General features: G+C 72.0%; 50 protein-coding genes and 4 tRNA genes (2 of these 54 running past the window's edge). 28 read left to right on the top strand and 26 right to left on the bottom strand.

Annotated elements, in window-relative coordinates; translation table 11 throughout:
* Together ACF07B_RS18295 and ACF07B_RS18290 are read left to right on the top strand one after the other, a co-directional pair.
* Positions 1 to 124, top strand: the final stretch of a protein-coding gene (locus ACF07B_RS18295) for a GAF domain-containing protein (protein WP_392179635.1). The gene continues 1,586 nt to the left of window position 1, outside the view; the window shows 124 of its 1,710 coding nt (coding positions 1,587-1,710); its start codon lies beyond the left edge, outside the window; the stop codon is at positions 122 to 124.
* Positions 125 to 294: 170 nt separating this feature from the next.
* Complete coding sequence (locus ACF07B_RS18290; protein ID WP_392179634.1) at positions 295 to 1,338, top strand: peptidoglycan DD-metalloendopeptidase family protein; 1,044 nt, start codon at positions 295 to 297, stop codon at positions 1,336 to 1,338.
* Positions 1,339 to 1,403: 65 nt separating this feature from the next.
* Here the strand turns inward: ACF07B_RS18290 and ACF07B_RS18285 are convergent, their stop codons facing one another.
* The 6 genes from ACF07B_RS18285 to ACF07B_RS18260 form a co-directional block, all read right to left on the bottom strand.
* Positions 1,404 to 2,291, bottom strand: a complete 888-nt coding sequence (locus ACF07B_RS18285) for a Cof-type HAD-IIB family hydrolase (RefSeq protein WP_392179633.1) — start codon at positions 2,289 to 2,291, stop codon at positions 1,404 to 1,406.
* A gap of 104 nt (positions 2,292 to 2,395) precedes the next feature.
* Entirely contained in the window at positions 2,396 to 3,298 is a 903-nt protein-coding gene (locus ACF07B_RS18280; protein WP_369481943.1) for an LLM class flavin-dependent oxidoreductase, read from the bottom strand.
* 116 nt (positions 3,299 to 3,414) lie between these two features.
* Positions 3,415 to 3,963: an RNA 2'-phosphotransferase gene (locus ACF07B_RS18275; protein WP_392179632.1), complete on the bottom strand. Its 549-nt coding sequence runs from the start codon at positions 3,961 to 3,963 to the stop codon at positions 3,415 to 3,417.
* A gap of 254 nt (positions 3,964 to 4,217) precedes the next feature.
* Complete coding sequence (locus ACF07B_RS18270) at positions 4,218 to 5,162, bottom strand: MerR family transcriptional regulator (RefSeq protein ID WP_392179631.1); 945 nt, start codon at positions 5,160 to 5,162, stop codon at positions 4,218 to 4,220.
* Positions 5,163 to 5,411: 249 nt separating this feature from the next.
* Positions 5,412 to 7,181, bottom strand: coding sequence for an SDR family oxidoreductase (locus ACF07B_RS18265; RefSeq protein ID WP_392179630.1), 1,770 nt, complete (start codon positions 7,179 to 7,181; stop codon positions 5,412 to 5,414).
* The gene (locus tag ACF07B_RS18260; protein WP_392179629.1) at positions 7,178 to 8,020 is read right to left on the bottom strand and encodes a M24 family metallopeptidase; all 843 of its coding nucleotides are present in this window, start codon (positions 8,018 to 8,020) and stop codon (positions 7,178 to 7,180) included. The genes ACF07B_RS18265 and ACF07B_RS18260 overlap by 4 nt, the downstream gene beginning before the upstream one ends.
* Positions 8,021 to 8,276: 256 nt before the next feature.
* Here ACF07B_RS18260 and ACF07B_RS18255 point away from each other — a divergent pair, with 256 nt between their 5' ends.
* From ACF07B_RS18255 to ACF07B_RS18230, 6 genes are all read left to right on the top strand, one after another.
* Entirely contained in the window at positions 8,277 to 9,239 is a 963-nt protein-coding gene (locus tag ACF07B_RS18255; protein ID WP_384233145.1) for an ABC transporter ATP-binding protein, read from the top strand.
* On the top strand, positions 9,229 to 10,134 hold the full coding sequence (locus tag ACF07B_RS18250; protein ID WP_362403910.1) for an ABC transporter permease subunit: 906 nt from the start codon (positions 9,229 to 9,231) through the stop codon (positions 10,132 to 10,134). Before ACF07B_RS18255 ends, ACF07B_RS18250 begins: the two co-directional genes overlap by 11 nt.
* Complete coding sequence (locus ACF07B_RS18245) at positions 10,131 to 11,042, top strand: ABC transporter ATP-binding protein (RefSeq protein WP_362403912.1); 912 nt, start codon at positions 10,131 to 10,133, stop codon at positions 11,040 to 11,042. The genes ACF07B_RS18250 and ACF07B_RS18245 overlap by 4 nt, the downstream gene beginning before the upstream one ends.
* Before the next feature lie 10 nt (positions 11,043 to 11,052).
* Complete coding sequence (locus ACF07B_RS18240) at positions 11,053 to 11,772, top strand: ABC transporter permease subunit (protein WP_362403914.1); 720 nt, start codon at positions 11,053 to 11,055, stop codon at positions 11,770 to 11,772.
* 131 nt (positions 11,773 to 11,903) lie between these two features.
* Positions 11,904 to 12,179 (top strand): hypothetical protein, encoded by a 276-nt coding sequence (locus ACF07B_RS18235; protein WP_392179628.1) that lies wholly within the window; start codon positions 11,904 to 11,906, stop codon positions 12,177 to 12,179.
* Positions 12,180 to 12,440: 261 nt separating this feature from the next.
* Positions 12,441 to 12,527 (top strand) — tRNA-Ser (locus ACF07B_RS18230).
* A 61-nt stretch (positions 12,528 to 12,588) separates the two neighbouring features.
* On the opposite strand, the gene ACF07B_RS18225 is transcribed toward ACF07B_RS18230, so the two are convergent.
* The 9 genes from ACF07B_RS18225 to ACF07B_RS18185 all read right to left on the bottom strand — a co-directional run bounded on the left by ACF07B_RS18225 (position 12,589) and on the right by ACF07B_RS18185 (position 22,859).
* A complete protein-coding gene (locus ACF07B_RS18225; RefSeq protein ID WP_369481937.1) occupies positions 12,589 to 13,443 on the bottom strand; it encodes an HAD family hydrolase in 855 nt (284 codons plus the stop codon).
* Entirely contained in the window at positions 13,440 to 14,717 is a 1,278-nt protein-coding gene (serS, locus tag ACF07B_RS18220; RefSeq protein ID WP_392179627.1) for a serine--tRNA ligase, read from the bottom strand. The genes ACF07B_RS18225 and serS overlap by 4 nt, the downstream gene beginning before the upstream one ends.
* Before the next feature lie 571 nt (positions 14,718 to 15,288).
* The gene (pheA, locus tag ACF07B_RS18215) at positions 15,289 to 16,224 is read right to left on the bottom strand and encodes a prephenate dehydratase (protein ID WP_362403926.1); all 936 of its coding nucleotides are present in this window, start codon (positions 16,222 to 16,224) and stop codon (positions 15,289 to 15,291) included.
* Positions 16,225 to 16,377: 153 nt separating this feature from the next.
* Positions 16,378 to 17,697: an iron uptake transporter deferrochelatase/peroxidase subunit gene (gene efeB, locus ACF07B_RS18210; protein ID WP_392179626.1), complete on the bottom strand. Its 1,320-nt coding sequence runs from the start codon at positions 17,695 to 17,697 to the stop codon at positions 16,378 to 16,380.
* 7 nt (positions 17,698 to 17,704) lie between these two features.
* A complete protein-coding gene (locus ACF07B_RS18205; protein WP_392179625.1) occupies positions 17,705 to 19,729 on the bottom strand; it encodes a copper resistance CopC/CopD family protein in 2,025 nt (674 codons plus the stop codon).
* A 13-nt stretch (positions 19,730 to 19,742) separates the two neighbouring features.
* A complete protein-coding gene (locus tag ACF07B_RS18200; RefSeq protein WP_392179624.1) occupies positions 19,743 to 20,225 on the bottom strand; it encodes a copper chaperone PCu(A)C in 483 nt (160 codons plus the stop codon).
* Positions 20,222 to 20,881, bottom strand: coding sequence for an SCO family protein (locus tag ACF07B_RS18195; protein ID WP_392179623.1), 660 nt, complete (start codon positions 20,879 to 20,881; stop codon positions 20,222 to 20,224). The genes ACF07B_RS18200 and ACF07B_RS18195 overlap by 4 nt, the downstream gene beginning before the upstream one ends.
* A 166-nt stretch (positions 20,882 to 21,047) precedes the next feature.
* Positions 21,048 to 21,782: a YcnI family protein gene (locus ACF07B_RS18190; protein ID WP_392179622.1), complete on the bottom strand. Its 735-nt coding sequence runs from the start codon at positions 21,780 to 21,782 to the stop codon at positions 21,048 to 21,050.
* A gap of 225 nt (positions 21,783 to 22,007) precedes the next feature.
* Entirely contained in the window at positions 22,008 to 22,859 is an 852-nt protein-coding gene (locus tag ACF07B_RS18185) for a hypothetical protein (RefSeq protein WP_392179621.1), read from the bottom strand.
* Between the two features lie 251 nt (positions 22,860 to 23,110).
* Between ACF07B_RS18185 and ACF07B_RS18180 the strand changes: the two genes are divergently transcribed.
* Together ACF07B_RS18180 and ACF07B_RS18175 are read left to right on the top strand one after the other, a co-directional pair.
* Positions 23,111 to 23,566 (top strand): ATP-binding protein, encoded by a 456-nt coding sequence (locus tag ACF07B_RS18180; protein ID WP_369481928.1) that lies wholly within the window; start codon positions 23,111 to 23,113, stop codon positions 23,564 to 23,566.
* A gap of 327 nt (positions 23,567 to 23,893) precedes the next feature.
* On the top strand, positions 23,894 to 24,718 hold the full coding sequence (locus ACF07B_RS18175) for a triphosphoribosyl-dephospho-CoA synthase (protein ID WP_392179620.1): 825 nt from the start codon (positions 23,894 to 23,896) through the stop codon (positions 24,716 to 24,718).
* Between the two features lie 156 nt (positions 24,719 to 24,874).
* Here the strand turns inward: ACF07B_RS18175 and ACF07B_RS18170 are convergent, their stop codons facing one another.
* Both ACF07B_RS18170 and ACF07B_RS18165 read right to left on the bottom strand, forming a co-directional pair.
* On the bottom strand, positions 24,875 to 26,362 hold the full coding sequence (locus ACF07B_RS18170; protein ID WP_392179619.1) for an aminopeptidase P family protein: 1,488 nt from the start codon (positions 26,360 to 26,362) through the stop codon (positions 24,875 to 24,877).
* Positions 26,363 to 26,460: 98 nt separating this feature from the next.
* The gene (locus ACF07B_RS18165) at positions 26,461 to 27,972 is read right to left on the bottom strand and encodes a PP2C family protein-serine/threonine phosphatase (RefSeq protein WP_362403952.1); all 1,512 of its coding nucleotides are present in this window, start codon (positions 27,970 to 27,972) and stop codon (positions 26,461 to 26,463) included.
* A 482-nt stretch (positions 27,973 to 28,454) separates the two neighbouring features.
* Between ACF07B_RS18165 and ACF07B_RS18160 the strand changes: the two genes are divergently transcribed.
* Complete coding sequence (locus ACF07B_RS18160) at positions 28,455 to 29,120, top strand: bifunctional DNA primase/polymerase (protein WP_362403954.1); 666 nt, start codon at positions 28,455 to 28,457, stop codon at positions 29,118 to 29,120.
* A gap of 55 nt (positions 29,121 to 29,175) precedes the next feature.
* Positions 29,176 to 29,757: a hypothetical protein gene (locus ACF07B_RS18155; RefSeq protein WP_369481925.1), complete on the top strand. Its 582-nt coding sequence runs from the start codon at positions 29,176 to 29,178 to the stop codon at positions 29,755 to 29,757.
* A gap of 241 nt (positions 29,758 to 29,998) precedes the next feature.
* On the opposite strand, the gene ACF07B_RS18150 is transcribed toward ACF07B_RS18155, so the two are convergent.
* The 3 genes from ACF07B_RS18150 to ACF07B_RS18140 all read right to left on the bottom strand — a co-directional run bounded on the left by ACF07B_RS18150 (position 29,999) and on the right by ACF07B_RS18140 (position 32,670).
* Positions 29,999 to 30,967: a DUF5926 family protein gene (locus ACF07B_RS18150; protein ID WP_392179618.1), complete on the bottom strand. Its 969-nt coding sequence runs from the start codon at positions 30,965 to 30,967 to the stop codon at positions 29,999 to 30,001.
* 136 nt (positions 30,968 to 31,103) lie between these two features.
* Positions 31,104 to 31,733: an ATP-binding protein gene (locus ACF07B_RS18145; RefSeq protein WP_392179617.1), complete on the bottom strand. Its 630-nt coding sequence runs from the start codon at positions 31,731 to 31,733 to the stop codon at positions 31,104 to 31,106.
* A gap of 127 nt (positions 31,734 to 31,860) precedes the next feature.
* Entirely contained in the window at positions 31,861 to 32,670 is an 810-nt protein-coding gene (locus ACF07B_RS18140; protein ID WP_369481922.1) for a glycerophosphodiester phosphodiesterase, read from the bottom strand.
* 258 nt (positions 32,671 to 32,928) lie between these two features.
* Here ACF07B_RS18140 and ACF07B_RS18135 point away from each other — a divergent pair, with 258 nt between their 5' ends.
* On the top strand, positions 32,929 to 34,407 hold the full coding sequence (locus tag ACF07B_RS18135; protein WP_392179616.1) for a S1C family serine protease: 1,479 nt from the start codon (positions 32,929 to 32,931) through the stop codon (positions 34,405 to 34,407).
* 90 nt (positions 34,408 to 34,497) lie between these two features.
* Here ACF07B_RS18135 and ACF07B_RS18130 read toward each other — a convergent pair whose 3' ends face one another.
* A complete protein-coding gene (locus tag ACF07B_RS18130; protein ID WP_369481920.1) occupies positions 34,498 to 35,352 on the bottom strand; it encodes a DUF2637 domain-containing protein in 855 nt (284 codons plus the stop codon).
* Between the two features lie 431 nt (positions 35,353 to 35,783).
* Here ACF07B_RS18130 and ACF07B_RS18125 point away from each other — a divergent pair.
* Positions 35,784 to 35,868: transfer RNA gene (locus ACF07B_RS18125), tRNA-Ser, on the top strand.
* Positions 35,869 to 35,934: 66 nt separating this feature from the next.
* Here the strand turns inward: ACF07B_RS18125 and ACF07B_RS18120 are convergent.
* Complete coding sequence (locus tag ACF07B_RS18120; protein WP_392179615.1) at positions 35,935 to 36,816, bottom strand: bifunctional DNA primase/polymerase; 882 nt, start codon at positions 36,814 to 36,816, stop codon at positions 35,935 to 35,937.
* A gap of 655 nt (positions 36,817 to 37,471) precedes the next feature.
* Here ACF07B_RS18120 and ACF07B_RS18115 point away from each other — a divergent pair.
* The 7 genes from ACF07B_RS18115 (at position 37,472) to ACF07B_RS18085 (ending at position 45,124) form a co-directional block, all read left to right on the top strand.
* The gene (locus tag ACF07B_RS18115) at positions 37,472 to 38,665 is read left to right on the top strand and encodes an acyl-CoA dehydrogenase family protein (protein WP_392179614.1); all 1,194 of its coding nucleotides are present in this window, start codon (positions 37,472 to 37,474) and stop codon (positions 38,663 to 38,665) included.
* Positions 38,662 to 39,774, top strand: a complete 1,113-nt coding sequence (locus tag ACF07B_RS18110; RefSeq protein WP_392179613.1) for a bifunctional MaoC family dehydratase N-terminal/OB-fold nucleic acid binding domain-containing protein — start codon at positions 38,662 to 38,664, stop codon at positions 39,772 to 39,774. Before ACF07B_RS18115 ends, ACF07B_RS18110 begins: the two co-directional genes overlap by 4 nt.
* Position 39,775: 1 nt before the next feature.
* Entirely contained in the window at positions 39,776 to 40,834 is a 1,059-nt protein-coding gene (locus tag ACF07B_RS18105; protein WP_392179612.1) for an acyl-CoA dehydrogenase family protein, read from the top strand.
* Positions 40,831 to 41,298, top strand: coding sequence for a MaoC family dehydratase (locus ACF07B_RS18100; RefSeq protein WP_392179611.1), 468 nt, complete (start codon positions 40,831 to 40,833; stop codon positions 41,296 to 41,298). Before ACF07B_RS18105 ends, ACF07B_RS18100 begins: the two co-directional genes overlap by 4 nt.
* Entirely contained in the window at positions 41,295 to 42,461 is a 1,167-nt protein-coding gene (locus ACF07B_RS18095) for a lipid-transfer protein (RefSeq protein WP_392179610.1), read from the top strand. Before ACF07B_RS18100 ends, ACF07B_RS18095 begins: the two co-directional genes overlap by 4 nt.
* A gap of 313 nt (positions 42,462 to 42,774) precedes the next feature.
* Positions 42,775 to 43,368, top strand: coding sequence for a SigE family RNA polymerase sigma factor (locus ACF07B_RS18090; protein WP_362408992.1), 594 nt, complete (start codon positions 42,775 to 42,777; stop codon positions 43,366 to 43,368).
* Positions 43,369 to 43,468: 100 nt separating this feature from the next.
* The gene (locus ACF07B_RS18085) at positions 43,469 to 45,124 is read left to right on the top strand and encodes a long-chain fatty acid--CoA ligase (RefSeq protein WP_369481912.1); all 1,656 of its coding nucleotides are present in this window, start codon (positions 43,469 to 43,471) and stop codon (positions 45,122 to 45,124) included.
* Positions 45,125 to 45,260: 136 nt separating this feature from the next.
* Here ACF07B_RS18085 and ACF07B_RS18080 read toward each other — a convergent pair whose 3' ends face one another.
* Positions 45,261 to 49,349: a PAS domain-containing protein gene (locus tag ACF07B_RS18080; RefSeq protein ID WP_392179609.1), complete on the bottom strand. Its 4,089-nt coding sequence runs from the start codon at positions 49,347 to 49,349 to the stop codon at positions 45,261 to 45,263.
* 209 nt (positions 49,350 to 49,558) lie between these two features.
* Entirely contained in the window at positions 49,559 to 50,185 is a 627-nt protein-coding gene (locus ACF07B_RS18075) for an SSI family serine proteinase inhibitor (RefSeq protein WP_392179608.1), read from the bottom strand.
* 157 nt (positions 50,186 to 50,342) lie between these two features.
* Between ACF07B_RS18075 and ACF07B_RS18070 the strand changes: the two genes are divergently transcribed.
* The 3 genes from ACF07B_RS18070 (at position 50,343) to ACF07B_RS18060 (ending at position 51,378) form a co-directional block, all read left to right on the top strand.
* Positions 50,343 to 50,433: transfer RNA gene (locus tag ACF07B_RS18070), tRNA-Ser, on the top strand.
* Positions 50,434 to 50,672: 239 nt separating this feature from the next.
* Positions 50,673 to 50,745 (top strand) — tRNA-Arg (locus tag ACF07B_RS18065).
* A gap of 228 nt (positions 50,746 to 50,973) precedes the next feature.
* A complete protein-coding gene (locus ACF07B_RS18060) occupies positions 50,974 to 51,378 on the top strand; it encodes a hypothetical protein (protein WP_392179607.1) in 405 nt (134 codons plus the stop codon).
* Between the two features lie 105 nt (positions 51,379 to 51,483).
* On the opposite strand, the gene ACF07B_RS18055 is transcribed toward ACF07B_RS18060, so the two are convergent.
* Both ACF07B_RS18055 and ACF07B_RS18050 read right to left on the bottom strand, forming a co-directional pair.
* Positions 51,484 to 51,843, bottom strand: coding sequence for a hypothetical protein (locus ACF07B_RS18055; RefSeq protein WP_392179606.1), 360 nt, complete (start codon positions 51,841 to 51,843; stop codon positions 51,484 to 51,486).
* 331 nt (positions 51,844 to 52,174) lie between these two features.
* Entirely contained in the window at positions 52,175 to 53,644 is a 1,470-nt protein-coding gene (locus ACF07B_RS18050; protein WP_392179605.1) for a helix-turn-helix domain-containing protein, read from the bottom strand.
* A gap of 346 nt (positions 53,645 to 53,990) precedes the next feature.
* Between ACF07B_RS18050 and ACF07B_RS18045 the strand changes: the two genes are divergently transcribed.
* The 4 genes from ACF07B_RS18045 to ACF07B_RS18030 form a co-directional block, all read left to right on the top strand.
* Entirely contained in the window at positions 53,991 to 54,881 is an 891-nt protein-coding gene (locus ACF07B_RS18045) for a DUF2797 domain-containing protein (protein ID WP_369482966.1), read from the top strand.
* 219 nt (positions 54,882 to 55,100) lie between these two features.
* Positions 55,101 to 55,451: an antibiotic biosynthesis monooxygenase gene (locus ACF07B_RS18040; RefSeq protein ID WP_369482965.1), complete on the top strand. Its 351-nt coding sequence runs from the start codon at positions 55,101 to 55,103 to the stop codon at positions 55,449 to 55,451.
* Positions 55,444 to 56,367: an amidohydrolase family protein gene (locus ACF07B_RS18035; protein WP_369482964.1), complete on the top strand. Its 924-nt coding sequence runs from the start codon at positions 55,444 to 55,446 to the stop codon at positions 56,365 to 56,367. The genes ACF07B_RS18040 and ACF07B_RS18035 overlap by 8 nt, the downstream gene beginning before the upstream one ends.
* Positions 56,368 to 56,476: 109 nt before the next feature.
* Positions 56,477 to 56,943: the 5' portion of a response regulator transcription factor gene (locus ACF07B_RS18030; RefSeq protein WP_329300553.1), read on the top strand. It continues 274 nt past the right edge of the window; only the first 467 of its 741 coding nucleotides appear in the window; its start codon is at positions 56,477 to 56,479; its stop codon lies off the right edge, out of view.

Below are 56,943 nucleotides of genomic sequence, written 5' to 3'. Positions count from 1 at the left end.
CCGGCGCAGTGGCCTGAAGAACCTCAAGCGGCGTGCCGAGTCCTTGGGTGGCGCGAGTTGGTACGGCCCGGGGATCGGTGAGGGTGGCGGCGGTACGACGGTGGTGTGGCAGGTACCGCACTGAATCCCCTTGCGCGGGCGATCTGTTCGCGCGATGTCCGGGTGGCCCGTTCGCGGGCGGCCCCGCCGGGACGGGACCGTTCGGTCCTGCCGCTGCGCCATTCGTGACGTCCTGTCCCCCAGGTGTACGCCTTGAGCGGGCCGGGCTACCGGGCGCGGGCCACGATCGCTGTCATGCGCTCCTCTCGCCGCCATCCCCTGCTCGTCCCGGCCCTGTTGTCCGCTCTCGTGATCCTCGCGGCCCGGCCGGCGGAGGCCGAGGGTGATGGCGCGGACCTCGACATCAGCGCCCAGGTGGCGCGGCTGTACGAGGACGCCTCCGTGGCGAGCGGACAGTACGAGGCGGGGCGGCAGGACGCCGAGGCGCAGCGTGGCCGGGCCGAGCGGGCGGAGCGCCTCCTCGTGCAGGAGCGCGCGGAGATCGCGGTCCTGCACGAGGACCTGGGCCGTATCGTGCGTGCCCAGTACCGGCAGGGCGGCGGACTGCCGTACACGGCGCAGATCCTGTTCGCGAAGGACCCCGACGGTCTGATGCGCGGTCAGCATGCCGTGCGGCGGGCCGATCTGGCCGTCGCCGGGGCCGTCACGAAGAGCCGGCGTGCCGAGGGCCGGCTCGCCGCGGGCGAGGCGAGGGCCCGCTCCGAGTGGCACGTGCTGGAGAAGCGGACCGAGGAACTCGCGGCGGTCAAGCGGACCATCGAGGCGAAGCTCGACGAGGCGCGGTCGGCGTTGCAGAGCCGGGCGGACGCTTCCGTGGCGGCCGGTTCCTGCCGTGGGGCGGTCCGTCTCGACCAGCCGCCGGTGGCGCTCACCCAGGCGTGGGTCGCGCCGGTGGAGACGTACGAACTCTCCGCGGGGTTCGGCAGCGGGGGTGAGCACTGGGCGCACCGGCACACGGGCCAGGACTTCGCGGTGCCCATCGGCACCCCGGTGCGGGCGGCGGGGGCGGGCCGGGTGGTGAAGGTGTCCTGCGGCGGCGCCTTCGGCATCGAGGTCGTGGTCGAGCACCCCGGGGGCTACTACACGCAGTACGCGCATCTCGCGGCCGTCGCCGTCGATCAGGGGCAGCTGGTCTCGACCGGGGAGTGGATCGGGCAGTCGGGTACGAGCGGCAACTCGACCGGCCCGCATCTGCACTTCGAGGTGCGGGTGACGCCGGACATGGGATCGGCGATCGACCCGGTTCCCTGGCTGGCCGGGCGCGGGGTCGTCGTCTGAGGGCTGTCCCTGGCCGCCAGGTCCTCCGGTGGACGGGCCGGAGGACCTGGCCGTGCCGGCGGACGCTACGCGCGGGCTGCCAGGATCTGCTCGATCACGACCGCCACCCCGTCCTCGTTGTTCGCGACCGTGCGCCCGGAGGCGGCGGCGATCACGGCGGGGTGGGCGTTGCCCATGGCGTACGACCGGCCGGCCCAGGTGAGCATCTCGACGTCGTTCGGCATGTCGCCGAAGGCGACGACCTCCTCGGGCGCGATACCGCGCTCGGCGCAGCACAGCGCGAGGGTGCTGGCCTTGGAGATGCCGGGGCCGCTGATCTCCAGCAGGGCGCTGGGGCTCGACCGGGTCACGTTGGCCCGGTCGCCGATGGCCGGGCGGGCGACGGCGAGGAACTCGTCCGGGTCCATCTCCGGGTGGAACGCGAGCACCTTCAGCACCGGCTGATCGGCGTCCAGCGCGTCCTCGGCGAGCAGCTTCTCGGCGGGCAGGACGATCTCCGGGGGCTCCATGTGCATGAGGGGGTAGCCCGGTTCGAGGTGGAGGCCGAACGTCCGCTCGACGGCGCACACCGTGCCGGGGGCGGCGGAACGCAGGATCCGGATGACGTCCAGCGCGATGTCGGTCGTCAGTTCGCGGATCTTGACGAAGCGGTGGGCGCCGGGGCCGCCGTGCAGGTCGACCACGGCGGCGCCGTTGCCGCAGATGGCCAGGCCGTGCCCGTGGACGTGGTCGCTGACGACGTCCATCCAGCGGGCCGGGCGGCCGGTGACGAAGAAGACCTCGATGCCGGCCTGTTCGGCGGCGGCGAGGGCGGCGATCGTGCGGGCGGACACCGATTTGTCGTCACGCAACAAGGTGCCGTCGAGGTCCGTGGCGATCAGCCGGGGCGGGACGGTGGAGGCCGGGGTCTCGGGCCGGCGAGTCGCTGAGGTCACGGGCTCATTCTCCCGCATATATGCGCACGACCGTGCGGCGGTCCGCACACTTGAGTGGTTACCGCCTCATCCGACCCCGGCCGCCCCGCCCCGCCGGACCCCGTGGGGCGCGGAGACTCGGTTCAGCGCAGCTGGGCCACCGCTTCCATGGCGATCCGCTCGAAGACCTTCGGGTCGGCGGCGAAGTCCGAGTCGGGGATCGGCCAGTGGATCACGATGTCGGTGAGGCCCAGTTCGGCGTGCCGGCCCGCGAAGTCGACGAACGCGTCGAGGGATTCCAGGGGGTGGCCCCGGTCGGGGGTGAAGCCGGTGAGCAGGATCTTGTCGATCTCCGCCACGTCCCTGCCGATCTCGGCGCACGCGTCGGCGAGCTTGGCGACCTGTCCGCGAATGGCCTGAACCGACTGCTCGGGGGTGCCCGCCTCGTACAGCTTCGGATCGCCGGTCGTCACCCACGCCTGCCCGTGACGGGCGGCGAGCTTCAGCCCGCGCGGGCCGGTGGCGGCCACGGCGAACGGCAGCCGGGGGCGCTGGACGCAGCCCGGGATGTTGCGGGCCTCGTGCGCGGAGTAGAAGTTGCCGCCGTAGGAGACGGAGTCCTCGGTGAGGAGCCGGTCGAGCAGCGGGACGAACTCACCGAAGCGGTCCGCACGCTCACGCGGGGTCCACGGGTCCTGTCCGAGCGCGGTGGCGTCGAAACCGGTGCCGCCGGCGCCGATGCCCAGCGTGATCCGGCCGTTCGAGATGTCGTCGAGGGAGATCAGATCCTTGGCGAGGGTCACCGGGTGCCGGAAGTTCGGCGAGGTCACGAGCGTGCCGAGGCGCATCCGCTCGGTGATGGCGGCCGCCGCGGTCAGTGTCGGCACGGCCCCGAACCACGGGCCGTCGCGGAAGGTCCGCCAGGAGAGGTGATCGTAGGTGAACGCGGTGTGGAAGCCGAGCTGCTCCGCGCGCTGCCATGCGGAACGCCCGCCCTCGTGCCAGCGGACGTACGGCAGGATCACGGTGCTCAGACGCAGACTCATGCGTCGAGCGTAGACGGATCCGGGGCGTCGTCGCCTCAGGGCGGCCCGGCCGGCGGACCGGGACCCGGAACCGGTGCGGCCCGGCGCCGGAGATGAGGACGGACCGGCGCCGGGGATCAGTGCGGGCCGGGAAACCGCAGATAGCGCGGGGGTACGTCCTCCGCCAGCCAGACGCCGTTGGCGCTGACCCGGAAGACGTGGCCGTCACGGTGCATGGCGGCGGCGTCCACGCCGAGGACGACCGGACGGCCGCGACGGGCGCCGACGCGGGTGGCCGTCTCCCGGTCGGCCGAGAGGTGTACGTCGTGCCGGTTCATGGGTCTCAGGCCCTCGGCGCGGATCGCGTCCAGGCTGGAGGCCACGGTCCCGTGGTAGAGGTACGCCGGCGGGGTCGCCGGGGGCAGTCCGAGGTCGACCTCGACGGAGTGGCCCTGACTGGCCCGGATCCGGGTTCCCTCGACGGCGAAGCGCCGCTTGTCGTTGGTGGCCACCACATGATCGAGTTCGTCGCGGGTGATCCGGAAGCCGTGTGCGGTGGCCGCGGAGATCAGCGCGTCGATCTCGACCCAGCCACCCTCGCCGAGGGTGAGTCCGATCCGTTCGGGCTGGTGGCGCAGATGCTTCGAGAGGTACTTCGACACCTTCACGGTGCGCTTTTCATCCATCTGTTCATCAGCCCGTCGTTCCGTACGATCTTCCGTCCGCTCATGCGCCAGGTCCCCCGTTCGGCCCTGCGTTCCGGCTCGTGGTCGGTCACGCGTCCGCTCGGGCCGCTGTTCATCGGTGTGGTCCTTCATCCTCACAGCGTGCCTGGCGAGAGACGGATCACGCATTTGATTTTGGCTCGGAGGTTTGATCCACAGCCAAGTCTTGTTATCCACAGGTGAATTGACGAATCTGTGGACAACGTGGGTGCCGTTTAAGGCATTTCGTCAACAATGCTGTGATGAGCGTTGTTTGCGGCCAGCCGGTCCAACGTGCGTGCCTGTACCTCCCGTTCGGTGGCCGCCGTCACGAAAGCCGCCGCGTGCTCCACCCCAACCAGACTTTCCACGGCCCGCATTGTCCCGGCGGCCACTCTCACCGGAAGCGCGCCTTCTGGTTCCAGGGGAAGCTGTCCCGCCGCGAGGTGCCGGCTCAGGTGACGCGTGGCGAACAGCCGCATCGCCCGCGCCAGTTCGGCGTCCACCGTCTGCTGCGCGAGAGGTCGCAGCCGCCGCACGAGCGAGGCCGCCTCCGCCGCCTCGGCGTCACTCGGCGGACGCTCCCCCAGATACCGACCGAAGACGTGCTCCGTGGTGAACTCGAGGAAACGGGAGGCGATGTGTTCGACCTGCCCCCTCAACTCCCGCAGGTGGCAGGCGATCGCGGACAGGGGAACACCGGAGTTGTACAACTCGACCGCCGCGGACAGTTCTTGGGGGCTCGGGACGAGGAAGGTGTCCTCGTCCCCCGGAACGGGCTCCAGCACGCCCAGCTCCACCGCCTCCGCCACCGCCGCGTCGTCGGGACGGCCGCCGAACCGCTCCACCAGCTCGGTCCGGGAGATCCGGGCGGCCTCCTCGTCGGTCCACGGCCCGTCGACCTCCGCGACCAGGCCGAGTATCCCGCCCAGACCCCGGCCCGCGTCCCAGGCCTCCAGGAGCTCCTTGATCGAGGCCAGCGTGTAGCCGCGGTCCAGGAGGTCGGCGATCTGCCGCAGCCGCGCCAGATGGGCGTCCGCGTACACATTGGCGCGCCCGCGCCGCTCGGGGCGGGGCAGCAGTCCGCGGTCCTGATAGGCGCGGATCGTCCGGACCGTGGCGCCACTGTGGTGTGCCAGGTCCTCGATGCGGTACGCGACACCGCCCGACTCGTCGCTCATCTCTCCCGCCCTCCCGGCCCGGGCCCTGAGAGGCCGCCGCCCGCCCGATCGCCCCCGCCGCCGGCCGCGCCGCGGGTGAACACGGCCGGAAACGCGACGGTCCTGAGCGGCCAACCCCCTGCGACGGATGGTACGACCGCCGCGGAGAGCGCGATATGCCCGCGCCGAGCTCCTCACGTCCGCCCGACATCCCTGGGCGGCACCCTTGTTGTGCACGGCGGGCATCCGGGCGCGGGCGGCCCGCGCTGCTCACAAGGGCGGCTCCATGCGGGCGATCGCGCGCAGCGCCCGGGGCGCGAAGCGGTGCAGGAGGTGGGCGCCGCGTGCCTCCGGGGTCACCGGAACCACCGCCTCGTTGCGGACGACCGCGCGCAGGATCGCGTCGGCGACCTTCTCCGGCGGGTAGTTGCGCAGTCCGTAGAGCCGCGCCGACTTCTTCTGGCGCCGTTTCTCCTCGGCCGCGTCGACCCCGGCGAAACGCGCGGTCGCGGTGATGTTCGTGTTGACGAAGCCGGGGCAGACCGCCGAGACACCGATGTCCCGCCCGGCCAGCTCCGCGCGCAGACACTCGCTGAGCATCAGCACGGCCGCCTTGGACGTGCTGTAGGCGGGCAGCGCCTTCGAGGGCTGGTACGCCGCCGCCGACGCGGTGTTGACGATGTGGCCGCCCTGCCCGCGCTCGGCCATCTGCTTCCCGAAGAGCCGGCAGCCGTGGATCACACCCCACAGGTTGACGTCGAGGACCTTCCTCCAGTCCTCCGCCGTGGTGTCGAAGAAGGAGCCGGAGAGACCGATACCGGCGTTGTTCACCAGCACGTCCACCACGCCGTACTCGGCGGCGACCTTGTCGGCGAGTTTCTCCATCGCCTGTTCGTCGCTGACGTCGACCGTCTCGGCCCAGGCCTCGGGCGAGCCGATCAGCCGGGACATCTCCGCCGTGCGGGCCGCCGCCTCCGCGTCCCGGTCGACGGCCACCACCCGCGCGCCGGCCTCGGCGAACGCGAACGCGGTGGCCCGCCCGATGCCGCTGCCGGCGCCGGTGACCAGCACGAGCTGCCCGCCGAACCGGTCCCCGTACCGGCCGGATGCCACCGGCTCGGGCGTGGGCACTCCGGCCTCGCGGCCCTCGTTGGCCGTGACGAACCCGGATATCCAGGCCGCCAGCTGGTCGGGGCGGGTCCGCGGGACCCAGTGCTTGGCCTGGAGTGTGCGGCGCACCGAGTCGGGGGCCCACTTCTCCAGTTCGTCATAGAGCCGCTCGGAGAGGAAGGCGTCCCCCAGAGGCGTGATGAGCTGCACGGGCGCGTGCGCGTACGCGTCCTCGCGGGGGCGGCCGAGCCGGGACCGGACGTTGTCGCGGTAGAGCCACGCGCCGTGCGCCGCGTCGGAGGGCAGCGACGGGGTCGGATAGTCGCCCGCGGGCACCTTCTCGATCCGCTGGAGGATCTTCGGCCACCGCTTGCCCAGGGGACCGCGCCAGGCCAGCTCGGGCAGCAGCGGCGTATGCAGCATGTACACGTACCAGGACTTGGCGCCCTGGCCGAGGAGCTGGCCGATCCTGCGCGGGGTGGGCCGCCGCACCCGCCGCTTGATCCAGTGGCCGAAATGGTCGAGGGACGGACCGGACATCGACGTGAAGGACGCGATGCGGCCCTCCGTCCGGGCGACCGTGACGAACTCCCACGACTGCACCGAACCCCAGTCGTGGCCCACGAGGTGCACCGGCCCGCCGGGACTGACCGCGTCGATCACCGCCAGGAAGTCGTCGGTCAGCTTCTCCAGGGTGAAGCCGCCGCGCAGAGGCCGCGGTGCCGTCGACCGGCCGTGCCCCCGCACGTCGTACAGCACGACATGGAAGCGGTCGGCGAGCCGCACGGCGACCTCGGACCACACCTCCTTGGAGTCCGGATAGCCGTGCACGAGCACCACGGTCGGCTGTCTGTCGTCACCCAGTTCGGCGACACACAGGTCGACCCCGCCCGTCCGCACCCGGCGCTCGCGCGCGCCCACGAGACTCACTTGTCCTCCGCCCAGCGCCGCACATGCGGCAGATCGTCGTCGAGCCAGAACGCGCTCTGTTCGGGGTCCCGGGAGTCCGTGACGACCAGGAGCTCCTCGAACTTCGCGCCCGTACCCCGGAAACCGAGGTGCGGTTCGACCGCCCACAGCCCCGGCCGGGGCGGGTGGTCGGAAAAGGTGTACGGCGACCACAGCGGGGACCAGCCCTCCCGGTGCCCGCGCAGCGCGTCGCTCGCCAGCCCCTTCAGGGACTGGACGCCGAACCCGAACAGACGCGGCGACCAGGAACGCTCCCGCACCCGGTCCACCTTGTGCGCGATCACGCCGAACGGATACGTGCGGTGCCGGTTGGCGTGGCCCTGGCGGACCATCAGCCGGTCCACGTCCTCATAGATCTCCCGCAGGGGCCGCCGCTCGCGCACCTCGCGCAGGATCAGCTCGCGGTGCGCCTCCAGATCGGCGAGCAGCTTGTCCTGCACGGGGTTCAGACCGAGCGAGCCCGAATAGCCGATGTCCGCGGTGAAGCCCTCGTGCACGGGAGCCATGTCGAGGATGAAGGGCATCCCCGGCTCCAGACGGCGGTCGGTGGGGAAGAACTGCAGCGGGATCCGGAAGCCGGTGAAGGCCGTGCGGTCACCGAACCAGGCGAACGGCAGATGGAACCAGTCCCGCACCCCGCGCTCCCGCAGCCACACACGCTGCATGCGCGCCGCCTCCCGCTCCGTGACGCCGGGCTTCAGCTGCGCCGCGACCGCCTCCGCGCACGCGTACGCCAGACGCTGGACCTCTCTGAACCCCCGCAGCTCCGCCGAGAGTCCGCCCGTCATCGCCGTCGTCATGCCACCGCCCCACCCTGTCCGCACCGACTGCGGTACGTGCCCGTAACGTGACACTGGCGAATGTGACAGTTGTTAGAGGCTGCGTCAATAGGACCGTGGGAGCCTGTGGACAACCGACCCGGCGGGTCCGGTAGCCCCTCCGGTTGCCGTACCTGAGAGTGACCCCTACGGGCCCGTACGACTGGAGGCTGACGCGGATCCACCTCCGTGGGCTGACGACCCCTGTGGTCTGCGCCACTACCTTCGAATCGTGACTGTGATCGCGACCGAAAGCCTGAGCAAGCGGTACCCCCGGGTGACCGCGCTTGACCGGCTCTCCGTGGACGTCGGGCCCGGTGTGACCGGACTCGTCGGAGCCAACGGAGCCGGCAAGTCCACACTGATCAAGATCCTGCTGGGTCTGTCCCCCGCCACGGAGGGCCGCGCACACGTGCTCGGCCTCGACGTCGCCACCGAGGGCGCCGCCATCCGCGAGCGGGTCGGGTACATGCCCGAGCACGACTGCCTGCCGCCCGACGTCTCGGCCACCGAGTTCGTCGTCCACATGGCGCGGATGTCCGGGCTGCCGCCGGCCGCGGCCCGCGAGCGCACCGCGGACACCCTGCGCCATGTCGGTCTGTACGAGGAGCGCTACCGCCCCATCGGCGGCTACTCGACGGGCATGAAGCAGCGCGTCAAACTCGCGCAGGCCCTCGTCCACGACCCCCAGCTGGTCTTCCTGGACGAACCGACCAACGGCCTCGACCCGGTCGGCCGCGACGACATGCTCGGACTGATCCGCCGCATCCACACGGACTTCGGCATCTCGGTCCTGGTCACCTCGCACCTCCTGGGCGAACTGGAACGCACCTGCGACCACGTCGTGGTCGTCGACGGCGGCAAGCTGCTGCGCTCCAGCTCCACCACGGACTTCACCAAGACCACCACGACCCTCGCCATCGAGGTCACCGACAGTGACCAATACCCGGACGGCACGAGCGCCGTCCGCGAGGTGCTCCACGCGCGCGGGATCGAGACCCACGACGGTGGCGGACTGCCGGGCGCCGGGCACATCCTGCTGCTCACCACCGAGAGCGAGGACACCTACGACCTCGTCCGCGACGTGGTCGCCGACCTCGGCCTCGGGCTGGTCCGCATGGAACAGCGCAGACACCACATCGCCGAGGTCTTCACCGAGAGCGACGATCAGCGGAAGGAGGCGGTCGGCCATGGCGGTTGAGCACCCCCTCACCCAGCCGGGTGAACAGACCCGTATCCACAACATCGGCTATCGCACCTACGACGGCCCGCGCCTCGGCCGCGCCTACGCGCGCCGCTCCCTCTACTCGCAGTCCCTGCGCGGCGCCTACGGACTCGGCCGCTCGGTCAAGTCCAAGGTCCTGCCGATGCTGCTCTTCGTGGTGATGTGCGTCCCCGCGCTGATCATGGTGGCGGTCGCGGTCGCCACCAAGGCGAAGGACCTGCCCGTCGACTACACGCGCTACGCGGTGATCATGCAGGCGGTCATCGGCCTGTACGTCGCCTCGCAGGGCCCCCAGGCGGTCTCCCGGGACCTGCGTTTCAAGACCATCCCGCTGTACTTCTCCCGCCCCATCGAGACCGCCGACTACGTGCGCGCCAAGTACGCGGCCCTGGCCTCGGCGCTGTTCATCCTCACGGCCGCCCCGCTGATCGTGCTCTACGTGGGCGCGCTGCTGGCCAAGCTCGACTTCTCCGACCAGAGCAAGGGCTTCGGACAGGGGCTGCTCTCCGTGGCCCTGCTCTCGCTGCTCTTCGCGGGTATCGGCCTGGTGATCTCGGCGATCACCCCGCGGCGCGGCTTCGGCATCGCGGCCGTCATCGCCGCCCTGACCATCTCCTACGGCGCGGTCTCCACCGTTCAGGCCATCGCCTTCGAGCGCTCCAGCAGCGGAGCCGTCCCGTGGCTCGGGCTCTTCTCGCCGATCACGCTCATCGACGGAGTGCAGACGGCCTTCCTCGGCGCCTCCTCCGCCTTCCCCGGCGAGGTGGGCCCGTCGTCCGGGCAGGGCGTCGTCTACCTCATCGTCGTCCTGGGTCTCATCGCGGGCTGCTACGGCCTGATGATGCGCCGCTACCGAAAGGTCGGGCTGTGACCACGCTCAACATCGACCACGTCTCACGCTGGTTCGGCAACGTGGTGGCGGTCAACGACATCACGATGACGATCGGTCCCGGCGTCACCGGCCTGCTCGGCCCGAACGGCGCCGGAAAGTCCACCCTCATCAACATGATGGGCGGCTTCCTCGCACCCTCCACGGGCACCGTCACCCTGGATGGCCGGCCGACCTGGCGCAACGAGGACATCTACCGGCACATCGGCATCGTCCCCGAGCGCGAGGCGATGTACGACTTCCTCACCGGACGCGAATTCGTCGTCGCCAACGCCGAGTTGCACGGCCTCGGCGCGAAGGCCGCCGACCGCGCCCTCGCCACCGTCGAGATGCAGTACGCGCAGGACCGCAAGATCTCCACGTACTCCAAGGGCATGCGCCAACGCGTGAAGATGGCGTCCGCGCTGGTCCACGACCCCTCGCTGCTGCTCCTCGACGAGCCGTTCAACGGCATGGACCCGCGCCAGCGCATGCAGCTCATGGATCTGCTGCGCCGCATGGGCGACGAGGGCCGCACCGTGCTGTTCTCGTCCCACATCCTCGAAGAGGTGGAGCAACTCGCCGCCCACATCGAGGTGATCGTCGCCGGACGGCACGCGGCGAGCGGTGACTTCCGGCGCATCCGCCGGCTGATGACCGACCGCCCGCACCGCTACCTGGTCCGCTCCAGCGACGACCGGGCACTGGCCGCCGCACTCATCGCCGACCCGTCGACCTCCGGCATCGAAGTCGACCTCGCCGAAGGCGCGTTGCGCATCCAGGCCGTCGACTTCGGCCGGTTCACCGCCCTGTTGCCGAAGGTCGCGCGCGAGCACGGCATCCGGCTGCTGACGGTGTCACCGTCCGACGAGTCGCTGGAATCCGTCTTCTCGTATCTTGTCGCGGCGTAGGAGGCCGAAGATGTACGACCCCACAGTCGCCCGGCTCACCTACCGGGGCCTGCTCGGCCGCCGCAGGGCCCTCATCCTCGGCGTTCTGCCCGTCCTGCTCATCGTGATCTCCGTGGCCGTCCGGAGCTTCTCCGGAGCCGACGACCAGGTGGCCTCGGACCTGCTCGGCGGGTTCGCCCTCGCCACGATGGTGCCGATCATCGGCGTCATCGCCGGCACGGGCGCGATCGGACCCGAGATCGACGACGGCTCGGTGGTGTATCTGCTGGCCAAGCCCCTGAAGCGGCCCACGATCATCTTCACCAAGCTGATCGTCGCGATCGCCGTCACCATGGCCTTCTCGGCGGTGCCGACCTTCATCGCGGGCATGATCCTCAACGGCAACGGCCAGCAGATCGCCGTCGCCTACACCGTGGCCGCCCTGGTCGCCTCGATCGCCTACGCCGCGATGTTCCTGCTCCTCGGGACCGTGACCCGGCACGCGGTGGTCTTCGGGCTCGTCTACGCACTCGTCTGGGAGGCCCTGTTCGGGTCCCTGGTGTCCGGCGCGCGCACGCTCAGCGTCCAGCAGTGGGCGCTCGCCGTGGGCCACAAGGTGACCGGTGGCGACATCGTCACCTCGGACGTGAGCCTGTCGACCGCGACGGTCCTGCTGATCGTGGTCACCGTCCTCGCCACCTGGTACGCCGGGCAGCGGCTGCGGTCGCTGACGCTGGCCGGCGAGGAGTGAACGAGGGCTCCCCACGCGCTGTTCCGACACGGGCACGCGCGCGGGGAGCCCCCTTTTTTTCCTTGACAGTGGCTTCACCCCCGCCCGGTCACACTGGGCGAAACGGAGACGCGCGGCCGGGAGGAACGGGGATGGCGACCGAGGAACCAGGAGGCGGCGGCCGGGAACAGGCCGGCGACGGCTCCGGTGACGGGCCGGGGGACACGGCGGGGGAGCCGTGGGACGACCTCGTGCTCGACGAGAACTTCGTACGGTCCGCGGAGACGACCGAACCGTCGGCCCGCGCGCGCATGCTCGCCGCCCGATGGCGCGAGTCGGGCCCCGATCCGCAGCCCTGGCGCTCGGACGAGCCGCCCGCGGGGTGGTTCTTCAGCAAGGGGCGCCGGCGCAGATGGCGCCGCAAGTGAGCGCCCGCGGAGGCGGCCTTTAATCAGTGGCGCCCAAGTCGGCGTACGGGCACAGTGGTTGTGTTCACGCCGCCGCATCGGCCGGCGCCACATTCCGGGAGAGGAGCGCGACGATGTTCATCAGGAGCAGTTCGTCGAGTTCCCGGCAGGGCAGCCCGCGGCGGGTTCCGGAGTAGTCACTACCCTCCGTCGAACCCGCTCGCAGGGGGAGTTGCCCGGGGCGGCCGCTTCGAGCGCGCGTCACGCGCGGGCCGCCCACCCGGAGGATTGGCCGAGTGGAAAGGCACCGGCTTGCTAAGCCGTGGTCGGGGGTGAAACCCCGCGCGCGTTCGATCCGCGCATCCTCCGCACAACCGACAAGCACGGGGCACGACCGCGTCGGCGGTGGTGCCCCGGTGTCCGGCCGACCCTACGGACGCGTCAGCAACCGCTCCAGCACGACCGCGATCCCGTCCTCCTCGTTCGAGGACGTCACCTCGTCCGCGATTGCCTTGAGATCGCCGTGGGCGTTGGCCATGGCCACCCCGTGGGCCGACCAGGCGAACATCGGGAGATCGTTCGGCATGTCACCGAAGGCGATGGTGTCCGCGGCCTTGAGGCCCAGGCGCCGGGCCGCCAGGGACAGCCCCGTCGCCTTGGAGAGGCCGAGCGGGAGCAGCTCCACCACTCCCGGGCCCGCCATCGTGACACCGACGAGTCCGCCCGCGACCTTCACGGCCACGGCCGCGAGCTCGTCGTCGGTCAGCGTCGGATGCTGGACGTACACCTTGTTCAGAGGGGCCGACCACAGGTCCGCCGCGTCCCTGAGCGGGACGACCGGGAGTGCCCCCTCCAGCCTGCGGTAGCCGGGGCCGACCAGCACGTCGCCGTCGAGCCCGTCGCGGCTCGCGGCCAGCAGCAGCGGTCCGACCTCCGCCTCGATCTTGGCGAGCGCCAGACCGGCCAGCTGCCGGTCCAGGGTCACCGAGGTGAGGAGCCGGTGCTCCCCCGCGTCGTAGACCTGCGCGCCCTGGCCGCAGACCGCGAGACCCTGATAGCCGAGCTCGTCGAGGACGTGGCGCGTCCAGGGCACCGCGCGCCCGGTGACGACGATGTGGGCCGCGCCCGCCTCGGTCACCGCGGCGAGCGCGTCGCGCGTGCGGGCCGAGACCGTCTCGTCGGAACGCAGCAGCGTCCCGTCGAGATCGGTCGCGACGAGCTTGTACGGGAACGCTCCCGGCTCCGTGGCCCCGGACGCTCCCGTCGAACCGGTGGTGCTGCTCACTTGGAGATCGGCTCCAGAACCTCACGGCCGCCCAGGTAGGGACGCAGCACCTCGGGAACCCGCACCGAACCGTCGGCGAGCTGGTGGTTCTCCAGGATCGCGACGATCGTGCGCGGGACGGCGCACAGCGTGCCGTTCAGCGTGGCGAGCGGCTGGACCTTCTTGCCGTCGCGCATACGGACCGACAGGCGGCGGGCCTGGAAGCCGTCGCAGTTGGAGGCCGAGGTCAGCTCGCGGTACTTGCCCTGGGTCGGGATCCACGCCTCGCAGTCGAACTTGCGGGAGGCCGAGGAGCCCAGGTCGCCGCTGGCCACGTCGATCACCTGGAAGGGCAGTTCGAGGCCGGTCAGCCACTGCTTCTCCCATTCGAGGAGCCGCTGGTGCTCGTTCTCGGCGTCCGCGGGGTCGACGTACGAGAACATCTCGACCTTGTCGAACTGGTGCACGCGGAAGATGCCGCGGGTGTCCTTGCCGTAGGTTCCGGCCTCGCGGCGGAAGCACGGCGAGAAGCCGGCGTAGCGCATCGGCAGCTTGTCGGCGTCCAGGATCTCGTCCATGTGGTACGCGGCTAGGGGGACCTCGGAGGTGCCGACCAGGTAGTAGTCGTCCTTCTCCAGGTGGTACACGTTCTCCGCGGCCTGGCCGAGGAAGCCGGTGCCCTCCATGGCGCGCGGGCGCACCAGGGCAGGGGTCAGCATCGGCGTGAAGCCGGCCTCGGTGGCCTGGGCGATCGCCGCGTTGACGAGGGCGAGCTCCAGGAGCGCGCCGACACCGGTCAGGTAGTAGAAGCGCGAGCCGGACACCTTGGCGCCGCGCTCGACGTCGATGGCGCCGAGCGACTCGCCGAGTTCCAGGTGGTCCTTGGGCTCGAAGCCCTCGGCGGCGAAGTCACGGATGGTCCCGTGCGTCTCCAGGACGACGAAGTCCTCCTCGCCGCCGACCGGGACGTCGGGGTGCACCAGGTTGCCGAGCTGGAGGAGGAGCCGCTTGGTCTCCTCGTCCGCCTCGTTCTGTTCGGCCTCGGCGGCCTTGACGTCGGTCTTGAGCTGCTCGGCATTCTTCAGCAGCTCGGCGCGCTCGTCCGGGGTGGCCTTGGGAATCAGCTTGCTGAGCGACTTCTGCTCGGAACGCAGCTCGTCGAAGCGGACGCCGGACGACCTGCGCCGCTCGTCGGCGGAGAGAAGGGAGTCGACGAGCGCGACATCCTCTCCACGGGCGCGCTGGGAGGCGCGAACACGGTCGGGGTCCTCACGGAGCTGGCGAAGGTCAATCACCCCTCAAGGCTACCGGTGCGGACTTCGGGCCAACGACCCGATATTCCAGAGCGTGACCGCTGTCACGGTATGAGTGAAATGCCGGATCGCGTCTCTCGATCACCGGGCGACGTCAAGGAAAAGGGGCCTACTCCCTGAAACGGGGCGGACGGCGCTTCACCGGTTGACCGGATTTCCTTGCCGGGGGCGGGACTTGCCGGGCGGGTTGTCCACAGGGGGCGACCCTCTCCGCGAGTTATCCACAGGGTGTGTGGAAGATCTGTGGATGTCGGAATTGATCATTCCGATCCCTCTTCGGTAGCCGTGGAATTCCCGGTTCAAACCCTCCAGACAGCCACTTTCGGGTGTAAATGATTAGCCCCATCGGGTTGATCAATGGAAAAGGGTAGACGAAGAGGGACGTGCGAGGGTGTGGACGGACTTGGGTCGAGTAGCCGATTTGTCGATGATGTAGTGCTTCGTTGTCGACTTGTCCCCAGGTCGAGAAGCGTGCCTGTGGATAACTCTGTGGATGACGGAAATCGGCAGGTGGGACCTGCGGGAAATGCCCGGACGGGTGTGGATCCGCCGTTCAGAACCGGCCGTCGGCGCAGCGCGCGAGCCAGTCCGAGGCCGCGGAGAACTCGTGGTCCGACGTTCCGGGCCGCAGGGGCCGTACGTCCTCCAGGGCGACACCGGCCCGGGGATAGGAACCGAGAAAGCGCACCTGGGGACAGATCCGCTTGAGGCCCATCAACGCCTCGGCGACCCGGCGGTCGGTGATGTGCCCCTCGGCGTCCACCGAGAAGCAGTAATTGCCGATTCCCTGGCCGGTCGGCCGGGACTCGATCCGCATCAGGTTGACGCCGCGCACGGCGAATTCCTGGAGCAGTTCGAGCAGCGCTCCGGGGTGGTCGTCGCCGAGCCAGATGACCACGGAGGTCTTGTCGGCGCCGGTCGGCGCGGCGGGCCGGGCCGGGCGGCCGACCAGCACGAAGCGGGTCTCGGCGTTCGCCGCGTCGTGGATCTCGGTCACCAGCGGTTCGAGGCCGTACGTGGCCGCGGCGAACTCGCCCGCGAAGGCCGCGTCGAAACGGCCCTCCTGGACCAGCCGGGCGCCGTCCGCGTTCGAGGCCGCCGACTCCCAGACGGCGTCCGGCAGATGCGCGGCGAGCCAGTTGCGCACCTGCGGCTGGGCGACCGGGTGTCCGGTGACCGTCTTGACGTCCTTCAGCGCCGTGCCGGGCCTGACCAGCAGGGCGAAGGCGATCGGCAGCACGACCTCACGGTAGATCATCAGCTGGTCGCCCTTGGCGAGCTCGTCGAGGGTCGCGGTGACACCGCCCTCGACGGAGTTCTCGATCGGGACGAGCGCGCCCGCGGCCTTGCCACCGCGCACCGCGTCGAGCGCGGCCGGGACGGACACCATGGGGACCAGCTCCCGCGTCGCGGCCTCGGGAAGCGTGCGAAGGGCGGCCTCGGTGAACGTACCCTCGGGGCCGAGATAGGTGTAGCGCGTCGCCGACATACCGTCACCCTAATGGGCCGCGCCCGACCCGTCCGACGCCCGCGGACCCCCGCCGCCGGGCCCGGTACGGAGCCCGGTACTGAGGTACGGAACCCGGTACGGAGCCGTCGGCCGACGGGCCGCCGCCGTGGAGTACACCGCGGGACGGCCTCGTCACGCCTCCAGCAGGCGCTGCCCCACGTACTCGCCCTCCGCCGCGCCGCCCGGCACCGCGAAGAGGCCGCTCGACTCGTGGCGGATGAACTCCGAGAGCGCGTCGCCGCGGTCGAGTTTGCGCTGGACGGGGACGAAACCACGCACCGGATCGGCCTGCCAGCACACGAAGAGCAGACCCGCGTCGGGGGTCCCGTCGGCGTCGATGCCGTCGTGGAAGGAGAACGGACGGCGCAGCATCGCGGCGCCTCCGTTCTGGTCGGGCCGGGTGATGCGCGCGTGCGCGTTGATCGGCACGACGAGGTTGCCGTCGGCGTCGGTCCTGTCCAGGTCCATCGCGGTGGTTTCGGTGCCACCGCTCAACGGCGCCCCCGTGGACTTCTTCCGCCCGATGACGTCCTCCTGGGCCTTGCCCGAGAGCTTCTCCCAGTCGTCGAGGAGCATGCGGATCCGGCGTACGACGGCGTAGGAGCCGTTCGCCATCCACTCGGGGGTGCCGGAGGCGGGGACGAAGATCCGTCCGCCGAAGTCGGGCTCGGAGGGCTTCGGATTGCGGGTGCCGTCGATCTGGCCCATCAGGTTGCGGGCTGTCATCGGCGCGGCGGTGGCGCCCGGCGAGCGGTTGAAGCCGTTCATCTGCCAGCGCACGCGCGCCGCGCTGCCGGCGTCCTTCTGGATCGCGCGCAGGGCGTGGAACGCGACGAGGGCGTCGTTCGCCCCGATCTGCACCCACAGGTCGCCGTCGCTGCGGGCCTTGTCGAGGTGGTCGGAGGAGAAGTCGGGCAGCGGGTCCAGGGCGGCAGGCCGCTGCTTCTCCAGGCCCGTACGCGCGAAGAAGCTGTGTCCGAAGCCGAAGGTGACGGTGAGGGACGACGGGCCGGCGTCGCGCGCCACGTCCGTGTCCTCGTGGGCCGCGGTCTCGCCCGCCATCAGCCGCTGGGCCGTCACCGACCAGCGGCGCAGCAGCGCGGCGGCCTCCCTGCGGCCCGCGCCCGCCGTCAGGTCGAAGGCGACGAGGTGGCCGCTGGCCTGGAGGGCGGTGGTGATGCCCGGCTGATGTTTCCCGTGAAACATTGCCATGTCCGCGCCGACAGAAGACAACGGGACGGGCTTGGCGGGGGAGGGTGCCGCCGCGTACCCCACGGCCGCTCCCGCCGCTCCGAGGGTGAGCCCGGTGGCGCCGGCGGTGCCGAGCAGCCGGCGCCGTGACATGACTCCCCGCGGAGTGTCACTCGGCGACGCTGCGCCGGTGGACGCTTCGGGGAACGGGGTCTTTCGGGCGGCGGGGGCGGAGGACCCCGGGGTGGGCTGGTCAGCCATGGTCAGTTCAGCCGATCTGCGCGTTCTTGTTCACGGTCGCCTGGTCGATGTCGGAGGTGCGCACGGTCACCGCGATCTTCCAGTCGCCCGCCATCGGGATCTGTACCCCGCTCGCCGCCCAGTGTCCGGTGGCGACCCGGTCGGGGGTCACGGGCAGCGGGCCGACGTTCTTCGCGGTGAGGGTGAAGGCGACCTTCACCTCGGGGACGTCGAAGGCCTTGCCGTTCGGCCGGAGCACGAAGACGTGCATCTGGTTGCCGCCGACCCGGGCCGGGTCGAGGGTGACCTCCACCGTGCCCTTGCCATCCTCGCCGCCCGTGTCGAACGGCATCTTCAGGGACAGCGGTCCGGAGCGCTGTGCGGCGGACGCGGTGGCCTGCCGGGCCGCCTCCGCCGTCCGTCCCGGCTCGGTGGCTGTCAGGGCGGTCGTGACCGCGAGCAGGACGACCGCGACCCCCGCCTCGGCGAGCACCGAGCGTCGCAGGCCCGAGCGCTGCGGGTCGGCGTCACGGACCCGCTTGTCGCGCGTGGAGTCCACGGCGGCCTGCTGCCGGGCGAGCTGGGCGGCGCGCCGGGAGTCGGCGGGGACGGTGGCGGGCGTCCTCACTTCGGAGCGCTGCTCCACGACGGCGGCGGCCTCGGAGACGGTCACCTCGGACAGCTGGGCGGTCCAGCGCCGCGAGATCCACGCGATGCCCACGAGGACGGCCACCAGGCCGACCTTGACGAGCAGGAGCTGTCCGTAGGACGTGTCGGTGAGCGCCGACCAGGAGCCGAGCTGGCGCCACGACTGGTAGATCCCGGTCGCGACCAGCACGAGGACGGCGCCGAACGCGAGACGGGAGAAGCGGCGGACGGCCGTCGCCTCGACGGGGGCCGAGGCCGGAGCCCGGAACAGGGCGACCACCAGTGCCGAGAGACCGCCGAGCCAGACGGCGACGGCCAGCAGGTGCAGGACGTCGACGGGCATCGCGATGCCGGGCTGGACACCGGTGGAGGCGTGCTCGGCCATGGCCCAGGTCGCGGCGAGGCCGGCCGCGACGACCGAGCCGCCGACGGCGAGCCCGAAGGTGAGGTCGTTCTTCTCCGCGGCCAGGTGATCGGCCTCGGTGTCCGGGTCCTCGGTGTCCGGGTTCTCGGCGTCCGTGGCCCCTGTGCCCATGGCGTCGGTGCCCGTCGTGCCGGCGTCCGTTCCCTCGCCCGGAGTCGCGCTCCCGGTGTCCGCTCCGGTCGTGCGTTCGTCCTCGTCGCGTCTGGCGTACGCGCCGAAGAGCACGGCGATGAACAGCGCCGCCGCGGCGAGCAGCAGCAGCCGCGACACCAGTGCCGCGCCCGATTTGGTCTGCAGCACCTCACCGAGCAGGGTCAGGTCGAAGATGTCGCCCGCCTTGCCGGACCCCACGTAGGAACCGCGCAGGAGCAGCAGGGCGAGCGTGGAGGCGGTGAGCGTGAGCCAGCCGCCGACCACGAGCCGCTGGACCGGCCGGATGCCCGAGCCGCGCTGCCAGCAGACCAGCACGAAGGCGGCTCCGCCGACGAGCAGGATGTATCCGGCGTACGAGAAGTACCGCGCTGCTCCGTAGAGGAAGCCCACCGGGCCGCCCCCCACGGCCTGGCCGGACACCGCCACGGACGTCTGCGAGGGGGCGCCGACGGAGAAGGTGAAGGCGCCCGAGACGGGGTGGCTGTCCGCGGACACCACTTGGTAGGTGACGGTGTACGTGCCGTCGGGCAGCCCCGGACGCAGCTTCAGGGCGTAGGTGTCGCCGCCCAGGTCGGTCGCGTTCCCGGCGTCGACCCGCCCGCCCTTGGGGTCGAGCACCTGGAGCGATTCGCCGTTCAGCGAGACCTGTTCGGAGAAGGTGAGCGAGACCTGGGCGGGTGCCTCGTCGACCACCGATCCCTGCGTGGGGTTGCTTCCGGTCAGCGCGGCGTGCGCGGAGGCGGGCGCGGCGCCTGCCAGGAGCGCTCCGGTGACGGCGAGGAACAGCAGCAGGAGGGTCCTGAAGCGGGGGGCGATGGTCGATGTCACGGTGATGCCTCCCTCAGCGTCCGGTCTTCGGGTTGTAGGTCGCGGGCTTCACCGGCATGGAGATCCTGACCGTGCCGGACTTGGCGAAGTGCAGTTCCACGGACACCTTCTCGCCCTGTCCGGGCTTGTGGGCGAGCTTTGCGAACATGAGGTGGTTGCCGCCGCTGGCGAAGTCCAGGGTGCCCTCGGCCGGGACGGTGAAGGACTTCTTCTCCTCCATCGCGCCGTCCACGGTCGCGTGCATCGTCACGTCGTCCGAGAGATCACTGGTGACCGAGGTGAGGGCGTCGGCGCCACCGGAGTTGGTGACGGTGAAGAAGCCCGCCGCCATGGTGTCCATGCTCGGGGCGGGCATGTAGGCGCCGGTGACCTCCAGTTCGGGAGCGGCCGGGGACGAGGAGTCGCCCGAGCCGCAGCCCGCCAGGGTCCCGGTGGCGGCGATGACGAGGGAGCAGGCGGCGAGGAGTCCCGCGCGGCGGCCCGTACGGCGGCTCACGGGGTCTTCCCCTCGGCGATCTTGGGCAGGTCCTTGGTGTAGTCGCCGACGGTGGCGCCCTCGCCGTACAGCACATAACCCGCGTCGGTCTTCGGCGAGAAGGCGATGACCTGGGTGCCGTGCACGGAGACGGTCTTGCCGTTCTTGTCCTTGGTCGTCGGCTCGATGGTGATGCCGAGGCGGCGGGCACCGGCCTGGATCGTGGCGAAGTCGCCGGTCAGGCCGATGAAGTCGGGGTCGATGCCCTTGAGCCAGGTGCCGAGCGCGGCGGGTGTGTCGCGGGCCGGGTCGGTGGTGACGAACACGACGCGCAGCTTGTCCTGTTCGGCCTTCGGGAGCTGCTTCTTGGCGACGGCGAGGTTGTTCATCGTCAGGGGGCAGACGTCGGGGCAGTGGGTGTAGCCGAAGTAGACGAGCGTGGGACGGCCCTTGGTCTCCGCGCGCAGGTCGTACTTCTTGCCGGTCGTGTCGGTGAGCACGAGGTCCGGCTTCTCGAACGGGTTGTCGAGGACCGTCGCGGCCTTGGTGGAGCCGGCCTCGGCGGACACGGCGGCGACCGGCTCGTTCCCGGCGCCGTCGTCGCCACTGCCGCAGGCGGAGAGGGCCAGAGCGGCGGCGGCGAACAGGGCGGTCATCGCGTACGTCTTCTTGCGCATAGAAAAATGTCCCAGATGTGAGCGCTCCGGTGGGCACCGGGGGTCGGACGCGGCCGCGGGGCCGGGCCGGGCGGGACCGGGAGCAGGTCCGCGCGGCCGCGTCCGTGACCCTCCGGTGCCCACCAGGAGCGTGTGTGTCTCCGTGCCTCAGGTGTGTGCCGGCACCTCAGGCGTTCGTACGCCGCCGGCCGGCCAGGACGCCGTACGCCACGCCCGCCAGGCCGACGACGATGCCCGCGACGCCGAGGACGCGCGCGGTGGTGTCGCTGCTGTCCGTGGCGGAGGCCGCCTCGTCGGTGTGCTCGGCGGTCTCCTCCGTGTGGTCGGCGTCCTCCGCGGCGGCGGACCCGTGATGGCCGCCCTCGGTCGCGGCCGTGAGCACGAGCGTCGGAGCCGGGTGCTCGGGCTCCTCGGCGCCCTCCTTCTGCGGCTCGATCCAGCGCACGATCTCCTTGTCGGAGTACGTCTGGATCGCCTTGAAGACGAGCGAGTCGGTGTCCTCGGGCAGCGCGCCGATGGACAGCGGGAACTTCTGGAAGAAGCCCGGCTCGATGCCCTTGCCGTCGGCGGTCCAGGTGACCTTGGTGACGGCCTCGTTGATCTTCTCGCCGTGCGCGGTGACCGGCTTGTCCAGCTTGGACCTGGTGACCTTCACGGTCCAGCCGTCGAGCGGCTGCGGCATGACGGAGGCCAGCGGATGGTCGGCCGGGAGGTTCACCTCGACCTGGGTGGTCGAGGCGTTGTCGCGCTCGTTGGGCACCTTGAAGTTCACGACGGTGTAGCCGCCCTTGGCGGCCGCGCCCTCGGGCTGCACGCTGACGTGAGCGAACGCGGGGGCGGACAGGGCGAGAACGGCGGTGGCGGCGGCGGTGCCGACGACGGCGAGGCGAGAAGCCTTCATGGAAGGAAACACTCCACATTCAGTCCGGTGACGAAGGGGACGCGCGGGCGCCTCGGTGTCCCGTGGAAGGGGCGAGAGTGGCACCCCGGGGAGACCCGGCGGGCACGCGCGCGTGCGGCACGACCGCGTCCCCTTCGAGAAGGTCCGTGAAGCCCGTGCGGTCCGTGGGGTCGAGGACTCCGGGACCGGGGAATTCCGTGGATCTCCGTGAAGCGGCGCGTCGTGTCAGGCGACGAGGGTGAACGCGGTGGAGGCGGGGGGCCCGCGCCGGACGACGGTGTGCTGAAGAGCGGTCGTCCGGGGAGCGAGGGGCGCGAGCAGCGCGGTGTGGGGCGTGCGCGCGATCTCGGGTGCCCCGGGAAGTCCCGTACGCAGGGCGCGTACGAGGGTCAGGGCGGCTCGCAAGGAGCGTACGAGCGCCGCTTCCGTGACGCCCTGCGCCGACAGGCGCATGAGCCGCAGGAGGGCCAGGTCGCCATGGCGCAGCACCCATCCGGCGGCGACGGCCGCGAGCACGTGGCCGAGCAGCATCGACACGGAGGGCAGCACCGGCATCGGGGTCCCCGCGACGGTGGGCACGGCGTCCCCGGCATGGTGCATGGACGACGTCATGCCGGTCATGCCGGTCATACCCGTGTCGATCCGCGCGTCGGCGAGGATCTTCATGGCCTGGGCGGGGCTGATCGCCGCCGCGGCCGTCCCGCACACCAGGCGGGCGGCCCGCTCCACGAGCGTGGCGTCGGACGTCGGCATCCCGGGCGCCATCGCGCCCATCGACGACCCGGTGCCCGTCGTACCGGTCCGCAGACCGAGTCCGAAGAGCGTGTGCAGCACCGTCTGGCCGAGCGCGAGAAGTGCCACGATGCCCGGCAGCGCGCGTTCGCGGCCCGCCAGCGCCGCGGCGACCGCGAAGACCGCGACGAAGCCCGCGCCCAGCGTCCACAGGGGGACCGTGGCGCAGGAGGCGATCCCGTGACCGGCCGCGGCCAGCACGACGCAGACCGCGGCGAACACCGCGGCCCTCAGGGTCCGGAGGCCTGCTCCGGAGCGCGCCGAACGCTGGTGGGGGGCAGTCATGGCGGGCTCATCATCGCACTGGGCCCCGACGCCCCGTACGGCAGGTCCGATTGATGGCTTGTGACCGGTCCGTCCGCCGGACGGCGGTCGGCCGAAGGGCCGTCGTCGGGCGCCGGATCGCTCGCGCATACACCGCCGCCTCATGTGAGCGCGTCGGCCGTATGGGCGGCATCACGTCGTGTATGCGATTGCGCACGGGCGGTTGCGGCAATACGTAACGGTATGTCGAGCCGCGGCCGGGAGGCTGGAGCATGAGCATCTGGTGGTCACTCCATCTGCGGCGCGAGGCTGCGAGTGTTCCGCTCGCCAGACGCCTGTTGCTCGGCACGATGGAGAGCGCGGGTGTCGACCCGGACATCTCGTACGACCTCTCCGTCGCTCTCACCGAGGCCTGCGCCAACGCCGTCGAACACGGCGGGGACGACATGCGGGACTCTTCCTGCGAGGCGTACCGCGTGACGGCCTACCTCGACGGTGACCAGTTCCGCATCGAAGTCACCGATTTCGGCCCGGGTTTCCCGGCCGGGAACGCCCGCTCCCTGCTCCGCCGGGCCGGTGACGACGCGGAGCACGGCCGGGGGCTGTGCCTGATCCGGGAGCTCGCCGACCACGTCCACATCGGCAACAGGCCGGGGCGCGGTGGTGCGGTGGTGAGCTTCGACAAGATCCTCAAATGGAAGACGGTCCCCTCGCTGCTGCCGGCCTGACGCGCCGTACGCGCCTCCCGGCCTGACGCGCCGTACGGCGACGAGGTCCGGCCGTGCCGGAGGGCGTCGGCGTCCGGTCGTGCCGGAGGGCGCCGGCGTCCGGCCGTGCCGGAGGGTGCCGGCGTCCGGCCGTGCCGGGTGGAATCCGGCGGGGCCTCCGTGCCACGCGCCCCGGCCCTCGGCTTCTCGCCCCTCCCGGAGTCCACAGGCCAGTGACAGCGCGCGCCCAGGTTCTTGAGAGCCGGCGGGTCTAGGTTCCCTTCGCACGTGGCCGGCCCCGGCTCTGCCGCCTTCCCGCCGGCGTCGTCATGAGAAGGGGTTACGTCGATGAGCAGCCGCGAGGACGACGAGGTTCTGGCGCGGGCCGCGGTGGCCGCGCTCACCCGGCAGCTGGAACTGACCCCCAAACCCGGACTGCCCGACCCCCGTGACCTCCGCGCGCGGGCCACCCGGCGGGATCTGTGTTCCCTGCGCTGGTCAGCCAAGGCGCTCACCCCCGGCCTCGCGGCCATGGCCGCCGCCGCCCGCCGCACCGGCCGTGCCACGCCCGAACTCCGCGCGGAGCTGGGTTCGATCGGCCGGTGCACCGAGCACTCGGTGGCCCTGACGGGCGGCGGCCACCGCGGTGCCCTGTGGGTTCTCGGGCTGCTGGTCGCCGCGACGGCGCTGGACCCCGGGGCCACCGGAGCCGATGTCACCGCGGCGGCCAAGCGGATCGCGGCGCACACCGACCGGCGGGCACCGCGGCGGCCCTCCCGCGGCTCGTCCGTCTCCGCGACGTACGGCGCGGCCGGTGCGCGCGGTGAGGCGCGTGCCGGGTTCCCGCACGTGCGCAGGGCGTTGGACGCGCTCGCCACCGCCCGGGCGGCCGGCGCGTCCGAACCGTGCGCCCGGCTCGACGCGCTTATGGCCGTCATGGCCACGCTCCAGGACACCGAGTTGCTGTACACGGCAGGACCCCATGGCCTCCGCCATGTCCAGGCCGGCGCCCGGGGGGTGCTCGAAGCGGGGGGTACGTCCACGGACGCGGGGCGTTCGGGCCTGGCCGTCCTCGACGAGGACCTCCACACGCGCGGATGGAGCCCCCGGGGCAGCGGCGGCCTGCTCGCGGGCGCGCTGTTCGTGGACGCGCTGCCGCCCCCACGCGCCTGACGCCCCGTCCACCCCACCCAGATCCACTCCGGCACCGAACCGGAATCCGCCCCTGGGCGCGTCGGGGTCCGGGGGCCGACCCCGGACGCACCGATGGCCGGGTGCCTCGGAAGGTGCCCGGCCATCGGTCTCGTATCCGCCCTCGCGGGCGCGGCGTCAGCCCTTGAGGGATGCCATCCAGGCCTCGACCTCGTCCGAGCGGCGCGGCAGGCCGGCCGACAGGTTCCGGTTGCCGTCCTCGGTGACGAGGAGGTCGTCCTCGATCCGGACGCCGATGCCGCGGTACTCCTCCGGCACGGTCAGGTCGTCCGCCTGGAAGTACAGGCCCGGCTCGACGGTCAGGCACATGCCCGGCTCCAGCGTGCCCTCGACATACGTCTCGGTGCGCGCGGCGGCGCAGTCGTGGACGTCCATGCCGAGCATGTGGCCGGTGCCGTGCAGGGTCCAGCGGCGCTGGAGGCCGAGCTCCAGGACGCGCTCGACGGGCCCTTCGAGGAGCCCCCACTCGACGAGACGCTCGGCCAGCACGTGCTGCGCGGCGTCGTGGAAGTCGCGGTACTTGGCGCCTGGCTGGACGGCCGCGATACCGGCCTCCTGGGCGTCGTACACGGCGTCGTAGATCTTCTTCTGGATCTCCGTGAACGTGCCGTTGACCGGGAGCGTGCGCGTGACGTCGGCGGTGTAGAGGGTGTGGGTCTCCACGCCCGCGTCCAGCAGCAGCAGATCTCCGGAGCGGACCGGCCCGTCGTTGCGCACCCAGTGCAGCGTGCAGGCGTGCGGCCCGGAGGCGCAGATCGAGCCGTAGCCGATGTCGTTGCCCTCGACCCGCGCGCGCAGGAAGAAGGTGCCCTCGATGAAGCGCTCGCTGGTGGCCTCGGCCTTGTCGAGGACCTTCACGACGTCCTCGAAGCCGCGCACGGTGGAGTCGACGGCCTTCTGCAGCTCGCCGGCCTCGAACTCGTCCTTGACGAGCCGGGCCTCGGACAGGAAGACGCGCAGTTCGTCGTCGTGCTCGCGGGTGACCTTGTCGGTCAGCGCGGCCTCGATCGCGGCGTCGTAGCCACGTACGACGCGGACCGGACCGGCGGCCTCCGCCAGCGCGGCCGGCAGCTCGCGGACGTCGGAGGCGGGGATGCCGTACAGCCGCTCGGCCTCGGCCAAGGAGTGGCGGCGGCCGACCCACAGCTCGCCCTGCCCGGACAGCCAGAACTCGCCGTTCTCACGGTTGGAGCGCGGCAGCAGGTAGATCGTGGCCTTGTGGCCCTCGGCGGCTGGCTCCAGCACGAGGACGCCGTCCTCGGTGAGGTTGCCGGTGAGGTACGCGTACTCGACGGAGGCACGGAAGGGGTACTCCGTGTCGTTCGAGCGGGTCTTCAGGTTGCCCGCGGGGATCACCAGGCGCTCGCCCGGGAAGCGCGCCGACAGTGCGGCGCGGCGGGCCGCGGTGTACCCGGCCTGGGCGACGGGTTCGAGGTCCCGCAGCTCGGTGTCGGCCCAGCCGGACTTCATGCTGTCGGCCAGCTCGTCGGACACGCCCGGGTACAGGCCGTTCTTGCGCTGCTTGATGGGCTCTTCCTCGCCCGCTTCGTCAGCGGCTTCGTCGAGTACGGCTTCCGGGGTCTCCGGGGTGAGCGCCTCCGACACGGTCTGCCTCCTTCATACGACTTTGGACCTCCCCATCGTACGGACGTACTGAAGGGGGCCCAGGGCCGGAGGACCTGTTACACCGGGTGTGAGCCCTCTCACTCGAAGCGGGCCGCCAGGAGGACGACGTCCTCGTCGCTGTCGGCTTCGTCGAGACCGTCCGGCAGCACACCGCGCAGCACGTGGTCGGCGATCGCGCCGGGGTCGTCGCGCAGCGTCCTCGGGACGCTCGCCGCCGCCGCGTGCAGCCGGGCGAAGGCGCGGTCCATCGGATCGCCGGTGCGGTGCAGCAGGCCGTCGGTGTAGATCAGGACGGTCTCGCCGGGGTCGGCGGTCAGTTCGACGCTCGGCGCCTCCCAGCAGGCGAGCATGCCCAGGGGCGCGGACAGGGAGGTCTCCACGAACTCGGTTCGCCGCGGTCCGATGACCAGGGGCGGGCTGTGTCCGGCGCCGGCGAGCGTGATCTTGCGCAGGGCGGGCTCGCAGTACGCGAACAGGGCGGTGGCGGAGCGCGCGGGTTCGGTCAGTCGCAGCAGCAGTTCGAGGTCGGAGAGCACGGCGACCGGGTCCTCGCCCTCCATGACGGCGTAGGCCCGCAGGGAGGCCCGCAGCCGGCCCATGGCGGCGACCGCGCTGGGTCCCGAGCCGGTGACGGAGCCGACCGCGAGGCCGAGCGCGGCGTCGGGCAGCGGCAGCGCGTCGTACCAGTCGCCGCCGCCGCGCGGGCCGGTGCGGTGCCGGGCGGCGAGCTGGACGCCGGAGACCCGGGGCAGCCGTGGGGGAAGCAGTTCCTCGGACATCGTCGTCACGCACGTCCGCGCGCGTTCGAGCTCCAGCAGCCGTGCCAGGTGCTCCGTGGCGTGGCGGGTGTAGAGGCCGATGAGATGGCGCTGGCGTTCCACCGGCTCGGCGGGCTCGTCGTAGAGCCACACGGCGGCCCCGAGACGGCCGGCCGCCTCGGTGGACAGCGGCAGCGCGTAACTGGCGGCGTAGCCGAGACGGGCGGCGACCTCGCGGTGGCGCGGGTCGAGTCCGTCCTCCGAGAGGAGGTCCGGCTGGGTGATCTCGCCCTCGCCGCCCGGCAGCCCGTCCAGGATCTTCCCGTACGACATGGAGCTGCGCGGCACCGTCTCGATGTGGCCGAGGTCGGCTCGGGCGAGGCCGAGGCCGATCGTGGTGTCGGGGCCCAGTCCGTCGCCCGGTTCCATGACGACGAGGCCGCGCCGGGCGCCCACGAGGGCGGCTCCGGCGCGCAGCAGTTCCTGAAGCGCGTCGTCCAGTGTCGCGGTGCGGGCGACCCGTTCGGTGAGTTCGTGAAGCGTGGTGAGGTCCGAGACCCAGCCCGCGAGACGGTCCTGGAGAGCCGCTCCGGGGCCGGCCGGCGGGGCTGCCGCCGCCGCGCCCGTGGGAGCGGGCGCCGGCGCGACAGTGTGTGCGGGCGAGGGAACCGTTGAATCGATTCCGGCCACTTTCGGAAGGTGAGGGGCGTTCATGACGTCCGGCTTTCCGACCGGTGCGTTTTGCTCAATAGCATCGCAAACCCCCATGTCGTTCTGCGCCGCTAGCGGTGTCTCCACATGTACACGTACTCGTGAGGGGATGTCCAGCATTGTCCTGCCGGGATTCCTGGTGTCCGTGCGACCGGTGGTAACCCTTGCGGGAAATTGAAATTGGCCTAAAACTGACTCGGGCAACGGCTTATTGAGGTCGACTGGCCTCGTTCGACGGAGCGTCACAGCGGTCGTGATGGGTACGTACTCGGTGAAGGCCAGGGGTGGTTGAGATCCGCCCGGAACCTGGCGACGGACCCGGGCGTCTTAACCACCGACGACCGTGCCCCATCCTCCCGTGGCGGAGGCGGCTAGGAATACGCGGGACGTAAAACGCCAGGCGCCGCCACCCCACGCCATGCCCATGCTTTGGATGTACGCGGTATGGGCGCGGACACAGCCACATGCTCGGCCCAGAGGGGTTCCCCTTGTCTCCAGCAGGGGTGTGATGCGCCAGCAGGTACGCACAGTGAAGTGATCGACACATGGTGTGATGTGATCCTCGGTGTTGCCAGGCGTGCAACGGAAAGGAACGAGCGCTCATGCGCGAGATCCTCGGAAGGCGACGCAGGCTCCTGTCCAGGCGAAACAACGGGAGGCCTGAGATGCTCAGCGCGGCCCTGACGTTCGCGACGGCATGGCGTTGGCCCGTACTCCCGGGTGTGGCGGCCGACCCGCAGGGGCGTGCCCGCTGCGGCTGCCCCGACCCGGAGTGCACGGTGCCGGGCGCCCATCCCTTCGACCCCGGCCTCCTCGCGGCCACCACGGACGAGCGCATGGTGCGCTGGTGGTGGACCAACCGGCCCTCGGCCCCCATCGTGCTGGCCACCGGGGGCGGCGCCCCGTGCGCGGTGAGCCTGCCGGCCCTCGCGGCGGCCCGCGCGCTGGACGCCCTCGACCGCACGGGCATGCGCCTCGGCCCGGTCGTCGCCTCTCCCTCCCGCTGGGCGATCCTCGTCGCCCCGTACTCCATGGAACAGCTCGGCGAACTGCTCTACGCCAAGGACTTCGTCCCCGGCTCCCTGCGCTTCCACGGCGAGGGCGGCTACATCGCGCTGCCGCCGTCGGAGACGGGCCAGGGGCAGATCCGCTGGGAGCGCGCTCCCCTGCCCGGTTCGGCCGCCCCCTGGGTGCCCGGCGTCGAGGCCGTGGTGGATGCCGTCGTCGAGGCACTCACTCGTACGGGTGTGAGCGCGCCCGAGTTGTAGGGGGGTCCGGCGCGCGGCGAGCCGCGCGCCCTCCCCCGCTCGTTATCGTCCGCCTATGCAGCGTCATTCGGGGGAGTACGGGGCCGAGGCGCCGCCGGGCGGCGGACCGGACCCCCGAAGGGTCCGCCTGGTGGCGTTGGCGGGAGTCGTGGCGTTCGTCCTCGCCCTGCCGCTGGCCGTGGCCTCGGCCGGCCCGGTGGGCGACGCCGGCTCCCCGTCCGCGCGCGGGACGGCTGCCGCGGACGGCCGGCCGCCGTCGCCCGCACCCCGGCGCTCTTCCCCGCGGCTCGGCCTCGGTCTCGCCACCGCCGCCCGGTGCGGTCCCGAACTCTCCTCGCCCGACGGCGTCGAGGCGCAGACCTGTGTCCTGACGCAGGGCGAGGAGACCTGGGCGCGCACCTACTACCGCAACGCGACCGGCGAGTCGCTGAGCTCGGCCCTGACGCTGATGGCTCCTGGGGGCCGCACGGTGCAGATGAACTGCGCGGTGGACGCGGAGGACGACCCGGGGGCGTGCGAGACGCCCAGGGAACACACGGCGGGTGAGCCGGGGGCGTACTCGGCGGTCGCGGAATTCGCGCGGAGCGGCGAAGGGCCGCTGCTGCTGCGCTCGGGAAGCAACTCGGGCCGCCGGTAAGGCGATTGATATCGTTCGGGATTCCGAACATGGAAAGACCCGGTTGCTGGCGACGGGGGATGCACCAGCAACCGGGCTACTCGAACGGTAACAAGAGATCGGCGGTTCGCAAATTCGATCTCGGCTATTCGGACACGGATTTACCTGTCACAACGGGGAGTTGTGACAGGAGTCACCCGCTTCCGAGACCCTGACCAGCTGACCGGTCGGTCAGTTTCCCGTCCTGTGGGTTCGCTGTGGATCAGCTGAGCGTCACCTGGCGGTTGGTGAGCCCCCCGCGTGCGCGGCGCTCGTCCGCCGTGAGTGGCGTGTCCATGGCCAGAGCGGTGGCGAGGTGTTCGGCGAACTCCGCCGCCGGCTTCTCGACGTCGTCCGCCGTGACACCGCTCGGCAGGTCCCAGACCGGGACCGTGAGCCCGTGCGCACGGAAGGAACCGACCAGCCGGGTGCCCTCCCCGAGGCTCGAACGGCCCTCGGCGTGCAGCCGCGCGAGAGCGTCCAGAAGCTGCTCCTCGGCGTACGGCATGACCCAGCGCAGGTGGTTCTTGTCGGGCGTCTCGCACCAGTAGGCGGCGTCGACCCCGGAGAGCTTGACCGTCGGGATGGCGGCGGCGTTGGCCCGCTCCAGCGAGGCGGTCACCTCGGGCGTCGCGTTCTCCGCGTCCGGGACCCAGAACTCGAAGCCGCTGTGCACAACTGGCTCGAAGGCGCCTTCGGGGTCGAGCAGGTCCTGGAGCCGGGGACCGTCCGCCGGGGCGCGCCGCCCCTCGACCGGGGTGCCGGGCGGTGCGACGAGCGCGCGCCGCAGGGTGTCGGCCAGGTCGCGGCTGATGTCGCCGGACGGCGTGTCGTTCTGCAGGCCGAGCAGCACCGAGCCGTCCTCGCGGCGCAGCGCCGGCCACGCCATCGGCAGGACCGTGGCGAGGGTGACCGAGGGAACGCCCTCGGGCAGGCTCTCCTTGAGCGTCAGTGGCACCGTCGCGGCGGGCACCAGTTCGCGCAGCGCGACCCAGTCGCCCTCGCCCCGCAGGCCCTCGAACGGGCGGTGCACCAGCTCGGTCGCGGCGTGCGCGGCGGCCCGGCCGTGGCAGGCCTTGTACCGGCGGCCGCTGCCGCAGGGGCAGGGCTCGCGTGCTCCGACGACCGGGATCTCGCCGCCGTCCTTCAACTGCGGCTGCTTGGCCTTCGTCTGGGGTCGCTTCTTGGCCATCGTGGGTGTCTCCCGATCACGGCTCGTCTCGTACTGGCGCGAGCCTAGCCGTTCGCAGGGAGACCGACGGGATCCTGTGGACAACGCACCGCGTCGTCACGGAGCCCGGCGGCCGGTCCGCGCGCCCCGGTCCGGCTCAGTCGAGGTCGTCGAAGGCGTCCACGAAGTCCAGACCGGAGATCCCCGACACCCTCGGTGACGCGACGCGCGTAGCGAAGTCGTCGTGCCGGTGCGCCGTTTGTACGTTGTCCTGGACGACCACCCACACGGTGACCTCGCCGTGGATGTCGTCCCGTACACCCCAGTCCTTGGCCAGCGCCGTGATGATGTTCAGCCCGCGGCCGCCCCGTGCGGTGACCGACGGGGTGGCGGGTACCGGGCGGGTCGGGCCGCCGCCGTCCGTCACCTCGATCGTCAGCCGTCCGGCGGGGTCGATACGCCAGGCCGCCCGCACGTCGCCGTCGCCGGCGAGGGCGTCGCCCAGGGGCCTGCCATGACGGCACGCGTTGCTGAGCAATTCCGAAAGGATCAGTACGGCGTCGTCCACGACCGCTTCCGCCACGCCCCCCGAACGCAGTTGATCGCGCATCCGGTGCCTTGCTTCTCCCACGCCCGCAGGGCCATGGGGTACGGCCATGCTTGACGACGTGGGCACCTCCTGTGCCACCACCAACGCCACCCCCGAGACCTCCTTCACCCCACGCCACGGAGTGAATGCCCCTTTGGACTGGACCGGAAACCGGCCAATCGACGTCTGCTGACGCACTCGTAACGATCGAATGCGGAACGAACGCGCCGGTGCACTCCCTGTGACCGTGTGGCCGGTTCTCGACGGTTTCCGGGGGGTGGTCCTGGCGTTTTCCGGGAGCCGGCCCGCCGCAGGCAGGGCCAGGTCAGCGGCCCAGTTGGCGGAGCACCGCGCGCGGGCGGTTGGTGATGATGGCGTCGACGCCCAGTTCAGCGCAGAGATCGACGTCCTCGGGCTCGTTCACGGTCCAGACGTGCACCTGGTGACCGGCCTGTTTCAGCCGCTCGATGTACCCCGGGTGACTGCGTACGATCCGCATCGAGGGGCCCGCGATCCGGACACCGGCGGGCAGTCGTCCGTCCCGCAGCCTGGGTGAGACGAACTGGAGCAGGTAGACCGTCGGCATGGTCGGGGACGCGGCCCGGACGCGGTGCAGCGAGCGCGCCGAGAAGCTCATGACGCGCACCGCGGACTCGGCCGGGGAGGCGGGGGTGTCCAGGCCGAAGCGCTTCAGCAGCTGGAGCAGCCGCTCCTCGACCTGGCCCGCCCAGCGGGTCGGGTGCTTGGTCTCGATGGCCAGCTCCACGCGGCGGCCGGCGTCGGCGACGAGTTCGAGCAGTTTCTCCAGGGTGAGGACGGAGGTGTCCGTCAGGCTCCCGGGAGCGTGTTCCCAGTCGGGTGACTCGTCGCGGTTCTTCCACGAGCCGAAGTCCAGTGCGGTGAGTTCGGCGAGCTCCAGGGCCGAGACGGCTCCGCGGCCGTTGGACGTCCGGTTCACGCGGCGGTCGTGGACACAGACGAGATGGCCGTCGGCGGTCAGCCGTACATCGCACTCGAGGGCGTCCGCACCGTCCTCGATCGCCTTCTTGTACGCGGCCAGGGTGTGCTCGGGGGCCTCTTCGGAGGCTCCGCGGTGGGCGACGACCTGAATCGGGTGCTGTCGTGCGAGGGTCACCGCGTCATGGTGCCACCGTCGCCGGGCGAGCGTGAGGTGAGATATGTCGCAAGACATTCCTTTTGGTAATAAAAGTCCGTTATAAAGGATGGCCTCGGACGCACAGCCACCGCTTATGGTGCCCTGACGCCCTGTGGGAAAAGCTGACGGCGTACAAAAGCACATGCACAGCTGAATCGCGCCGGGCCATCGACAAGTGTGCGTGGGCGTGACCGAGTGCGACCGAGAAACAACAGCCGTGGATCGAGGAGAAGAGCTGTGAGCACCGAGAACGAGGGCAACGCAGTACCCCCGGCCCCGTCCGCACCTCCTGTGCCGGTGGAAACTCCCGCTGCTTCCGCGCAGGGCGCCTCGCACGCGGGGGGCGCGCCGACCGCTCCGATCCCCGCGGTGCCCGGCGCACCGGAGCACGCGTCGGCGCCCATGGGCATGCCGGCCTACGCGTCGGACGGAGCCGGGCAGGGGGCCGACCCCTACGGGCAGGCTCCGACCCAGGGCTCCGCCCCCGAAGCGGGCTGGCCGCCTCCGCCGCCCGCCACCCCGTCGTACGCCGACGGCGGCTCGGGTGCCGGCGGCTGGGGTTCCTCCTACCAGCAGCCCGCGCCGAAGCCGAGGAACGGGCGCGGCGGTCTGGCCGCCGCGGTGCTGGTGGCCGCGCTGGTCGCCGGCGGTGTCGGTGGCGGCATCGGCTACTCGCTGGCCAAGAACGACGACAACTCCACCGACTCGACGACGGTCTCCGCCCCGAGCAGCAGCGGTGAGGTCAAGCGCGCCTCGGGCACCGTCGCGAACGTGGCCGCCGGCGCGCTGCCGAGCACGGTCACCATCGAGGCCCAGAGCACGAACGGCGAGGGCGGCACCGGTACGGGCTTCGTCTTCGACAAGCAGGGCCACATCCTGACCAACAACCACGTGGTGGCGGACGCGGTCGACGGCGGCAAGCTCACCGCCACCTTCCCGAGCGGCAAGAAGTACGACGCCGAGGTGGTCGGCCACGCGCAGGGGTACGACGTCGCGGTCATCAAGCTGAAGAACGCGCCCTCGGACCTGAAGCCGCTGGTCCTCGGCGACTCCGAGAAGGTGGCCGTCGGCGACTCGACGATCGCGATCGGCGCGCCCTTCGGTCTCTCCAACACGGTGACCACGGGCATCATCAGCGCCAAGAACCGTCCGGTCGCCTCCAGCGACGGCAGTGCCAGCAGCAAGTCCTCGTACATGAGCGCCCTCCAGACGGACGCCTCGATCAACCCGGGCAACTCCGGCGGTCCCCTGCTCGACGCCTCGGGCGCGGTGATCGGCATCAACTCGGCGATCCAGTCGTCGAGCAGCGGCGGTCTCGGCGGGTCCGGCCAGTCCGGTTCCATCGGCCTGGGCTTCGCGATCCCGATCAACCAGGCCAAGTACGTGGCCCAGCAGCTGATCCAGACGGGCAAGCCGGTGTACGCGAAGATCGGCGCGTCGGTCTCCCTGGAGGAGGGCACGGGCGGCGCGAAGATCACCGAGCAGGGTGCGAGCGGCTCCGCGGCGGTCGAGGCCGGCGGTCCCGCCGCCAAGGCGGGCCTCAAGCCCGGCGATGTCATCACCAAGCTCGACGGCATGGTGGTCGACAGCGGTCCGACCCTCATCGGCGCGATCTGGACCCACGAGCCCGGCGACACCGTCAAGCTCACCTACACGCGCGACGGCAAGACCCACACGGTCGACGTCACCCTCGGTTCCCGTGAGGGCGACAGCTGACCGTCCCATCCGGCTCGCAAGGGGTGTCTCTCCCGGGAGGCACCCCTTTCGCGTGCGGGTGGTTCCGTCCGGGCCGGGTCCCGGGACGCGTCAGACGCGCGGCTTCTTCGCGGCCGCCGGCCGCTTCTTGCCGCTGGTGCGTTCCGAGGCCGCGGGCGGGCAGGGGCGCTGCCGGTGGCGGGACGTGCTCTGGCGGGGCGGCCGGGTCAGCGTGATCTGACGGATCAGTTGCTGGAAGCAGGTCAACGACGCCAGAGCGGGTACGACGGCGGTGGCCACACCGGTGATCGACTGGTGGGCGTCGGCCACGCAGAACATCATCGCGACGGAGGAGAACAGCAGGACGACGTACCACGAGTGCACGGCCCGGCGCTGGTGCAGAGCGGCTCTCAGGATCGACAGCGAGGCCACCATCCAGGGGCCGTAGACCAGAAGGGGCCACCAAGGTCCCGTACCGCTCTGCGCGTTGGACGCGATCCGCTGGAGCGGCGAGTAGGCCACCATGCCGCTGAAGACGCTCACCATCGACACGGTGGCGGCGGCGACCGCGGCGAGCACGAAGCTGACGGTCTGGAGCCAGTTGCGGCGGTTGCGGACCCGTACCTTGCGGTGCCCGGCCGTGGAGCGCCGGATCGGCGGCAACTCGGCGGTGATCTGCACCAGGTTGTCCATCGGATCGCCCGTGAACTCGCCCGTGAACTCGCCGGTGAATTCGCCGGTGAACTCGTCGGCGTACGCCGGCTCGCTGCGCGGGGGCGGCACGGTGACCTCCTGCTCCGCCGCCGCGGCGTCCTGGAGGAGGTAGGTGAGTTCCTCGACGGGGTCCCAGCCCTGTTCGTTCAGGGCGGTCACGGGGTCGCCGTAGGGGCCGGTCTGCGCCTCGGTGGGGTATCCGGGATTCTGTCCGTACCGGGCGAAGGACAGATTCGGGTAGTCGTCATTCACGGAAACTCGTCCCGGTCGCGTGAGCGCGGTTACGGCCGGAGCGTTCCGGGCCGTTCCACCGCTGGTCGGGTTCCGCTCGAACCGCGTGCCGCCCGGCCGGTACCGGGCGGGCAGAGGCCGGACCCTCCGCCGCCGCTCCAGAGACGGCCGGAACGAGAGATCTTGCTTTCGCCATGTTCCGCTAACGCGGCTCCCCCGCCTTCAGGTGTGCGGCAATCGAGTGAGCGCGCGGCGGCGGAAGTATTCACCAAAGCGGCTTTTCGTCCATGGGGGCCGATGCGCGCGGCGCGGCGGCGGACAGACCCCGCGGGCACCCGGCCGGTGACGCCCGCGAACCGGATCGGCGCTGGTGGATCCGGTGCGGACCGTGCCTCCGCGACGCGCTCGCAGCCGGGTACGCTGTACCCGCTCCACCCGGTCGGGCGGAGCGGGGTGGGTTGCCCGAGCGGCCTAAGGGAACGGTCTTGAAAACCGTCGTGGCGCGAGTCACCGTGGGTTCAAATCCCACACCCACCGCAGTTGGACGGCCCCTGACCAGGTAGATCGGTCAGGGGCCGTCGGCCTGTCCCGGTGCGGTCCCTCCTATGGCTGTGGGGGCGGAGGAGCCGTCATCCGGGACGCGGAGGCGATCGTCGAGCGGGCCTCTCGCTCGGTCAGGCCCGTGCGGACGGCGGCCTGGACGAGCGGGGCCGTCAGCTGGGGGCCGATGCCGTTCTCGTAGGCGCGGCAGGCCGCCCAGAAGAGGCGGGTGTTGCGCTGACCCTCGTGGGCGGCGAGGACGAACTGGACCAGTCCCTGGCCCTGCCGTTCGCTCGCCGAAGGCGTGGGGAGGTGGGCGCGGGCCGGGGGCGGGGGCAGGAGCAGGCGCAGGAGTTCGGGCGGGCAGGGCGCGGGTGCGAGCCGGGAGGTGCCGGGAGCCGTCCCGTACACGCCGTGTTCGGTGCGCGAGCCGGGGCCGACGAGGTAGCCGCCGGCACCGCGGATGTCGATGCCGGGAGCGAGCCGGCTCGCCGAGTTGGGGACGACGACGTCCGGCGGTCCGCTCAGCCACAGATGGCGGCCGCCGCTGGGAGTCAGGACGACGACCGTGTCCGGGATCGTGAAGAGATGGCGCAGGGCCAGTTCGCGCAGGGCGGTCGAGGAGTCGGTGTCGGACTTGGTGTCGAGGTCGACGCCGATGAGGTGGTGCGGGTGCAGCCCGCAGGCGATGCCGTAGCCGGTGGCCCAGGGGGCGGCGGCGAAGAGCTCGCGGATACGCCGGGGCTCGGTCGAGGCGTCGTACACGCCGTGCCCGAAGCGGCCGCATTCGCCGTGGCACGGGTGGGGGTCGGGGTCGTCGCGATGGGGGGAGCGCAGGGCCGGGAGCTTCGTACGGGACAGCGGGATCACCGCGAGTCCGCGCTCGGCTGCGGACAGGGCGTGGGCCAGGGCCAGAGTGGTGGCCCGCCGGTCGATGGTGGCCATGACTCCATAATCGTACGAGTGTTCGAGAAAGGGAAGGGCTCTCCGGGTTCACGGGGGAGCCGGGCGGGTGAGGGGCGAGATCGGCCGAAAAATGCGCCGGAACGCTTCCGCGGGCGCCGGGCCCGGTCTGGATGGACCGTAGGGGCCTGAGCAGGAACTTTGTCCGCGTGAAGGGGGTTTATCGACATGTCCTCACGCTTGAGGGGGAATCACGGCTTCCGGTGGGGTTCGCCGGGGATGTGCTGGGCAGCTCTGGACTCGCGACGTCGTGGACAACGCCGGGGCGGTCGGCCAACCGCCCCGGAACAAGCCGTATTTCCCGTACGTCCCGGCCCACCGCCGGTTCGTGCAACCGCTTCTGGAGGAACCCGCATGGCAAGCATCCGTACCGCTCGCGTTCTCGCCGCCGTCGCGGCCCTGCCGCCGCCCGCCGCCCGCTTCTCCGGGGGGTAGCGCTCGGGGGGTGGGGGATTCGCGACGTCCGCGCGACGGTGCTTCGGCGCCGTCGCGCGGACGTGTTCCGGGGTGGCGCGCGAGTGCCCCTGTCCCGCCGTGGGCGGCTCGTCCGGGGCGGTGCCCGTGACCTTGACAGGCAACGGTATCTGACGGACAGTCAGAAAACCTTGTTCGTACGAGGTCCGGGAGGGCCGCCACCGTGCACCTCGCCCCCACCGAGCGCCAGCAGCGGCTGCGCGCCGAACTCCGCACGTACTTCCGGGATCTGATGCCGGACGGGCCGCCGCCCGCCGACGACCCCGCCCGGCAGCGGGCGCTGCTGCGCCGCATCGGGGCCGACGGTCTGCTCGGGCTCGGCTGGCCGGTCGCGTACGGCGGGCAGGGGCGCGGAGCGGACGAGCAGTTCGTCTTCTTCGACGAGGCCTACCGGGCCGGCGCCCCCGTCTCGATGGTCACGCTGAACACCGTCGGACCGACCCTCATGAAGTACGGCAGCGCGGAGCAGAAGGAGTTCTTCCTGCCGCGCATCCTGAAGGGCGACCTCGTCTTCGCCATCGGGTACTCGGAACCGTCGGCCGGTACGGACCTCGCCTCGCTGCGCACCCGCGCCGTCCGGGAGGCCGGGGCGGCCGGGGAGACGGGCGGCGAGGGAGGGTTCTGGCGGATCGACGGGCAGAAGATCTTCACGTCCAACGCCCAGAACGCCGACTGGATCTGGCTCGCCTGCCGGACCGACCCGGACGCGCCCCGGCACCGGGGCATCTCGATCCTGCTCGTCCCGACCGGCGCCCCCGGCTTCTCGTGGACACCGATCGAGACCGTGGGAGGCCAGACCACCACGGCGACCTACTACGACGGGATCCGCGTCCCGGCCGGGAACCTGGTCGGCGAGGAGAACGCCGGCTGGGGACTCGTCACCAGCCAGCTCAACCACGAGCGGGTCGCCCTCGCCGCGATCGGCATGCAGGCCGAGGACTTCTACGCGGCCGCGCTGGAGGCGGCCCGTACGCCTGATCCGGTGACCGGGCGGCGCGCGACCGACGAGCCGTGGGTGCGTTTCCAGCTCGCCGAGGTGCATGCGCGGCTCGCGGCGTCCCGCCTGCTCAACTGGCGTCTGGTGGGGGATGTGGGAGCCGGCGGTCCGGCGCCCGGGGACGCGAGCGGCGTGAAGGTCATGGGAACCGAGTCCGCGGTCGCGGTGTACCGGATGTGCCAGCACATCGTGGGGCCCGAGGCGCTGGTCCGCTCCGGTTCGCCGGCGGCGTTCGGGGGCGGCGAACTGGAGCGGATGAACAGGGCGGCGCAGATCAACACGTTCGGGGGCGGGGTGAGCGAGGTGCAGCGGGAGATCGTCGCGACGATGCGGCTCGGCATGAGGCGGGGGCGGCGGTGAGCGGCCGGGAGGCGGACGAGGAGCGCTCCGCGGGTGACGGGGACGCGTTGTCGGAGCGTCTGAAGGAGTACGAGGGGCGCGCGGCCACCGCCGGGGGTGTCGGCCGGGACCTCGTCAACGCGCCGATGATCCGGCACTGGTGCGAGGCCATGGGCGACACCAACCCGGCCTACGAGGGGCCGGACGCGGTGGCCCCGCCCACCATGCTCCAGGCGTGGACCATGAGCGGCCTCTCCGGGCACGCCGACCGCCCCGGCCGCTCCGGGACCTACGACGAGCTGTTCGCCCTGCTCGACGGCGCCGGATACACCTCGGTCGTCGCCACCGACTGCGAACAGGAGTATCTGCGTCCGCTGCGCCCGGGGGACGAGATCACCTTCGACTCGATGATCGAGTCGGTGTCCGGGCGCAAGACGACCAAGCTGGGCACCGGGTACTTCGTCACCACGCGGATGGACATCCGGGCGGGCGGCGAGCTCGCCGGGACGCACAGGTTCCGCATCCTCAAGTACGCCCCGGCGCACCGGCATCCGAAGATCACGGACGCGGCTCCGGGTTCATCGGGCGGCGCGCGGACGAAGAGCGCCGAACCGAAGGACTCCGCGACAAGGAGCGCCGAACCGAAGGACTCCGCGACAAGGAGCGCCGAACCGAAGGACTCCGCGACAAGGAGCGCCGAGCCGAAGAGCAGGCGTCCGCGGCCGGTGATCAACCGGGACAACGCCGGGTTCTGGGAGGGCGTCGGGCGGCATCGGCTGCTGATCCAGCGCTGCACGTCCTGCGGGACGCTGAGATTCCCGTGGCTGCCGGGGTGCGGAGCGTGCGGCTGCCCGGACTGGGACACGGTCGAGTCGGGCGGCGAGGGGACCGTGTACTCGTACGTCGTGATGCACCATCCGCCGTTCCCGGCCTTCGACCCTCCCTACGCCGTCGCTCTGGTCGAGCTCGCCGAGGGCGTGCGGATCGTGAGCAACGTGGTGGGCGTGCCGTACGACGAGGTGCGGATCGGGATGCCGGTGCGGCTCGCGTTCCGGCGCTACGACGAGGACCTGGAGCTACCGGTCTTCCGGGCCACCGCTGCCGCCGGCCGCTCGGGCGAGGGGAGCTGACATGGACTTCACCCCCACCGAGGAGCAGGCCGCCGCCGCGGACCTGGCCGCGCGGATCTTCGGCGACCACTCCACCCACGAACGGCTCACCGCGGCCGGGACGGGCAGCGACGCCGGACTGTGGAAGGAGCTGTGCGCCGCAGGGCTGGTGGGAGCGGTCGCGGACACCGGGCTCCTCGGGCTCGTGCTGCTGCTGGAGGAACAGGGGCGCACCACGGCGCAGGTGCCGTTCGCCGCGAGCTGCGCTTACGGACTGCTCGCGGTGACGGCACACGGCTCGCCGGAGCAGCGCGAGCGGCTGCTGCCGGGGATCGCCGACGGGACGGTGGTGGTGGCGGGGGCGATAGCGGGCCCGGGCGCGCTGTCCGCCGCCCCGCCCGCTTCCCCGCCCCACTCCCCGTCCGGGAGGCTGACCGGTGTCCTTCCCGCCGTGCCGTGGCTGCGCGACGCCACCCACGTGCTCGTCGCCGACGACCGGCGCCGGCTCTGGCTGGTCCGCACCGCGGAGGCGGCGGCGAGCGAGCCGGTGGAACTGACGGCGCCCTGGTCGGCGGGGCGGCTGACCCTGGACGGGGCGCCGGGGGAGGCGCTGGGCTCCGCGGGCGCGTACGACGACGTGCTGGCGACGGCCCGTACCGCCTTCGCCGGGCTCCAGGCCGGAGTGTGCGCGGGTTCGCTGGCGCGGGCGGTGGAGCACACGAACACGCGCGAGCAGTTCGGGCAGCCGCTCGCCGCCCGGCAGGGCGTCCAACTGCGGGCCGCCGACGCGCACATGGACACCGAGGCGATCCGGGTGACGGCGTACGAGGCGGCATGGCGGCGCGACGAGGGGCTGCCGTACGCGACGCACGCCCTCACGGCCGCGTGGTGGGCTTCCGAGGCGGGCCGGCGGGTGGTGCACACGGGCCAGCATCTGCACGGCGGGGCGGGCGCCGACCTGACGCACCCCGTGCACCGGCACTTCCTGTGGGGCCGGCAGCTGGACGCGTATCTGGGCTGCGGGGGCGAACTCCTCCAGGAGCTGGGGGAGTTGATCGCGAACGGGAAGGCGGAGACATGAGGGTGGGCGACGTACTGGCGCCGCTGGAGATCGAGATCACCCGGACGCTGATCGTGGCCGGGGCGATCGCCTCACGGGACTACCAGGACGTGCATCACGACGCGGACCTGGCACGGGCGAAGGGATCGCCGGACATCTTCATGAACATCCTGACGACCAACGGCCTGGTCGGACGGTATGTGACCGACCACTTCGGTCCGGCCGCCGTGCTGCGCGGGGTGGCGATACGGCTGGGCGCCCCCAATCACCCGGGAGACACCATGGTGCTGACCGGCTCCGTCGAGGAGGTCGACGGTGACACGGCGACCGTGAGGATCCTCGGCGCCAACGGCATCGGCCGGCACGTCATGGGCACGGTGACGGTGACGGTCCCGGCTCCCGCTTCCGGTGCGGAGCCCGTCACCGCCCCGTCGTCCGCCGTCCCCGACGCCGCCGACGAGCCGTCCGCGGGCGGTGCCGTATGAGTGTGCGCAAGCGGGACGGTCTCGGCGGGCGGGCGGCGATCGTCGGCATCGGGGCCACCGAGTTCTCCAAGGACTCGGGGCGCAGTGAGCTGCGACTGGCGGTGGACGCGGTGCGCGCCGCGCTCGACGACGCGGGGCTGACGCCGGGGGACGTGGACGGGCTGGTGACGTTCACGATGGACACCAGCCCGGAGATCACCGTCGCGCAGGCGGCCGGGATCGGGGAGCTGTCCTTCTTCTCCCGCGTCCACTACGGCGGCGGGGCGGCGTGCGCGACCGTCCAGCAGGCGGCGCTCGCGGTCGCCACCGGCGTGGCCGAGGTCGTGGTCTGCTACCGGGCGTTCAACGAGCGCTCGGGCCGCAGGTTCGGCTCGGGCGTGCAGCGGCGCGAGCCGTCGGCCGAGGGCGCGGCGCTGGGCTGGGCCCTGCCGTTCGGGCTGCTCACCCCGGCCTCCTGGGTGGCGATGGCGGCCCAGCGGTATCTGCACACCTACGGACTGACCCCCGAGGCGTTCGGCCATGTCGCGGTGGTGGACCGGATGTACGCGGCGACGAACCCGGCGGCGTACTTCCACGGCCGGCCGATCACGCTCGCCGATCACGCGGCCTCGCGCTGGATCGTGGAGCCGCTGCGGCTGCTGGACTGCTGCCAGGAGACCGACGGAGGCCAGGCGCTCGTGGTCACCTCCGTGGAGCGGGCCCGCGATCTGCCGCGTTCCCCGGCGGTGATCACGGCCGCCGCCCAGGGCGCGGGCCGGGCGCAGGAGCAGATGACCAGCTTCTACCGGGACGATCTGACGGGACTTCCGGAGATGGGCGTGGTGGCCCGGCAGCTCTGGCGGACGGCGGGGATGAGCCCGGCGGAGATCGACGTGGGGATCCTGTACGACCACTTCACCCCGTTCGTGCTGATGCAGCTGGAGGAGTTCGGCTTCTGCAAGCCGGGCGAGGCCGCGGACTTCGTCGCCGAGGAGAGGCTGCCGCTGAACACGCACGGGGGGCAGCTCGGGGAGGCGTATCTGCACGGGATGAACGGGATAGCGGAGGGCGTACGGCAGCTGCGGGGCACGTCCGTGAACCAGATACCGGGCGCCGGCCGGGTGCTGGTGACCGCGGGAACCGGGGTTCCGACCTCGGGCCTGATCCTCGGCGCCGACGGCTGAGACCGCCGCCACCACGAATCATCCGCATCCGGCGACGCGCGGGAGGGGCCGTGCCGGTACATCGATGCCCGTCGCCACCGACGCTCACGCCTCACCCGACGGCGGCGGGCTGATGCACCGGCACGGCCCCGACCCACCACCGGACGGGAAGCGCGACCAGCGGCCGTCTCTCAGGGGTGAACCCTCAGAGGGGATGGCCCCCTTGTCCACCTTCAGGAGGTGAGGCCGACCCCGGTTCTACAACCTGAGGCGGACATGGCTTCGGGACCTGCGGCCGATCCGCCGGACGAGGGGGCGAACCTAGCGTGGAGTCATGACCACACTCGTCTGTACGAGCGCCTCGAACGCCGCCACCAGGGCGACACGGACCCTTTCGTACCCGTCCTTCTCGTCGTACGTGAAGGCGCGGCAGCCGGTGCTGCTGCGTACCGCCCGGTCGCTCACCGCGAACCCGAGCGACGCCGAGGACCTGCTGCAGACGGCGCTGACGAAGACGTACGTCGCCTGGGACCGGATCGAGGACCACCGGGCCCTGGACGGCTATGTGCGGCGCGCCCTGCTGAACACGCGGACGTCGCAGTGGCGCAAGCGCAAGGTCGACGAGTTCGTCTGCGAGGAGCTGCCCGAGCCGGAGGGGCTCCCCGCCGCCGACCCGGCCGAGCAGCAGGCGCTGCACGACGCGATGTGGCGGGCGATCACCAAGCTGCCGGCGCGGCAGCGGGCGATGGTGGTGCTGCGCTACTACGAGGACCTGAGCGAGGCCCAGACCGCGGAGGTCCTCGGGGTCTCCGTCGGCACGGTCAAGTCGGCGGTCTCCCGCGCGCTGGGCAAACTGCGCGAGGACCCCGAGCTGATCCCCGTCCGCCAGGAGGGCCCCCGTCCGGTGTCCGAGCGGGCCCTGCGCTGATCGATCATTCCTGGGCCTAGTGACATACCGCGCGGTATGTGCGCAGAATCAGCGCAACCCATTACTACCGCGTAGGCAATGTCGCCCCCGGGAGGACGCCGTGCTGAGCACGATGCAGGACGTACCGCTGACCGTGACCCGCATTCTGGAGCACGGGGCTCTGGTGCACGGAGAGTCGCAGATCACGACCTGGACGGGCGAGGGCGCACCGCACCGCCGCAGCTTCCGCGAGGCCGGCCGGCGGGCGAACCAGCTCGCCCACGCCCTGCGCGACGACCTCGGGGTGACGGGCGACGAGCGGGTCGCGACCCTGATGTGGAACAACGCCGAGCACGTCGAGGCGTACTTCGCGATCCCCTCCATGGGCGCCGTGCTGCACACCCTGAACCTCCGCCTCCCGGCCGAGCAGCTCGTGTTCATCGTCAACCACGCGGCCGACCGCGTGGTCATCGCCAACGGTTCGCTGCTCCCGCTGCTCGCACCGCTCCTCCCCCAGCTTCCGACGCTGGAGCACGTGGTGGTCTCGGGTCCCGGCGACCGGTCGCTGCTCGACGGCACGAGCGTCCGGGTGCACGACTACGAGGACCTGATCGCCGGGAAGCCGGACGTCTACGACTGGCCGGCGATCGACGAGCGGCAGGCCGCAGCCATGTGCTACACCTCCGGGACCACCGGGGACCCCAAGGGCGTCGTGTACTCCCACCGTTCGATCTACCTGCACTCCATGCAGGTGAACATGGCCCAGTCGATGGGGCTCACCGACCTCGACACGACCCTCGTCGTGGTCCCGCAGTTCCACGTCAACGCCTGGGGTCTGCCGCACGCGACCTTCATGTCCGGCATCAACATGCTGATGCCGGACCGCTTCCTCCAGGCCGCGCCGCTCGCCGAGATGATCGAGAGCGAGCGGCCCACGCACGCCGCCGCCGTCCCCACGATCTGGCAGGGACTGCTCGCCGAACTCACCGCCAAGCCCCGTGACGTCTCCTCCCTCACCCAGGTGACGATCGGCGGCTCCGCCTGTCCGCCCTCGCTCATGGCCGCCTTCGACGGTCTGGGCATGCGCGTCAGCCACGCCTGGGGCATGACCGAGACCTCCCCGCTCGGCACCGTCGCCCGCCCGCCGGCCCACGCGGTCGGTACGGACGAGGAGTTCGCCTACCGCCTCACCCAGGGCCGTTTCCCGGCGGGCGTCGAGGCCCGCCTCACCGGCCCCGGCGGCGAACGGCTCCCGTGGGACGGCGAGTCCGCCGGTGAACTGGAGGTCAGGGGCCCGTGGATCGCCGGTGCCTACTACGGCGGCAACGACGGGGAACCGCTGCGTCCCGCCGACAAGTTCAGCGAGGACGGCTGGCTCAAGACCGGTGACGTCGGCACGATCAGCCCCGACGGCTTCCTGACCCTCACCGACCGCGCCAAGGACGTCATCAAGTCGGGCGGCGAGTGGATCTCCTCGGTCGACCTGGAGAACGCCCTCATGTCCCACCCGGACGTGACCGAGGCCGCGGTCGTGGCCGTCCCCGACGAGAAGTGGGGCGAGCGCCCGCTGGCCACCGTCGTCCTGAGGGAGGGGTCCGCCGCCGACTTCGAGACGCTGCGCGCCTTCCTCGCCGAAGAGGGCAAGATCGCCAGGTGGCAGCTCCCCGAGCGCTGGTCGATCGTCGAGGCCGTCCCGAAGACGAGCGTCGGCAAGTTCGACAAGAAGGTGATCCGCAAGAGGTACGCCGAGGGCAGCCTGGACGTGACCAAGCTCTGACACGCGGACATCGCACGTGAGCCGGGCGGGGAGCTCTCAAGCTCCCCGCCCGGCTCACGCACTTCGCAGACACGCGGGGCGTGCCGTGACGCACTGACCCGCGTACTTTGACCTACGTACTGACCCGAGTACGGGCCTAGTTGGTGCCGATGCGAGCCAGGAGGTCGACGATCCGGTCCTGGACCTCGTCGCTCGTCGAGCGCTCGGCGAGGAACAGCACCGACTCCCCCGCGGCCAGCCGCGGCAGCTCGGACGCGTCGACGGCGGCGGTGTAGACGACGAGCGGCGTGCGGTTCAACTGCCCGTTCGCCCGAAGCCAGTCGACGATTCCGGCCCGTCGGCGCCGTACCTGCATCAGGTCCATCACCACGAGGTTCGGCCGCATCTGAGCGGCCAGGGTGACCGCGTCCTCGTCCGTCGAGGCGCGCGCGACCTGCATCCCCCGCCGCTCCAGCGTCGCCGTCAGCGCGAGCGCGATCTCCGCGTGCTCCTCGATGAGCAGGACCCGCGGCGGGTGCTGCTCGGAGTCGCGCGGCGCCAGCGCCTTCAGGAGTACGGCGGGGTCGGCACCGTACGCCGCCTCGCGCGTCGCCTGTCCGAGCCCGGCCGTAACCAGGACGGGCACCTCGGCCGCGACGGCGGCCTGGCGCAGCGACTGGAGCGCCGTGCGGGTGATCGGGCCGGTCAGCGGGTCGACGAACAGCGCGGCGGGGAACGCGGCGATCTGCGCGTCGACCTCCTCGCGCGAGTTGACGATGACCGGCCGGTAGCCGCGGTCGGTCAGCGCCTGCTGGGTGCCGGCGTCGGGCGCCGGCCACACGAGCAGCCGCCGCGGGTTGTCCAGCGGCTCCGGGGGCAGTTCGTCGTCCACGGGGCGCGGCTGCGGCTGGTCGGCAACCTCGACGGCACCGCCGGGACCGTCGAGCGGCTCGGGGCCCTCGGCGGCGTTCTCGTCCGGCGCTCCTATGGCGTAGGACCGTCCGGCGCCCTCGGTGGTGCCGGGCCGCCGGGGTCCGGCACCCTGCGGAAGGGCGCGCGCGGCCGTCTCCGGGCGTTCGGAGGCGGGCTCGGGCGGCGTACCGAGCTTGCGGCGGCGGCCCCCGCCGTTCATCCCGTGCGGGGGAGGGGTCTGGGCCTGGACGCCGCCGCCCGGCTGGGCCGCCGCGACCTGACGGGCGAACGGAACGCCCTGGCCGAGCGTGCGCACGCTTATGGCACGGCCCTGCGTCGAGTTGGGGTCGGCCGGGGCGGACGCGGGCGTCGCCTCGGCGGGCAGCGGCTGGGCGACCCGCGTGGCCGGGCGCTCCGGCGGGAGCGGGGCGGGGGCCGCCTTGGCGGCCGGGGCCGCCGCCGGGAGCGCGGGCTGCGCACCGGTGGCGCTGTTCGCGTCGGGCCAGGGCTGGGCCGCCGGAGCGGGCGTGCCGCCCGGCATCGCGGCCGCCGGGGCGGAACCCGGCTGCGCGGCGGCGGGCGGGCCGGAGGGAACCGGCCGGCCGCCGGTGGCGGGGACCGGGACGCCCTGTGCGGGAATTCCCCGCGCCGGGACCGGCTGTCCGGGGAGCCCCTGCGCCGGGACGGACTGAGCGGGTGCTCCGGGCGCCGCTTCGGGAGCCGGTTCCGCGACCTGACGGGCACGGCGTCGGCCCGTCGGGGCGGAGACCGGGTGCGGCTGCGGCGGGGTGTGATCGTCGTCGGGGTCGTGCCGCATCGCGTCGTGACGGCCGTCGGGCTGCTGGGCCAGCGCGACCTGGGCCTGCACCTGATCCTGTGCGGCCTGGGCCACCTGCGCCCGTGCCGCCTGGACCTGGGCGGCCTGGGCCTCGACGGCCTGTGCCTGGGCGGCCTGCGCCTGGGCCTCGGCCCGTACGTACTCCGGCGAACGGTCCGCCTCCGCCGGCGGCAGCGCGAACACCGCGCGGGCGCCCGTGTCCTGCGCGGCGGCACGCTCGGCCGCCGCGGCCAGCGCACGGCGGCGCCGGCCGGTCGGCCGGCCCGTCTCGTCGGTGGTGCCGTCGTCGTCGGGACCGTCGTCCTGAGCCGTCGCGGCGGGCGCCGCCGGCAGCGCGTTCTGCTCGCCGTCCCGGCGTGCGCGGCGTCCGGAGGCCGCCGGTACCGGCATCCCCTGCGGAGGCACCGTCCCGCCCAGCCCGGATCCCGCGGCCGCGGTGCCCGATCCGTGCTCGCCCGCCATCACGACCGCGCCCTCGGACACCCCCTCGGCCGGGGTGTCGCCCGTGCCCTCGACGGCGCTGGGCCGGCCGCGGCGTCGTCCGGTGCCGCCGGAACCGTCCTCGGTGCCGTCGCCCGCCTGCTCCTGTCCGGGGACCGGCAGCTCGCCCGACGCCTGCTCCTCCGTCGCACGGCGGCGACGGCGCCCGGTGGGAGCGGTCGCGCCGGCCGTCTCGACGGCCTGCGGTCCGGACTCCCCCGGCTCCTCGCTCTCCAGGAAGGCGTCCGTGGAGGGCCGCCGGGCCCGCCGCCGGCCACCGCTCTGCTGCGGGGCCTGCTCGTGAAGGGCGATCTCGGCGCCGACCGCCACGCCGGTGCCGAGCGGAACCGCGCCCGCCCCGCCGCCGATGGGCACCTCCAGGACGTAGGCGCTGCCGCTCATCCCGGGCACCTCGTGCGTCTGGAGCACACCGCCGTGCGCGCGCACGATCCCGCGCACGATCGGCTCGTGCACCGGGTCTCCCCCGGCGTACGGCCCGCGTACCTCGATACGGACGACCTCGCCGCGCTGCGCCGCCGCCACGACGACCGTGTTGTCCATGTAACCGCCCGCCGACACCGGCGCGTTGCCGGTCGCGTCGACACCCGCGACGTCCGCGACGAGGTGGGCGAGGGCGCGCGCGAGACGCTGCGGGTCGACCTCGGCCTCGATGGGCGGCGCGTGCACGGCGAACTGCACGCGTCCGGGACCGATCAGGTCGACGGCACCCTCGACACCGGCCGCGACCACGGCGTCCAGCATCACGTTCGTACGGAAGATCGTCTCGATGCCCGCGTCGAGGCGCTGGTAGCCGAGGACGTTGTCGACGAGCGTCGTGATCCGCGAGTAGCCGGCCGCGAGGTGGTGGAGCACCTGGTTGGCCTCCGGCCACAGCTGCCCCGCGTCGTCGGCGGCGAGCTTGGCGAGTTCGCCGCGCAACTGGTCGAGGGGGCCGCGCAGGGAGTGGCCGAGGACGGCGAGCAGCTGCTCGTGCCGGGCGGCCAGCGCCTCGAAGCGGTCCTTCTCCCGCTCGCCGAGTGCCGCGTACCGCTCTTCGCCCGAGGCGAGTTCCTCCTCGTGCCCCTCGGTCAGCTCGGTGAGTTCGGCGGTGTGCCGCTCCCGCAGCTTCGCCAGCTCGGCGGTGTGCTCCTCGCCGATCCGCTCCAGCTCCTCGGCGTGCCGGGTGGCGGCGGCTTCCTTCTCCTCGACCAGGGTGTCGTACGGGCGCCGGTCGGTGAACGTCATGACGGCACCGACGAGCTGGTCCCCGTCGCGCACCGGAGAGGTCGTCAGGTCGACCGGGACCTTGTCCCCGGACTTCGACCACAGCACCTGGCCGCGCACCCGGTGCTTGCGCCCGGAGCGCAGGGTGTCGGCGAGCGGTGACTCCTCGAAGGGGAAGGCCTCGCCGTCCGCCCGCGAGTGCAGGATCAGTTCGTGCAGGTCCTTGCCGCCGAGGTCGCTGGCCCGGTATCCGAGGATCTGGGCGGCGGCGGGGTTGACGAGAACGACCCGCCCCTCGGTGTCCGTCCCGACGACACCCTCGGCCGCCGCGCGCAGGATCATCTCGGTCTGGCGTTGCGAACGCGCGAGCTCGGCCTCGGTGTCGACGGTGCCCGAGAGATCGCGTACGACGAGCATCAGCAGCTCGTCAGGGGTGGGGCCGTAGTTGTCGTAGGCCTGCTGGCCGCTCTCCAGGTTCGCGCTGGTGACCTCGACCGGGAACTCCGAGCCGTCGGTCCGCCGCGCGGTCATCCGGGTCGGCTTGGTCCGCCCGCGCTCGTCGGTGGAGTCGGGGCGCCGCATGGAGCCGGGGATCAGCCGGGAGTCGAACTCGGGAAGCAGATCGAGCAGCCCGCGGCCCACCAGAGCGGTGCCCGGGGTCTCGAAGGCCTCCAGGGCGATCGTGTTGGCGTTGACGACGGTCCCGTTGGCGTTGACCAGGACCAGCGCATCAGGCAGCGCGTCCAGTATGGCTGCGAGGCGAGCAGCGCCTCGGGATGGCCTGCTGCTCACGAGACGCTTCCTCCCTGTTACCGCACCTTGCCGACCGCGGAGGTCATCTTGCCAACCGGCCCGCGGTGTGTCACGCGACGGAGTCTACGGGCAGAGGTTGCGCTCGCGATGCCGGATGAGAGGGAGGTCGCACACATATGAGACGCAGAAGCGGCGTAGAACCTGTGACCACGCATTTCACCGTGCGGAACCGTGAGAGCACTGTGAGATCACCGTGACTCCACCGTGTCCTCGGCCCGTCCGCGCTCCGCGCGGGCGCCGGGCAGGACGGGGACGAGGGCGTTCCAGCGCGAGATCTCGCACCCGTTCGCGCGGTCGTAGCGCGCGTCGACGGGACGCCCCGCCCAGGTGCCCGTGACATGCGCGGTGGCCGGACCCCCGTAGACCATCGTGCACAGGGCGTCCGGCGGCACCGGGGCGAAGGTGTCCTTGCCCCAGGTGGTCATCCGGTCCAGCCGGTCGCAGGCCTCCGTCGCGTGCGGATGGGTGCCGCCCGCGGGGTGGCACTCCAGCTCGAAGGTCCCGTCCGCGCCGCCGCCCACACCGGCGACGGTCACGGTCAGCCGGTCGGCGGAGTCGTCCGGACGGGCCGGCGGGGGCATGAGGGACGGCAGGGAGCGGCCGTACGCGGCGGCGGCCCGGACCGCCGCCGGGGTCCCGCCGGGGAACAGCGACGACGGTCCGCCGGTGAACACGGTGGCGGGCCCGGCGGGGGACGCCACGGGTACGGGGGACACCCCGGGAGCGTCGGAGGGGGTGGCGGCGGTGGCGCCGGGCGCCCAGGAGAGCGCGGCGGTGGCTGACACGGCGGCGGTGAGGAGCAGTCGGCGCAACATGACCTGCCTAACGCGGAGAGACCCACCCGGTTGCGTGCTCGTGGGGGCTTTGCAGTGCGGCGTATCCGCCTAGTACCGTGGGGGGCGATTGGTGACACGCCGCTCGACTGTGTCATCATCTGCACGCACCACTCGCGCTCGCGTGAGGGGTTGTGCGGGAGGCGTCGCCTAGTCCGGTCTATGGCGCCGCACTGCTAATGCGGTTTGGGACTTACATCCCATCGAGGGTTCAAATCCCTCCGCCTCCGCGCGAAGATCCGAAACCCCGGTCCATTGGACCGGGGTTTCGGCGTTCCAGGGGTCCGCGAGGGCCGTCGAGCGCGTCGGTGTCCGGGGTGCCCGCAAGCGCCCAGAAGCACGTTTGCCCAGCTCACAAGGGGTGAGGCAAATGGATTTCACATGGCGGCGGCAGTCATGTAATGTTCTTCCTGTCGCCGCGAGCGGGGCAAAAGCCCGGGAAGCGAAGACAAGAACAAAAACAGAACAAGCACTCGTAGCTTAACGGATAGAGCATCTGACTACGGATCAGAAGGTTGCAGGTTCGAATCCTGCCGAGTGCACACAGGTAAGAGGCCCCGGAGAGATCCGGGGCCTCTTGCGTTTCCGTGCGGTGCGCGGAGTCCTTCGGTCCTGGTCTCCCGGTGCGGGATCTGCCGACCCGCTTTCGCCGGAGTCCCCGTGAAGCGGTTCATCACCTTGTACGGGCCCCTTACCCGCGGCGCGGTGGCCATGCGAAGATCACGCCTGGCGGCCGTCGAGTCGCACAGTTGTGGCATGGGGGACTCGCTGTGGAGGTCATCGACTGGGCCCTGCTGGGGCTCTTTTGGACCCTGACCCTTGTCCCCGGCACCGCCGCCATCCGTGCCGGCTGGGTCGCTCCGTGGTTCAGGAAGACGGTTGCCTCGCCGCGGCTCGGGGGCTGGGCGGACGTGTGCATGGGCGTCGGGGGCACACTCACCGTGGGTCCCGTGCATCGCCACTTGGGATCGACGACCATGACGGCGTTCGCCTCCGTCGTGGGCGTCTGCTTCGTCTTCCTCGCCCTGGGTCTCTACCGGCGGTCCTCTCGGCCCGAGCCGTCGGGGCCGACGGCCCACCAGCACGCCGCGGCCTCGGCCGATGCCGCGCAGCGGCGCGACACGGCGACCGTCGCCCCCGCGACCGACCCCGACCGGCCGCAGGTGCCCAACTGACCTGCCCGGCGGACTTCAACGGCCGTCACCCTCGAAGGCCCCGCCGGCCGAACCGGTGAGGGGCTTTCGCCATCGGCGGGTGACATCGACGTCGTCGCGGCATCCTCAGAACCCGGAGCAGGAAGCGGCGGCCGACGGCCCTGAGGCGGTGGACGTCTTGGGGGTGTCGTGGTCCACGGTCACGGAGCAGACGGCGGTGCCTCCCGATCCGCTGAGGCTGATGAGGAGCGACCCGCCTTTCGTGAAGCCCTTCGTCTTCACGACCTTCCGCCACGGCAGCGTCCTCACCGTCTCGGATCTTGTCGAGATGCCGTCGTCGTTCCAGACGGAGTACGCGATGGTCACGTCTCGCGCGTCGCCCGTGACGGCGTACTCCACCTCGACCGTCTTCGACGCCTCGTGCGAGATGCCGGCGATGACGGCCGCGCACCCGCCCGCCACCAGCAGGACCAGCACGAGCAGCACCCACGGCCACTTCCGCCTCTTCTTCCTCGGCGGTGCTGCTCCATAAGGTGGTCCGCCGCCCGGGGGTGGCTGTCCCCATCCCTGTGGCTGCTGCTGCGCGCCTTGTCCCCACCGTTGCTGGGACGGGTCGGGCCGGGGCGGCTCCCCGGGGGTGGGTTCGCTCATGGCCTCAGCGTCTGACAACCCCCTCACGTGCGCGACTCGGAGTCCGCGCACGCGGCCTCCGCCCTCCCGGCGATGTGAGGGCTGGCGTGCCGTCAGGCGGTGTCCTGCCCGGCTGGATTGCCGCCTTCCGTGAACACGGGTCCGGACGGGGTGGAGAAGGCCGGGCTCAGTCGTGCGTGGAGCCCGGGACCCATCGCCGGGTCGATTCGGCGTACGAGTAGTGCGGGAGCCCGGCGATACCCGCGGTGCGGAAGGGACGGCCGTGGTCGTCGATCCGGACGGTGCCGGTGCGGCCCCGAGAGGACCAGTCGAGATCGAGGTACCAGTCGCACGCGCAGTGCTTGGTCCGCGCCTTGACCAGCAGCACCTCCGGGTCCTCCACGGAGACCCGGTACGGCAGGCGCCTCGCCGGCAGGGTCTGGTCCCCGCTGCTCCCGGACACGGCCCGGGGGACGGGGGTGTGCGCGTCGAGACGCACCGCGAAGGACTGGGGTGTCAGGCCAGCGCCGCAGCCCAGGGCCGTGTCGTAGACGAAGGCTCCGTCGCCCGGGGGCGCGGCGCGGCGCACGACCCGGACGTGCAGGGCCTCCAGGACGACGGCCGCCGAGCTGCGCCCCCGCACCGACACCCGCACGATCGTCTCCCCGCCGTGCACCGCGTCCTGGGCGTTCGCCCACACCTCGGCGTCCTCGGCGGACGGCGGCGGGGGGACCTGGCGCGGAGGTTTGCCGATGACGTAGTCGTGGCCGCAGTGCCCTTCCCAGACATGGGAGTTCACGGTCCAGGTGAAGGGCACGGCCTGGGCGGAGGGCCGGGCCGGGGAGCCGGTGGGGGACGCCGCCGGACCGCCGCGCGGTGAGGCCCCGTCGGGCGGACCCTGGGTCGGGAGCTGCGGGAACCCCGGCAACGCCGCGAAGGCCAGGAGCCCCGCGGCGGTCAGGAGCAACACGACGGCCGGACGCCGCCGGTACCAGGCGCGGGAGGGCCGTTCGGCCCCGGCCACGGGCAGGACGTCCGCTCCGGGCACGGCGTTCGCCGCGGGCGGCGCGTCCGGTGTGTCCGATCCGTTCGGCGCGTCCTGCGGGTTCGGCCCGTCCGGCCTGGGCCGCGGGGCCGCCGTGTCCGGTGCGGGTACGGGTGCCGTGAGGGGATCGGGTGCGGGGGACGCGAGGTGTACGGGGGTGTTCCCGACGGGTGTGTTCCCCTGCTCCGGGGTCCCGTGCGAGTCCGCGCCGCCGCCGGAGCCGCCCTGCGCGCTGTCCCGCGCACCGCCCTCCGATCCGCCCTCCGGGACGCCTGATCCGTTCTCCGATCCGCCCTCCGGGACGCCCGGTTCGTCGTCCGCGGGTGTTTGCGGGTGGGGGGCGGACGGGCGGGGCCGGCGCCGCTGCGCGACCGCCAGGATCCACAGCCGGTGCAACTCCCCGCGCTCCTGGGCCGAGGCTCCGCACAACGCGGCGAACCTTTCCACCACGGCGAAGTCCAGCGGCACCGCCTCGCCCGCGCAATAACGGTGCAGCGTGGAGGCGTTCATGCCCAGGCGCCGGGCGAGAGCCGCGTAGCTGCGGTCCGTGCGGGCCTTGAGGCGTCCCAGCCGGTCCGCGAACCTCGTCACGTCGTCGTCGGCCGCGGCCATGGCCCGTGCCCACCTCCGCTCGTATCGGTCCGTCCCGTCACGGAACGGCATCCCGGGGCATCCTTGTCTCAGCACGTCAACAGCCCTGGGATGGTTCCACTGCTGAGGACCGGACGGCAGTCGTTGCCCCGGTCCCCCGGGGCCGCCGACGCTCTTGGTGCTGCCCCCAGCGGTACGGCCCCACCTGCCGGCATGTTCAGGGGAGCCGCGCCCAGACCACCCACCCGTCCACCGGACACCCATGGCCGGACGCACCCTCGACGGGGCGTCCGGCGGTCCCGTGCGTCCCGTGAGTGAACCCCCGCTGGTCAGGGCGCTTGTCAGTGAGGGGCTCTACTGTCGTCGTGTGGAGCGGGTGTGGACGTGTTCGGGGTTGCGGTGGTCGGGGGACGGTCCCGTGCTGGTGTGGGGCGGGGGGCGTACGAGTCCGCTGGTCCCGGGGCGGCGGATCGCGTTCGGTGTCGTGGACGGGGGTGTGCGGACCTGCGTGGGGGCGCGGGGGAACGCGTGTCCCGTGCGGGCCGCCGTGTCGCCGCGCGGTACGGGGGCGCGGTGCGAGGAGTGCGCGCGGCTGGACCGGGCGCACTCGGTGGCCGCCGACACGCTGGCCGATGATCCGCGGCCGTACCGCGTGTATCTCGCGTGGTTCGGGCCCGGCCTGGTCAAGGTGGGGATCACACGGGTCGAGCGGGGTTCCACCCGCCTTCTGGAGCAGGGCGCCGTCACCTTCAGCTGGCTGGGGCAGGGGCCGCTGATGGCCGCGCGCCGGGCCGAGGAACTGCTGCGGGCCGCGCTCGGGGTGCCGGACCGGATTCCGTACGCCGACAAGCGGGCGGTGCGGGCGGCTCTGCCGGCGGCCGGGGAGCGCGTCGCCGAGATCCGGGAGCTGCACGAGCGTGCCGGGGATCTCGACGGCTGGCCGGAGTCGCTCCGGCGGGCCCCCTTCGAGCCCGTGGACCACACGGACCTGTTCGCGCTCGCCGGGCTCCCGCCCGCGCGGGGGGTCGTGCGCGAGCTGGCCGCGGGGGGTTCGGCCGGCGGAGAGCTGCGTGCCGCGGCGGGTCCCGATCTCCATCTCCTCACCGGGCGCGGAGTCGTCGTCCTCGACACCCGGCTGATGACGGGGTGGGACCTGACCGGCGCCGGCGGCCCGGACGGGGACCAGGACTCCGGAATCACCTTTCCCGTAAGGCAGTTGCCCGCGACGGACAGCGGTGTTCAGGACGGCCTCTTCTGAGGGGACAGGGGGAAGGGGACACGGGACCGGGGCTGGAGGGCGGGGACGGGGGACGGGGGACGGTGACAGGGGCCGAGGGGAGGACGGGAAGAGGGGAGCGCGGCGGCCGGTGACGGCGGGGCGGGCCGACGGCCGGAATGGTCAAGACTTCGATCCCTTTCGGCTCCCGTTCGGAAAGGTGCTGGACGACAGGGGACGCCCGCCAGGAAAGTGTCGGACATGAGCGATCACTCTCCCGTTCCCGTCGCAGCCCATGAGCCCCCCTACTACGTCGCCGTGTTCACCTCCGTACGGAAGGAGGAGGACGCCGGGTACGGGGAGACCGCCGAGCGCATGGAGGAGCTGGTGCAACGGATCCCGGGCTATCTGGGGATGGATTTCGCGCGCACACCGGGCGGACTGGCCATCACCGTCGGGTACTTCCGGGACGAGGACGCCATCAAGGAGTGGGGCGCGCAGGCCGAGCACCGGGTGGCACAGCGGCGCGGCCGGGCCGACTGGTACGAGCGCTACACCCTGCACATCGCCAAGGTCGAGCGGAGCCACGGGTTCGAGCGCGCCGATGGCTGACCGGGAGGGCACGCCGGGCGAGGAACCCGGGGACGTGCGCGACGAGGCGCGGGACGTGCGGAGCTTCTGGGAGGGACTCGGGCTGCCCGGACTCGTCGACGTCCACACGCACTTCATGCCCGAGCGGGTGCTGCGCAAGGTGTGGGACTACTTCGACGGACTCGGCGAGCTCACCGGCGGCATTCGGTGGCCGATCGCCTATCGCGCGGACGAGGACGAACGGCTGGCGCTGATACGGGAGTTCGGGGTGCGCGCCTTCACGGCGATGCTCTACCCGCACAAGGCCGGCATGGCCGAGTGGCTCAACTCCTGGGCGGTCGACTTCGCCCGCCGGACCCCGGACTGTCTGCACACGTCGACTCTCTTTCCCGAACCGGGCGTCGAGCGGTACGTGCGCGAGGCGGTGGAGGCGGGCACGCGCGTGTTCAAGGCGCACGTGCAGGTGGGGGCGTACGACCCGGCCGACGAACTCCTCGACCCCGCCTGGGGACTGCTCGCCGAAGCGGGAGTCCCCGTGGTGATCCACTGCGGATCGGGGCCCTCCCCCGGCAAGCACACCGGCCCGGCACCGGCCGCCGCCGTCCTGCGCCGGCACCCCCGGCTGCGGTTCGTCTTCGCGCACATGGGGATGCCCGAGTACGAGGACTTCCTCGGCCTCGCCGAGCGCCACGACGAGGTGCGGCTCGACACGACCATGGCGTTCACCGACTTCAGCGAGCGGCTCGCGCCGTTCCCGCCAGGCCTCCTGCCCCGGCTCGTGGACCTCGGGGACCGGGTGCTCCTCGGCACGGACTTCCCGAACATCCCGTACCCGTACGTCCATCAGCTGCACGCGCTGGAACGCCTCGGTCTGGGGGACGACTGGCTGCGGGCGGTCTGCCACGACAACGGTGCCCGCCTCTTCGGCCTCCGCTGACACCGGCGGGGCCCACCCAGGAGTTTCCTGAGAGGTACCTGTGCGTTTCTCAGGGAAATCACAGGTTGCCGAAAGGATGCTCTCAGCGGGGCCCAGCAAGGTGTCCGCTATGACCACGACCTCGCCCCAGGGGCGCACCGAACTGCTGAGGCCGGACGGGAGCCCCGTCCGAGTGCTGGTGGTGGACGACGAGCTGTCGATCACCGAGCTGCTGTCCATGGCCCTTCGCTACGAGGGATGGCAGATCCGCAGCGCGGGTGACGGGACGGGCGCGGTGCAGACCGCGCGCGAGTTCCGGCCCGACGCCGTGGTGCTCGACATGATGCTGCCCGACATGGACGGCCTGGCGGTGCTCGGCCGGCTCCGCCGGGAGCAGCCCGATGTCCCGGTGCTGTTCCTGACCGCGAAGGACGCGGTCGAGGACCGCATCGCGGGGCTCACCGCCGGCGGCGACGACTATGTCACCAAGCCGTTCAGCCTGGAGGAGGTCGTGGCCCGGCTGCGCGGTCTCATCCGGCGTTCCGGCGCGGCCGACCGTCGGTCCGAGTCCGTGCTCGTCGTCGGGGACCTCGCCCT

The organism is Streptomyces sp. NPDC015532 (assembly GCF_043078065.1).
Classification (GTDB): Bacteria; Actinomycetota; Actinomycetes; order Streptomycetales; family Streptomycetaceae; genus Streptomyces.
Note: the sequence above shows the minus strand (reverse complement) of the source record. Positions and strands in the feature narration are given on the sequence as shown.

Excerpts from the sequence above, each read along its gene's own strand:
- ACF07B_RS18290 (WP_392179634.1), top strand. The coding sequence starts at position 295 with ATGCGCTCCTCTCGCCGCCATCCCCTGCTCGTCCCGGCCCTGTTGTCC.
- ACF07B_RS18285 (WP_392179633.1), bottom strand. The coding sequence starts at position 2,291 with ATGCGGGAGAATGAGCCCGTGACCTCAGCGACTCGCCGGCCCGAGACC.
- ACF07B_RS18280 (WP_369481943.1), bottom strand. The coding sequence starts at position 3,298 with ATGAGTCTGCGTCTGAGCACCGTGATCCTGCCGTACGTCCGCTGGCAC.
- ACF07B_RS18275 (WP_392179632.1), bottom strand. The coding sequence starts at position 3,963 with ATGGATGAAAAGCGCACCGTGAAGGTGTCGAAGTACCTCTCGAAGCAT.
- ACF07B_RS18270 (WP_392179631.1), bottom strand. The coding sequence starts at position 5,162 with ATGAGCGACGAGTCGGGCGGTGTCGCGTACCGCATCGAGGACCTGGCA.
- ACF07B_RS18260 (WP_392179629.1), bottom strand. The coding sequence starts at position 8,020 with ATGACGACGGCGATGACGGGCGGACTCTCGGCGGAGCTGCGGGGGTTC.
- ACF07B_RS18250 (WP_362403910.1), top strand. The coding sequence starts at position 9,229 with ATGGCGGTTGAGCACCCCCTCACCCAGCCGGGTGAACAGACCCGTATC.
- ACF07B_RS18240 (WP_362403914.1), top strand. The coding sequence starts at position 11,053 with ATGTACGACCCCACAGTCGCCCGGCTCACCTACCGGGGCCTGCTCGGC.
- ACF07B_RS18235 (WP_392179628.1), top strand. The coding sequence starts at position 11,904 with ATGGCGACCGAGGAACCAGGAGGCGGCGGCCGGGAACAGGCCGGCGAC.
- pheA (WP_362403926.1), bottom strand. The coding sequence starts at position 16,224 with ATGTCGGCGACGCGCTACACCTATCTCGGCCCCGAGGGTACGTTCACC.
- efeB (WP_392179626.1), bottom strand. The coding sequence starts at position 17,697 with ATGGCTGACCAGCCCACCCCGGGGTCCTCCGCCCCCGCCGCCCGAAAG.
- ACF07B_RS18195 (WP_392179623.1), bottom strand. The coding sequence starts at position 20,881 with ATGCGCAAGAAGACGTACGCGATGACCGCCCTGTTCGCCGCCGCCGCT.
- ACF07B_RS18190 (WP_392179622.1), bottom strand. The coding sequence starts at position 21,782 with ATGAAGGCTTCTCGCCTCGCCGTCGTCGGCACCGCCGCCGCCACCGCC.
- ACF07B_RS18185 (WP_392179621.1), bottom strand. The coding sequence starts at position 22,859 with ATGACTGCCCCCCACCAGCGTTCGGCGCGCTCCGGAGCAGGCCTCCGG.
- ACF07B_RS18180 (WP_369481928.1), top strand. The coding sequence starts at position 23,111 with ATGAGCATCTGGTGGTCACTCCATCTGCGGCGCGAGGCTGCGAGTGTT.
- ACF07B_RS18175 (WP_392179620.1), top strand. The coding sequence starts at position 23,894 with ATGAGCAGCCGCGAGGACGACGAGGTTCTGGCGCGGGCCGCGGTGGCC.
- ACF07B_RS18165 (WP_362403952.1), bottom strand. The coding sequence starts at position 27,972 with ATGCTGGACATCCCCTCACGAGTACGTGTACATGTGGAGACACCGCTA.
- ACF07B_RS18160 (WP_362403954.1), top strand. The coding sequence starts at position 28,455 with ATGCGCGAGATCCTCGGAAGGCGACGCAGGCTCCTGTCCAGGCGAAAC.
- ACF07B_RS18155 (WP_369481925.1), top strand. The coding sequence starts at position 29,176 with ATGCAGCGTCATTCGGGGGAGTACGGGGCCGAGGCGCCGCCGGGCGGC.
- ACF07B_RS18150 (WP_392179618.1), bottom strand. The coding sequence starts at position 30,967 with ATGGCCAAGAAGCGACCCCAGACGAAGGCCAAGCAGCCGCAGTTGAAG.
- ACF07B_RS18120 (WP_392179615.1), bottom strand. The coding sequence starts at position 36,816 with ATGGCCACCATCGACCGGCGGGCCACCACTCTGGCCCTGGCCCACGCC.
- ACF07B_RS18105 (WP_392179612.1), top strand. The coding sequence starts at position 39,776 with ATGGACTTCACCCCCACCGAGGAGCAGGCCGCCGCCGCGGACCTGGCC.
- ACF07B_RS18100 (WP_392179611.1), top strand. The coding sequence starts at position 40,831 with ATGAGGGTGGGCGACGTACTGGCGCCGCTGGAGATCGAGATCACCCGG.
- ACF07B_RS18095 (WP_392179610.1), top strand. The coding sequence starts at position 41,295 with ATGAGTGTGCGCAAGCGGGACGGTCTCGGCGGGCGGGCGGCGATCGTC.
- ACF07B_RS18090 (WP_362408992.1), top strand. The coding sequence starts at position 42,775 with ATGACCACACTCGTCTGTACGAGCGCCTCGAACGCCGCCACCAGGGCG.
- ACF07B_RS18075 (WP_392179608.1), bottom strand. The coding sequence starts at position 50,185 with ATGTTGCGCCGACTGCTCCTCACCGCCGCCGTGTCAGCCACCGCCGCG.
- ACF07B_RS18050 (WP_392179605.1), bottom strand. The coding sequence starts at position 53,644 with ATGGCCGCGGCCGACGACGACGTGACGAGGTTCGCGGACCGGCTGGGA.
- ACF07B_RS18040 (WP_369482965.1), top strand. The coding sequence starts at position 55,101 with ATGAGCGATCACTCTCCCGTTCCCGTCGCAGCCCATGAGCCCCCCTAC.
- ACF07B_RS18035 (WP_369482964.1), top strand. The coding sequence starts at position 55,444 with ATGGCTGACCGGGAGGGCACGCCGGGCGAGGAACCCGGGGACGTGCGC.